This is a genomic window from Flavobacterium paronense (genome assembly GCF_030409795.1).
GTDB classification, from domain to species: Bacteria; Bacteroidota; Bacteroidia; order Flavobacteriales; family Flavobacteriaceae; genus Flavobacterium; species Flavobacterium paronense.
Window position 1 is genome coordinate 2,133,842 of record NZ_JAUFQN010000019.1, and the last position, 57,671, is coordinate 2,191,512.

Consider the following 57,671-nt stretch of genomic DNA (forward strand, 5'->3'; position numbering starts at 1 on the left):
CTTTTCTAAATCCTTGGCCGTGATAACCTCAATTACTTTTCCTGATTTTTCTTGACGGAGTGCAAATTTGGTATCAGAAACCACTACTTCATCCAAGGCATTTACCTTGGTAGAATCCTTTTCTTGCGCATAGGCACAAGTGTTTAGCATAGCCAAAATAGCTACTGCTCTTACTGTTTTTTTCATTTTTTAATTCAACAATAATTTAATAATCTTGGGAGAAAAGCATAGAATTTACCCATACCCAAACCTCTTTTCCCGAAAGTTTGTTACTCGATGAATTAGGCAGGTCTCCTGGCTTGCGTCTTGTTGTTGACCTTCCCATCAGGATTTGAGATTTGAGATTTAAGGATTACGGATTATAAAATCCTAATTCCTAACTCCTAATTCCTAAATTCCACGACAGTGGTTTTGTAGATAACAACAAGCTTGATAGCTTACAGTTGCGGGAACAGCTCAAGATTATAAATTGTGAGTTGAGTTTTGAATTCGTAATTCGTAATTCTCAATTCGTAATTTTTTACTTGATTCCCTTTTAATGCGATTTTGAAAAACAGAAATCGCAACCTTAATTCGGGAGCAAATGTAAAGTATAAATTAAAAACAAAACAATACTTTTGCAAAAAACAATTTAATGAAGACCTTTTGTAATGCTTTATTTTTAGGTACTCTTTCTTTTTTCCTTGTACAATGCAAAAATGAAACTAAGTCAGAAACTACTATTTCTCCAAAAAACGAAATTCATTACGCTAAAGGTTTCTCCATTGAAAACTATTTTGGTTATTCGGTAGTAACCGTTAAAAATCCTTGGCCAAAGGCTACCAAAACCTATACTTATATTCTAAAAGAAAAAAACGGAATTGTTCCCGATAGTTTAAAACAAAACACCATTATTTCGGTTCCGATTAAAACAATAGTCGTAACCTCAACAACGCATATTCCTTCACTAGAAATGCTTGATGAAGTCAATACGATAGTTGGTTTTCCGCATTGTGATTATATTTCTTCCGAAAAAGTAAGAGCTCGAATTGATGCCGGCAACCTAAAAGAACTAGGTAATAATCAGGATTTAAATACTGAAGTCCTACTCGATTTACAACCAAATGTTATAATCGGTTATGGCATCGACAACAAAAACCCAACGTTAGATAATTTACAAAAGAGCGGCCTAAAAGTGATGCTTAACGGCGATTGGAACGAAGAAAATGCCTTAGGAAAAGCCGAATGGATTAAGTTTTTCGGAGCTTTATATGTCAAACAGAAAGAAGCTACAGCCATCTTTACCAAAATTGAAAAGGATTATTTAAAAACCATTGCCATAGCCAAAATGGCTAAAAACAAGCCAACCGTTTTAGCCGGAGATATGTTTGAAGACCGATGGTATTTGCCCAAAGGAACCAGTTGGGGAAGTTTGCTTTTGAAACAAGCCAATGGAAATTATTTGTGGCAGGAAACCAGCGGTACAGGAAGCTTATCTTTGTCTTTTGAAACCGTTTTTGAAAAGGCGAAAAGCGCAGATATTTGGATAACTTCCGGACAATTTTCTTCACTTAAAGAAATGACTGATGTGAACCTACATTATGCTAAATTTGATGCTTTCAAGAATAAAAATGTATATTCGTTCAGCGGAAAAAAAGGAAAAACCGGAGGCATTCTTTATTATGAATTAGCACCCAACCGACCTGATATTGTATTGAAAGATATTGTCAAGATTCTACATCCGGAATTGTTAGTTGGTTACCAACCCTTTTTCTTTGAGAAATTAAAATAAACCACAGATTTCACAGATTATCACAAATTTGAAAACGCAAAACCGAAATACACTTCTTTTCTCTTTATTGTCATTGACATTGCTATTGACCTTGCTATTGAACATTTCAATGGGACAAGTTGCCATTCCGATGAAAGAGGTTTTCAAAAGTTTGTTTGGTGGCCATGCTTCAAAAGAAACCTGGGAATACATTATTGTTAATTTCCGTTTACCAAAAGCCATCACAGCTATTCTAGTGGGAATCGGACTTTCTATTTCAGGCTTATTGATGCAGACTTTGTTCCGAAACCCATTAGCCGGACCTTATGTACTTGGTTTGAGTTCAGGTTCTAGTTTAGGTGTTGCTTTTGTCATTCTTGGCGCTGGATTTTTACCTGCGGTTTTTGCACAATTCCTGCTTTCTTCTTATGGGATTATTTTGGCTTCCTGTATTGGAAGTTCTTTAGTCTTAGTAATGATTTTAATTGTTTCTCAACGTTTGCGTGACACTATGTCGATACTCATTGTTGGATTAATGTTTAGTAGTTTTACCAGTGCGATTGTTAGTGTATTTACCTATTTTAGTTCGGCTGAACAATTACAGAAATATACGTTTTGGTCGATGGGAAGCATTGGCAATTTATCGTGGCAAAACATTTCGATTTTAGCGGTTTGTACTTTAGTTGGATTACTGTTCAGCCTGTTTTCTTTAAAATCTTTAGATGCCTTGCTACTCGGAGAAAACTATGCCAAAAGCATGGGCTTGAACATCAAGAAAGCACGTTATACCATCATATTTGCTACGAGTATTTTGGCGGGAAGCATCACCGCTTTTGCCGGACCAATTGCATTTATTGGATTAGCCGTTCCACATTTGGGGAAATTGTTATTCCAGACAAGTAATCATAAAGTGCTATTTTTTGCAACGCTGTTAATTGGTTCTATTATAATGCTATTTTGTGATACCGTTTCACAAATGCCGGGTTTTGATTTTACGTTACCAATAAATGCTATAACGTCAATTATTGGTGCGCCGGTTGTGATTTGGTTAATTATCAGAAAGAAAAGTATTCAGTAAATTTCAAACACATAGAAACATAGAATAATTTAAAAAATAGCCCCAGAATAAAAAACTATGTTCCTATGTGTTTAAACTAAAAAAATGAGTTCAAATAAAATCATACTTTCAACGTCAAATTTATCCATTGGATACCAATCCAAAAAAGGAAAGAACATTATTGCTGAAAACCTCAACTTGACTTTTAAAGAAGGAACGTTAATTTCTTTAGTGGGCGGAAATGGTATTGGAAAATCGACTTTATTGCGAACAATTAGCGTAATACAAAAACCATTAGCAGGAACTGTTACACTAAACGAAAAAGACATTCATCACTACGAACCGATAGCGTTGGCACAAAATTTAAGTTTGGTATTAACCGAAAAACTACCGCCGAGTAATTTGACTGTTTTTGAATTGATTGCGTTAGGAAGACAACCTTACACCAATTGGTTGGGCAAACTTTCTACAGAAGATTTAGAAAAAATAAATCAGGCGATTACACTCACACATATTGAACATTTGCTTGACAAAAAGCATCATGAAATTAGTGACGGGCAATTACAGATTGTTTTAATTGCAAGAGCTTTGGCACAAGATACGCCTTTGATAATTTTGGATGAACCGACAACACATTTAGATTTATTTCACAAAGTTTCGGTTTTTAAATTGTTGAAAAAGTTATCTCAAGAAACCAATAAATGCATTTTATTTTCTACTCACGATATTGATTTGGCAATCCAACTTTCGGATGAAATGATAGTTATGACCGAAAGTTCAGTGGAACAAGACCAACCTTGCAATTTAATTACAAAAGGAATTTTTAATACACTTTTTAAAGATTCGTCCATCACTTTTGATGGCGAAAAAGGGAAGTTTGTTATTAATTGACAATGGATAATTGATAATTACCTCCATGAACTCAAAAATAATTATCAATTGTTAACTATCAATTGTTAATTGCTATTTGTCTTTTCGCTTCTCCAACGACAAACGCTACCGAATTAGCAATATTATAACTTCGGATTAAATTCGACATTGGAATCGTTAAATGGTTTTCGAATTGGGCTAAAACTTCTTTGCTTAAACCAACACTTTCTTTACCAAAAACCAACCAATCGCCATCCTGAAACTCGGCTTCATAAATAGATTTTGTTGCATGCGAACTCATCAGGAAAACTCTTGATTTGTCTTGAATCTGCTTCATCCATTCGGCTACATTTTGATATTCCGTTACGTCTAAATGCACCCAATAATCCAAACCGGAACGTTTTAGGTTTTTGTCATTGATTACAAATCCGAATGGATGAATTAAATGTAACCGACTTTCAGTTCCAACAGACAATCGACCGATGTTTCCGGTGTTATTTGGGATTTCGGGTTCTACTAAAACGATGTTGAGCATGTAAGTTAATTTGGTTATTCGGTAATTTGGTTATTTGTGAAAAAGCTAGAAACTTCGAGAACTTCTCCCGCTTTTAGATTTTGCAAATGTAGGTTTCCTACTCGGATTCTGACCAATCTTAATGTTGGAAATCCAACTGCTGCTGTCATTTTTCGCACTTGGCGGAATTTACCTTCGGTTAGTGTTATCGAAAGCCAGCTTGTTGGTCCGTGTCGTTCATCGCGAATTCTTCTTCCTTCGCCAATGCTGTTTGGAAGCTGGTTTATGATTTTGGCTTTACATTCTTTGGTTGTGTATCGGATTCCTTTGAAACCAATTTCGACACCTTTTTTAAGTTGGGTAATTGCTTCTTCGTTTATGATTCCGTCCACTTGAGCATAATATTCTTTCTCGACAGTTTTACTTCTAACCAATTCACTCATCATACCGTCAGTCGTTAGCAAAAGTAAACCTTCGGAATCTTCATCTAAACGGCCAATTGCCATCGTTCCTTCGGGGAAATTATGCAATTCGCCCAACAACTTTTTGTATCGCTTTTTTTCATAAATGAATTGACTTAAATAGCCGTGAGGTTTATGAATTAGGAAATGGTGATGCATCGTTTTTATTTGCAACAAAAATACATTTTTGAAATAGTCAATTTCAATTTAATGCTTATTTTTACAAAAAACATACTATTATAATGTCAGCTTCTTTATATATCATCTTCGCCTTTGTCATTGCTTTATTCATTGGAATTTATATCGGAAAAACACTTTTAGCCGCCAATTCAAAATTAGACAAAGCGTCATTGGAAGAAAAACTAAACGGTTTGTTGCAGCAAATTGAACAATTCAAATCGCAATTAAATCAAACGGTTCAGGAACGCGAAACTATTCGAGCCGAGAAAGAATCGTTAGCCATTCAATTATCAAAAAAAGAAACTGATTTTGAAAATCTTTGGGAACGCAACAAAGAACAAAAGGAAGAAGTAGAAAAGCTACAGGAGAAATTCACCAAAGAATTCGAAAATCTAGCAAACAAAATTCTAGAAGAAAAAACGACTAAATTCACGGAACAAAACAAGGAAAACCTTAAAAACATCTTGGAACCGCTGCAGAATAAAATTCAGCTTTTTGAAAAGAAAGTCGAAGACACACACAAAGAAAGCATTGATTATCACGCCGCATTACGTCAGCAAATATTGGGCTTACGCGAAATGAATGAGCAGATGAGCAAGGAAACTTTGAACCTAACCAAAGCACTTAAAGGCGACAGTAAAATGCAGGGCAATTGGGGCGAATTGATTTTGGAGCGGGTCTTAGAAAAATCCGGTTTAGAAAAAGGACGCGAATATGAAGTGCAGCAAAGTTTTGTGACTGAAGAAGGCAATCGGGTTTTTCCGGATGTGGTGATTAATTTGCCTGATGGAAAGAAAATGGTTGTCGATTCGAAAGTAACCTTAACAGCTTACGAACGCTATATTAATGAAGAGGATGATGATAAAAAAGCACAGCATTTAAAAGAACATGTGATGTCCATCAAACGTCATGTTGACCAACTAAGCGAGAAAAATTATCACGATTTATATCAGATGGAAAGCCCTGATTTTGTGCTGCTTTTTATTCCAATTGAATCCGCTTTTGCTTTGGCATTGAATGAAGACACTTCTCTTTATAACAAAGCTTTTGAAAAAAATATTGTGATTGTTACGCCTTCCACATTATTGGCAACATTGCGAACTATTGACAGTATGTGGACGAATCAAAAGCAACAGGAAAATGCTCTAGAAATTGCACGACAAGCCGGAGCTTTATACGATAAATTTGAAGGTTTTGTGGCCGACTTGGTTAAGGTGGGAAATAAAATAAAAGACTCCAAAACAGAATATGACAATGCGATGAACAAACTGGTTGATGGTAGTGGAAATCTAATCACCAGAGTTGAAAACCTAAAAAAAATGGGCGCTAAAGCCAAAAAAGCATTACCTGAGAATATCTTGCAAAGAGCTAATAAAGAAGAAGAGTTATAGACAGATAAAATATCTTAGTATTATCATAATATAAACAAACTCGTTTTATCTTTTAGAAATTATAATAAATTTTAGAAGGTCATTAAATTATTATTATATTTGGTCTGCATTTTAATAATTTATGAAAAAATATTACTTTCTCTCGGTTGCAATTCTTCTAACACTTTGCATTTTTATTTCATGTTCTGAAAAAGGTGATGAATATATTCCGGTTTCTCCGGTTACTGCTGATTTAACTTTAGTTCCTTATCAGAAACTTTCGGATTATCATTTTTTTGAAGGCGATATAAAAGACCAAATTCCATCATTGAATGTTATTCCGTATGAACCTGCCAGTTCACTTTTCACGGATTATGCTTCTAAAAAAAGATTTATTTGGATGCCATCTGGTGTTGCAGCGACTTATGTTGCCGACAATAAGATTCTTAATTTTCCGGTTGGAACCGTTTTGATAAAATCCTTTTATTACAATACTATCCAACCCGGAAATGTTACAAAAATTATTGAAACCAGATTAATGATACGAAAAGAAGATGGTTGGAAATTTTATGAATATTTATGGAACGACGAACAAACTGAAGCTAATTTAGTTTCTGGTGTAGACTTTACTAATGGAAGTTCAAAAACAATTACGTTTACAAAACCTAGTGGCGAAACAGTGACTACAGACTACAGAATACCTTCAGATGCTGAATGTTTTGCTTGTCATAAAATTAATGAAACTGGAACACCAATTGGTGTTAAACCACAAAATTTAAATCATAATCACACCTACGGTAATGCGAGTAAAAAGATTTTACAAAAATTAGTTGACCAGGGTTATTTAGAAAGTTTTCCGTCTACAATCGTTTCAACCATAGATTATCACGATACAACACAACCAATAGATTTAAGACTACGGTCCTATTTAGATGCCAACTGCGCCCATTGCCATCAAGATCAAGCGCGTTGTTATTACAGACCAATTCGATTGCCTTTTAGTCAAACAAATATTGACTCCAATATTGGTATTTGTTTAGAAGCTGATGAACAAATTAGTGCCACATTAATAAAGGTAATTAGTCCTGGTAACTATAATAAATCAATCATGCATTATCGATTAATGTCTAACGAAGAAAGTGAAAGGATGCCATTGCTTGGGAGAACTATTGTTCATGATGAAGGTGTTGCACTTTTAGAACAGTATATTTCGTCATTAACCCAGACTTGCAATTAATGCTTTAAAATAATTATACAAAAAACGTATTATGAAAAAAATTACATCTGCTCTTTTTACATTTTTTAGTGTATCATTTGCAATAGCGCAATCAACTTGTGCTACTGCAGTACCTGTTGCCCTAAATTCTACTACAACAGCTCCTGCATTTACAAGTGAAAACGGAACAGCTCCAACACTATTGTGTGGTTTACAAGGAGGTACGGCTGTTAAGGGTAAATGGTATAAGTTCACAGCTACACAAAATATCAATATAACGGTTTCTACACTTTTAGCTCAAAATAATAATAGTGACACACGTTTAGTAGTTTATTCCGGAGATTGTAGTTCATTAGTTTGTATCGATTCAAATGATGATTACAATGGAGCATTATCTTCTCAAATAACTTTTGCAGCGACAACAAACACAACGTATACGTTTGCTTTTGATAACAAATACAGTTCGTTAGCTTTTGACTTTACAGTAATGGAAGCCGCACCAGTTGGTCCTGATAGATTATCATTTACATCTCAGGCTATAACAGGTGTAACAGGTGGTTATAACAACTGTATTGTTGATATGAATGGTGACTATTTAGATGATATTGTATCGGCGGTAGACGTCACTCATCTAGCAATAACTTATCAACAACCTGGTGGTACTTTTTCTACAACAACATATACAGTTCCAAACACAACTGTATTACCATCATGGAGTATTGCTGCTGGTGATTATGACAATAATGGTTATAATGATTTAGTTTATGGCTCTGGAAGTGGTGTTTGTTTCCTTAAAGCAAATAGCAACGGATCTGCTTATACAAGTGATAGAAAAACACAATCGTATTTAGTACAAAGAACAAATTTTATAGACATCAATAATGATGGAAAACTGGATGCATTTGCTTGTGATGACAATGCACCAAACCGATATTATATGAACGACGGAACCAATTTAAATCATAACCAAGGTGGTATTGGTGATTTCCCATCCGGTGGAAATTATGCTTCTAATTGGTTTGATTATGATAATGATGGTGATGTTGATATGTATCTTGCAAAATGTGGTCAAGGTGGATCGGGTGTTGGTGGAAATATTGATATGTTGCTTAAAAACAATGGCAACGGAACTTATACAAATGTAGCAGCAGAAGCTAATATGGCTAATCCAGAACAAACTTGGTCAGGAGCTTGTGGTGATTTTAATAATGATGGTTGGATGGATGTGATTGTTGGGGTAAACTCGGCTTCTAATGGATTTACTAATGTCAAAAAAAATAATGGTGACGGAACATTTACAAGCGTAACTGCCGGCTCTGGTTATGACACAAATACTTTTATGGGTAGAGAATATGTAGCTCAGGATTTTGACAATGATGGATTTTTAGATGTATTAGGCTCTGGTAACAATATCATGTTTGGCGATGGTAATTTTCACTTTACTCCTAACCCTAACATGTACAATATATCTAGTGTTGACAGACCTATTGGGGATTTAAATAATGATGGGTTTTTAGACATTCAAAATGGCAGTAATGTTTTATTTAATAATGGCAATACGAATAAATGGTTGAATGTTGATTTACAAGGAATTCAAAGTAACCGAAACGGAATTGGTGCAAGAGTTGAAATTCATGGTTCTTGGGGACAACAAATCAGATATGTACAAAGCGGAACAGGGTTTGAGAATATGAGTACTATAACCGCTCATTTTGGACTTGGGCAAGCAACTACTATTGATCAAGTAGTTATAAAATGGCCGTCAGGAATTATTGATACCATTAACAATGTGACCACTAACAGCAGGCTTTTGGTAGTGGAAGGTTCAACATTAGCTATCAATTCATATAACAATGGTGTATTCTCAATTTATCCAAATCCAGCTAAAAATGTAGTCAACATTCAGTTGCAACAAAATTCTAATGTGATGCTTAATTCAGCTATAGTATACGATTTAACTGGAAAAGTAGTGCTTACACTAAATGATGTAAGTCAACCAATTAATGTTGAGAAACTGACCACCGGAACTTATATCTTATCAATTTCTGATTCTGAAGGCAGAAGCTATTCTCAAAAATTTATTAAAAAATAAAAAATATAGATTAATAAAAAAGTAAAGCTGTAGAGAAATCTACAGCTTTACTTTTTCAAATGAATTTAGTTTATCTATGTGAAGTACCGTTTTATTTTGATTATCACTGCGTGAAAACATCGGTAAAAATTTAGCTCCATAAACTATCTCATCAAACGAGTAAGAAGCCCGTTTTACTACTGTCGTGCTAAACATATCATCAAAGACCTTCAGAAATACTAAGAATTCACCATCAATGTTTTTATAATCTTCTTTAGTCAAATTAAATAAGGGACTATTTTCTGTTATCGGATGTACCAATGTCCAACTCAAATTCAACGCATTTATTTTTGACAATTCTAAATCAAGTGTATAAAACTTGTTTACTAAAACCCCGTTTTCCTCCAATTTCATTCCGAGTGTTATTTTGGCTTCAGCATCGGTCAGATTAGTGTTTTTGAATGGTGTCAATCGCATCATCAAAGCGGTTCCGTTTTGAAAAGGAGCAATCAAAGCATTTACTGAAAATTTTATATGGGCTTTCGGCTTACTGAATCTTCCATAAAACAAACCGGTAGCAATAGCAAAACTCAGCAGACCAAATAAGGCTTCAACTGCCGCAACAAAACTAGTTGCAAACCCACTTGGACTAATATGTCCGTAACCAACCGTGGTAAATGTTTGTATACTAAAGAAAAAGGCTTGTCCAAATTTCTCTAAAGCGGTTGTGGCTGTCATTCCGTTTAAATGCTCAACACCAACAGCATAATACAAACTGGCGAAAATAAAATTCACTAAAAAATAAAATAATACTATGATAACTAAAAATTTCCATCTCGGAATATTGAGCATCGTGTGATACCAACTAATACTTTCAAAAAGACCGATACCTGATTTTTTGACATTAGCATTACCGTTTTTAGTAATAAACCGGCCGCCATAACTGGACGCATTGGTTCCAAAGCCTGTATTGACATCTGATTTTGCTTTGCTGTTTATCTTTTTTAGAAACTTCATAGTTGTATTTAAATTGATTTTTCCATAACATAATCATCCATTACATAACCATTACCTATATCGAGAATTTCTTCAAAACTTATTTCAAAACCTAATCTTTCATAAAACCGAACGGCTATGTTTTTTTTATTCACGTTCAAAATCAATCCTTTTTGATGACGCTCTTTTGCCTGTTTTATAATAAAAGTAATGAGTTCTTTTCCGATGCCTTTCCCTTGTTGATTGGGCAAAATATAGATTTTATGCACTTTTGTTTTAGGTTTTTTAATGTAATTGAATTCATAGGAAGCAAAGCCCAAAACCGTTTCACCTTCTTTTGCCAAAATAAAACGATGCTTTTTAGCATTGGCTTGCAACTGCAACGAGGGAATACTGTACATCATTTTCATCATATAATCGAGCTGCTCCTGACTTAAAATCGCACCATAAGCTATTGGCCAAACCTCTTTAGCTATGGCTCTTATACTGTTAAAATTTTCGTCGGTGTTATTTTGTATTGCAATCATTTAGTCCTTGATTTCCAGTTGTATTCATACATAGTAATCCAATCTTCTACTGAAATTTTGGTTGCCAATTCACCTATTAATTCAAAAGGGATATCGTCCAACTTCTTAAAACGAAGACAACCTTTTCCTGTGTCTATTTTGTTTTTAGCGCATTTCGAATATTCTGTAACAAACCAATCTAATAAATTTTTATCGCCATAAATTCCCATGTGATATAAAGCAATAAAGTTTTTCTGCGAAGCTAAATTAATGAAAGGCAGTGGTAATTTTGGTGTACAATGATAACCCGCCGGATAAATAGAATGCGGCACCACAAAACCCAACATTCCATAGCTAATAACTTCTTCAAAACCTTTTGGCAAATTATCTTTTATAGCATTTCGAAGTTTTAGCATGGCTTGTTTTCTATCTTCCGGTAATTCAGCTAAATATTGTTCTGGTGTTGTAGCCTTTGATTGCATGGTTTTATATTTTGTGTCTCAAAAATAGAAATAATTTTAATAGATTTACATTTTGATTTTTTATAACCATTTCTTATGTCCAAAAGTCCTTTAAGAAAAGACAAAACTTGCCTGAATTGTAATTACGTTGTAGAAAATAGATTTTGTCCCAATTGTGGACAAGAAAACACGGATACCCGTAAAACTTTTCACCATTTATTTATCCATTTTTTTGAAGATTTAACGCATTATGAAAATGCCTTTTGGAAAACCATAAAAAACTTATTCCTTAAACCCGCTTCGCTTACTAAAGAATATCTTTCGGGCAAGCGCCTTTCCTATTTGGCTCCTGTTAGACTGTATATTTTCATCAGCTTTGTGACGTTCTTTCTGATTACCATATTTCCGACTAATCCTGATGACTTAGTCAATACAGATCAAACGACAACTGTACCTGTAAAAGATAAAAACGGTGTGGTTAAAGATAGTGTTATTGAAAAAAAAATAAAGCTTTCTGAAATGATAAAAGCCGATGAGGAAGCACAAAAAAAGAAGCATGTAACCAATCAAGAGCAAAATGAAGGGTTTTTAAATTTTGGTTACAAAAATGTAAAAGAATTAGATTCCTTGCAAAAAAATGGTCCTGCCAATCAAAAACTAAATGATATTGAATACACTATTGTTAAAAAATCATTGATAGTCAAAGCCAAAAACACTAAGGAAGAAATGATGGAGAAGTTTTTGGAAGAAGCACAACACAATTTTCCTAAAGTATTATTTATTTATATGCCGCTTTTTGCCTTGGTATTATGGCTTTTTCATGGCAAAAAACGTTGGTATTATTTTGATCACGGAATCTTTACATTACACTACTTCTCCTTTTTATTACTTTCGGTATTGCTGATTTTCTTTTTCAAAAAAATAATGGATTGTTTTGTCGAAAATTCGTTTACGCATTTCATTAGAATTCTTGGCAAAGCCATTACTTATATTTGGATGTTTTACTATTTTTTCCCAGCACATCATCGATTTTATGGGGAAACTAGGATTATTTCATTCTTAAAAAGTATAACCATGTTTTGCATCAATGTTGTTTTAATAAGCGCCTTACTTTTAGCATTTATAATATACACCTTTATCAATATCCATTAAAAAAATCATGATTAAAAAAACAATTGCATTAGTACTGTTTACTTTTTTATTATTAAGCTGCTCAACTCAGAGAGTAATTGTACAAAAAACTGAATCTCCATCTGATGATTTTAAAAACATAACAATCGAGAGTTTAAAGGCTAATTTAACTGCTATTGCTTCAGACGAAATGCAAGGAAGAGACACAGGAAGTGAAGGTCAAAAAAAAGCGGGCCGTTATATAATTGATTTCTACAAAAAACATGGCGTTGGTTTCCCGAAAGGAGCTACTGATTATTACCAACATATTCCTGCGGCGTATTTATATGCCAAAAGCAATGATGTTCTTCCCGACTCTGAAAACATTTGGGCCTTTATTGAAGGTTCAGAAAAACCAGAGGAAATTGTGGTTGTTTCTGCGCATTATGATCATATCGGAATTAAAAATGGAGAAGTTTATAATGGTGCCGATGATGATGGCTCAGGAACAGTAGCCATTATGGAAATTGCTGCTGCTTTTCAAAAAGCTAAAGAGGAAGGTCATGGTCCAAAACGCTCCATCTTAATTTTACACATGACAGGTGAAGAACACGGTTTGCTTGGTTCGGAATTTTATTCTGAAAACCCATTGTTTCCTGTCACTAATACTGTTGCAGATGTTAATATTGACATGATTGGAAGACGCGATAAATTTCATGAAAACAGTAATAATTATGTGTATTTAATTGGCTCCGATTATTTGTCGACTGATTTATATAACGTTTGTGAAGACGTTAATAAGAAATATAATTTCCTGAATATTGATTATAAATACAATGATAAAAGCGATCCAAACCACTTCTACTATCGTTCTGACCATTATAACTTTGCCAAAAACGGAATTCCGGTAGTTTTCCTTTTTAACGGAACCCATGAAGATTATCACAGAGCGACAGACGAAGTAAGCAAAATAGAATTTGATGCTTTAACCAGCAGAACAAAATATGGGTTTGCTATTGTTAGTGAAATTGCTAACCGCGAAAATAAATTAGTAGTTGATAAGACCGATAGTAAATAATAGCAAAACAAAAAAAGTCCTGAAACATCAGGACTTTTTACTTAAGGGTGGCTGACCGGGTTCGAACCGGCGACCCTCGGCACCACAAACCAATACTCTAACCAGCTGAGCTACAACCACCATTTTTAACGAGTGCAAATATATTATAAATCTTTGCGTTTGCAAAGAAAAAATTTAAAAAGTTACTTTAAATCGCTTAAGCTATTGACTGCCAAATGTCTTTCGACAGTGAAACCTTCAGCATGCTCTACACCAACTAATCTTCCAAAATCCTGCGAACGATAATGTATACTTTCCAGGAAATTTTTAGTTGCAATTGGCGTTACTGGTTCGTTAGAATTTTCAGAATAAAACTGTGAAGCATATGCCAAAATTGAATCCGTTTTTTTATCTACAAATCCAGAGATATCTACCACAAAATCAGGCTCAATATTTTCCCATTGAATATAATGATAAACCACTTTTGGTCTCCAGGCTTCTTGCCCTTCACCTTCAAAATCAGTTTCTATTCTTCTCAAACCTGACAAAAAACAAGCATCTGAAACTAATTTACTTCCTTTACCGTGGTCTATATGTCGATCACGAATAGCATTACAAAGCACTATTTCCGGTCTATACTTTCTAATCATTTCGATGATTTTAAGTTGATGTGCTTCATCGTTTACAAAAAAACCATCTCTCATATTCAGATTTTCGCGAACTGATATTCCCAGAATTTCGGCAGCAAGCGCCGATTCAGATTCTCTGATTTCAACAGAACCGCGGGTTCCTAATTCACCTCGGGTTAAATCTACAATGCCAACTTTTTTTCCTAAAGAAATTTCTTTGGCAATAGTTCCGCTGCAACCTAATTCCACATCGTCAGGATGTGCGCCAAAAGCCAATATATCTAGTTTCATATGTTTAATTATCCGTTAATTATTGCCAAAATTATCAATTATCAATTATCAATTATCAATTATCAATTATCAATTATCAATTTATAATTTTTTTCATTGTCATTGATTTATTGACCGTTTCAATGTATTCATCAGAAGGAATACTATCTTTTGTAATTCCGCAACCTATGTACAGTTGTGCTTTATTCTTGATGATTTTCATACATCTTAAATTGACAAATAAATCGGTTTGCAAGGTTCTAAAAGTAACCAAATCAATATTCAATTCACCTAAAAAACCTGAATAATATTCTCTATTATATCCTTCATTGGCTAGTATAAATTCCTTTGCTGCTTGTTTTGGTAATCCACAAACCGCTGAAGTTGGATGCAAGGCTGTTATGATTTTTTTTAGTGACTTTTTCGATTTTAATCGGGCTAAAATATCTGATTTAATATGCCACAAATTACCGGCTTGAAATGAATAAGGGCTTGAAATGGTAATTTCTTTAACCAAATCTTCTAAACTATCCACAATAAAATCTGTCACAAGTTGTTGCTCTGTTTCCTCTTTATTTTGCCAAATAATAGTCTTCGAATTCTTTGCCAACTGTGTTCCTGCAAGCGCAACAGTCTTTAATGCAGTACCGTCGGTTTTTAAAAATTGCTCTGGAGTGGCACCAAGCCAAGTACCAATTTTTGGATGAAAAAAACAATACTTAAAAGCACTCGAATAAAGACTTATCATTTTATTCATTGTAATTTCAATATCAAAATCGGGATTGTCTATCTCTTCTTTTCTAGATAAAACAACTTTCAAAAACTTATTTTCATTAATAGCTTTTACTGCTTTGGCAACTAAATCCTCAAAAAAATCATTGCTGGTTACGCTATTTGTTTTTGATGTTCTATTTTCAAAAAAATAATCACCCAAATTTACATTTTCAACATATACATCGGAATGTTCCAAAGGAATAAATGGAACTTCTTCTGCATCAAACGGAGCAAAAACAAAACCTTTTTCTTCAAAACTATCTAAAAAATAAAGATGGTCATTCTTTTGAAACACTCCGACAATCTTATCTGAATCGGGTTTACAAAACAACACAAATGGCAATTTTTGCTCTTGATGGGTTTTGACTTTTATAAATAAATCCGTCATTATCTTCTTGGTAAAATCATATTAGTCAGTTTACAAAGTGAAATTAACTTCCCTTCTTCATCGGTAATTTTTATTTCCCAAAGGTGAATGCTTCTACCCTGATGAATAATTTTTGCGGTACAAAAAACCGTTCCTTCCCTTTTACTTTTTAAATGATTCGCTGAAATTTCAATGCCTCGGCTTTCCTGTTTTTCGGGATTGATATACATTAGTGATGCTGCACTCCCAACACTTTCTGCCAAAGCAACTGTTGCACCTCCATGCAGTAATCCCATCGGCTGATGGACTCTAGAATTAACTGGCATTTTTGCAGTTAAAAAACCTTCTCCTGCATCAATATACTCAATTTCTAGTGTTTCCATCAACGTATTTTTGCACCAATCGTTACAAAGTTGGAGGATTTTATCTTTATCGAATGACATAGCTTTTTTTTGTAAAAATACTACTTATTTAGCATTTGAAAAACAAATCAAGTTTGGGTTTTAATTATCAATTATAATAAAACCTACATTTTTGCGTTAATTAAATAGAATTTTCAAATTAACACATTTCCAAATTTTCAAATTAATACTTACATTTACCAAAATTACTATTGCAGATGCGTAAACTCATTATTCTTTTTTTTGTTGGTTTAGCCATTACCGTTAGTTCTTGTCGCCAAGACTTTGTTTTTGAAAAAAGTAACGGAAAATTAAGTTTCTCTAAAGACACCATTTACTTAGACACTGTTTTCACCAATATTGGCTCTAGTACTTACACTTTAAAAGTTTACAACAAAAGTAGCAAGGATATCAAAATCCCAACCATTAGGCTAGCTAAAGGCGTGGGAACAAAATACAGAATTACCGTTGACGGAATGACAGGCGATGAAAACAGAGTTTTCCATGATGTTGAATTATTGGCAAAAGACAGCATGTATATTTTCATAGAAACTACAGCAGGAATAGGTGATGCCAACCCTTCTGACTTTCTTTATACCGATCAAATAGAATTTGACAGCGGTGCTAATTTGCAAAAAGTAGAATTGGTCACACTTATACAGGATGCTTATTTTATTTTTCCAAATAAGCAAAACGGGATTACTGAATCAATACCAATAGGTTTTAACGATGATGGAACAATACTTGAAACCAACGGCCGAAACCTAAGTCACAACCATCTTGATAATGGTGATGAATACTTGTTTAAAACGGACAAACCTTATGTAGTTTATGGTTACGCCAGTGTCCCCAATGGAGAAACATTAACTATACCCGCTGGAGCAAGGGTTCACTTTCATGCCGATTCCGGATTAGTTGTGCAACAAGGCGGAACACTACATGTTAACGGAACAGCTTCTGCAACTGATGCTTTAGAAAACGAAGTTATTTTTGAAGGCGATCGTTTAGAACCAGATTTCTCTAGTGTACCCGGACAATGGGGAACTGTTTATCTTCGACAAGGAAGTGGCACAAACAATCATAGAATTAAAAATTTAACTATCAAAAATGCTGTTATAGGTTTGTTGATTGAACCTAATATAGGCGCACCAATTGCCATTGAAAACACTCAAATTTACGACTGTTCTAATTATGGTATTTTTTCATCTAACAGTAGAATAGACGGAAAAAAAATAGTCATTAATACTTGTGGTCAATTTTGTTTAGCAACAGTCTATGGTGGTGATTACAATTTTACTAACTGCACTTTTAATAATAATTGGAGTAGTTCAAAACAATTGGCAGTTTATGTAGCAGATTATTTTAAAGATACTGATACAGAGTTTTTCCCACTTCAAGCCAATTTTACAAATTGCATTATTTACGGTTCTAATACCAATGAACTTATTTTAAATAAAAAAGGGACAATATTTAACAGCAGCTTCCAAAATTGTTTAGTAAAACTAAATGTTTCCAGTGGATCAATAATCCTTACCAACATATTGTATGATGCAATCAGATTAGAACAAAACGGAAATCTTGTAAACAAAAAACCAGATTTCTTTGACATAAGCAAAAACAAACTAGTCATTGGTGAAGATTCTTTTGCTAAAGGAACTGGAATTGATGCCGGAATTCCGTTTGATATTCTCGGAAATCCAAGAGTTAGCCCTTTTGATATAGGGGCATACAATTGGATAACTTTTCCATCAAATTAATTTACTTCTCAAGTATAAAAAAAGCTTCTTTATAAAGAGTCTTTTTTTATACTTTTTTATTTTTTTATAAACTTACTGCTTGTAATTCCTTTATCTGTAACTAACTTGATAAAGTAATTCCCTGTTTTAAGATTGGAAACATCGATGGCGTCCAATTGATTTATATTAGGATAAGTCAAGACCAACTGACCTAAAGTGTTATAAACTGAAATAGATTTTAAAGAAATGTCTTTTACGGCCTTAATATTTAAAATGGTATTAGTTGGATTGGGAAATAAGTTAAAATAATTTGAAAATTCAAAGTCTTGAGTTGCTAAAGCCTGAATAGTAGTGGTAGCCGTATTGGTAACTACCGGAAAATTATAATCAAAATAAATACCGGCATTATTGCTAAAGCTGTCACCAACAATCAAGGTAGGTTTGGTTTTAATCTTAAATGTTATATAGCCGTCATTATTGGCATCATCAAAAGGCAAATTGATATTTTCAAAAATAAACTCAACTTTATTGTCTTTTATCCTTGTAACAAAAGGATGACTCGAACTCTGAGGAAATAAAGAGGAAATGTCAAATTTAGTCAAGTCAATCAAATCCGTTACAACTACATTTTCAGCGGCATAGGTACCGGTATTTTCAAAACGTATCATATAGTGAACATACGCTCCAATCATATTAGGTTCAACGACATTACCTTCAATACATGTTTTATCATTAGGATCAATAGAACCGACAACAACCTGTCTTAAATCGCTAGAATTATCACTTGTATATTCATCTCCGGTTAATGGCGTTATAGTTGATGAAAATTTTATTACATCTCCAACATTAACTGCAGGAACTTCAACAGAAGAATTGATATTTAATTTAACTTCAATTTGCCTAATTTCAAAAGGCTGCAGATTAGCATAATTCCAACTCAACAAGCTATAACTTTGATTGTTTTGTGTTGGGATGGCGGAAACAAAATCCATATGATCATCATCAAAAGCAAAAGTTAGGCTTCCGGATACAGTGGTATTCCCTTTATTTTTGTACAGAATTCTATATCGTGCATCAAAGCCTGGTCTGGCAGCTGTCAATGGAATAATCCATATCTCAACATCTTGATGAGTACCATTTGGTGTAATGCAAAAATTTTGATTAAAAGGACTTGCTTGAGTTGGAAATGTTACTTGAAAATTTGCTGGGGAAATAGTGAAATAAGATGGAGTTTCTGAGACTGGAGTAATTGTATGAGTACCATTAAAAAGTGGGAAATTATAATTACCATTTAAATCCGAGACAACATTTACACTATTACTTCCACTTGCAATAAATAATTTTAGGTTAGGATAATTCAAATCACTGACATCGCAGCCATTATTTTGAGAATCAAATTTTGAGTTTCCTTGTATCGTGTAATAGTTACCACCTGGAGAAAATGTACAATATGCATTGAGGTTACAATTGGTATAATTATATCCCGCTAATTTGGTTTGAAATGAGGCAAGATTAGCTTCATCAACACATAAATATTCCAAATTAGGAACTTGTGGAAAGTCAATATTAGCCATCTCATTATAAGTAAAAGTCTTTCCTGCTTTTAGAAAAACTCTCTTGAGATTGCTATTATAACCAAAGTGAAATGATTGTTGATTGCTGAAATTATTAAGATATAATTCTTCCATTAAATTTCCTTCACAAAAAATAGTTCTTAAATTATTCAACCCGCTCACATCAAGACTTGTTAGTTGATTATAATAGCATATCAAAATCCTCAAATTTATCAAAGCACTCACATCTAAATTAGTCAAATGACTTTCTCCGCAATAAAGTTCTTCCAAGTTAATTAGATGACTTAAATCTAAATTGGGAAGGTAATTATGGAAAATTGGGATACTATTATTCCCATAAGAAAGGCTTATTAAATGGGTAAGACCACTAATGTTCAGATTGGTAAGTATATTACTATCACATCTGAATATTTGCAAATTTGTTAAACTCGAAACATCTAGGTCAGAAATCTGATTGAATGCACAATCTAAATCATACACATTTGTGAAATATTCAATTCCTATCAACGAAGTAATATTATTAGGCCCAGTACCATCATAGTTTGAACGAACATCCAAGTAATATACTTCTAATGCCTCACTTACTTCAATTTCACCATCGTTATTAGAATCTATCTTAAAATAGGCATTCGAAATGTTTTTTGCAGTCCAGTTATTTGGCGAAGCTAAAAGCAATTTTGCCTTAAAATTAGCATCAGGAAAATTAATTACCTGCGCTTGCAAAAAAGTTGTAAAAACAAAAAAAATAAAAGCGGTGTAAAAGTTCTTCATGATAATAATTTATGAGTCAAAAGTATAAAATATATTGTAAGATTTTTATAATAAATCACATTCTTGACAATTAGTTAAAAACTTATTTTTTACAAAACATTTTTTACTCTAAATTTGCAACTACAACAACACCCGAGGCGAGGCGAATTGCATGGAGCGCAGCGGAATAAAACAACAACACAATGATTCATTTCTTCGGAAACGAAAGTACCACTGTTTTTGCCGTACAATCGCAAAACGAACTTTCGGCTGAAACCATTTCAAAACTAAATTGGCTATTCGCTAACGCACATAAAATAGAAAAATCCGTCCTGACGGATTTTTTTATTGGTCCACGTGCCGCTATGATAACTCCATGGAGCACCAATGCGGTAGAGATTACAGAAAACATGGGAATTGAAGGCATCATCCGAATTGAAGAATTCCAAAAAGTTACTGCTGCTTTTACCGATTTTGATCCAATGCTTTCGCAGAAGTATGATGAATTACATCAGGACATTTTCTCTATAAACATCAAACCGGAACCTATTTTGGAAATTGATAATATTGCGGAATATAACAAACAAGAAGGTTTGTCATTAAGCGATGATGAAGTTATTTATTTAGAAAACCTATCCAAAAAACTAAACCGAAAACTTACCGATTCAGAAGTATTTGGTTTCTCCCAAGTAAATTCAGAACACTGTAGACACAAAATTTTCAACGGAATTTTTATCATTGATGGTGTCGAAAAGGAAATGTCTTTATTTAAAATGATAAAGAAAACTTCAGAATTGAATCCAAACGATATTGTTTCAGCCTATAAAGATAATGTAGCTTTTATTAAAGGTCCGAAGGTGACGCAATTCGCTCCAAAAACGGGTGATAAAGCCGATTTCTATCAGGAATCAGCATTCAATTCCGTGATCTCCATAAAAGCCGAAACCCATAATTTCCCAACTACAGTTGAACCATTTAATGGAGCTGCAACAGGATCCGGTGGAGAAATTCGCGACCGTTTAGCTGGTGGACAAGGATCATTACCACTAGCCGGAACAGCGGTTTACATGACATCCTATTCAAGATTAACCGAAAACCGTACATGGGAAAACGGGATGACCGAAAGAAAATGGCTGTACCAAACTCCAATGGATATTTTAATAAAAGCCTCCAATGGCGCTTCTGATTTTGGTAACAAATTTGGGCAACCTCTAATTACAGGTTCAGTTTTAACCTTCGAACACGAAGAAAATAATCGGAAGTTAGGTTTTGATAAAGTAATCATGCTTGCGGGTGGAATTGGCTACGGAAAAGAAGAACAAGCCAAAAAACACACACCAAAAAAAGGTGATAAAATTGTTGTCCTCGGCGGTGAAAATTACAGAATCGGAATGGGTGGTGCAGCTGTTTCATCTGCTGATACTGGCGCTTTTGGTTCTGGTATCGAACTTAACGCCATCCAACGTTCCAATCCCGAAATGCAAAAAAGGGCTGCCAATGCCATCAGAGCTATGGTAGAAAGCGATGTAAATCCGATTGTCTCCATTCACGATCACGGTGCTGGTGGCCATTTAAATTGTCTTTCTGAATTAGTAGAAGAAACAGGCGGTTTGATTGATTTAGATAAATTACCTCTGGGCGACCCAACATTATCAGCCAAAGAAATCATCGGAAACGAATCACAAGAGAGAATGGGATTGATTATCGGTAAAAACGATATCGAAACCCTTAGAAAAATTGCCGAGCGTGAACGTGCCCCAATGTATGAAGTGGGCGAAGTGACTGATAATCATCGTTTCACTTTTGAAAGCAAAACTACAGGTGCTAAACCAATGGATTTTGCTTTGAAAGATATGTTCGGGAGTTCTCCAAAAGTTATCATGACCGATACCAATTCTCAAATAAAATATACCGAAATAAATTATAGTCAAGATAAAATTCAACACTATTTAGAGCAAGTGTTGCAGCTTGAAGCGGTGGCTTGCAAAGATTGGTTAACCAATAAAGTCGACCGTTGTGTTGGCGGAAAAGTAGCCAAACAACAATGCGTTGGTCCGTTACAATTACCGTTAAACAATGTTGGGGTAATGGCATTAGACTTTCATGGAAAAGAAGGAATTGCAACATCAATAGGACATTCTCCTGTTTCAGCGCTAATAAATCCAACTGCAGGTTCCAGAAACTCTATAGGTGAAGCCCTGTCGAATATTGTTTTTGCTCCTTTGAAAGACAATTTGAAAAGCGTTTCACTTTCTGCCAACTGGATGTGGGCGTGTAAAAATGAAGGCGAAGATGCTCGATTATATGAAGCTGTAAAGGCGTGTTCTGATTTTGCCATCGAACTGGGAATTAATATTCCTACCGGAAAAGATTCACTTTCAATGAAGCAGAAATACCCTAATGAAGAAGTGATTGCACCAGGAACTGTTATCGTTTCAGCTGCTGGAAATTGCTCCAATATTACTAAAATAGTTGAACCCGTTTTACAAAGAAATGGTGGTTCCATTTATTATATCAATCTGTCACAAGACGAATTTAAATTGGGTGGAAGTTCATTTTCTCAAATATTAAATAAAATTGGAAACGATACACCAACAATTAAAAATGCAGATTTCTTTAAAAGAGGATTTAATACAATTCAGGATTTAATCAAAGACAGACAAATCGTTGCCGGACATGATATTGGTTCAGGTGGATTGATTACCACTTTATTAGAAATGTGTTTTGCAGATGTGAATTTGGGTGCAAAAATCGACTTCAATTCATTAGCTGAAAAAGATTTGGTTAAAATTTTATTCTCAGAAAACATTGCGTTGGTACTTCAGGCAAAAGATGATGCTACATTCGAAAAAGCCTTAAATTCAAATAGTGTTGAGTTCTTCAAAATCGGAAACGTTGTAGAATCAGGCAAATTAATAATTAGCCCCGCTCAGTTCGCCCAAGGCTCGAGTCAAAACTTAGAATTTAAAATTCAAAATAATAGAGATATTTGGTTCAAAACTTCTTTCCTGCTCGACCAAAAACAAACCAAAAACAACAAAGCCAAAGAACGTTTTGACAACTATTCAAATCAAAAATTAGAGTATAAATTCCCAGCCCATTTCACCGGAAAAAAACCTGAAATTGACAATGTAAATCCGCGTCCAAAAGCAGCTATTATTCGAGAAAAAGGAAGTAATTCGGAACGTGAGATGGCAAATGCATTGTATTTAGCAGGATTTGATGTCAAAGACATTCACATGACCGATTTGATTACGGGAAGAGAAAACCTTGAAGATGTTCAGTTTATTGGTGCCGTTGGTGGATTCTCCAATTCAGATGTGTTAGGTTCCGCTAAAGGTTGGGCCGGAGCTTTTAAATACAACGAAAAAGCCAACACTGCCTTAAAAAGCTTCTTCAAAAGAGAAGATACCCTTTCAGTCGGAATTTGTAATGGTTGTCAACTGTTCATGGAATTAGAATTAATAAATCCGGAACATAAAGTGCACGGAAAAATGCTTCACAATGACAGTCATAAACATGAGAGCATTTTTACTTCTGTAAAAGTTCAGGAAAATAATTCCATCATGCTCAAAACCTTAGCCGGTACAACACTTGGAGTATGGGTTTCACACGGTGAAGGAAAATTTAATTTGCCAGAAGCAGAAAATCAATATACTATTGTAGCAAAATATGGTTACGAAAGTTATCCGGCAAACCCAAATGGTTCCGATTATAACACAGCCATGCTATGTGACAAAACGGGTAGACACTTGGTTATGATGCCTCATATTGAACGTTCAACTTTTCCATGGAATTGGGCATATTATCCAACCGATAATAAAGACGAGGTCTCCCCTTGGATTGAGGCGTTTGTTAACGCAAGAAAATGGATTACTAATGAATAAATTTTATAATCATGAAATCAGTTAAAATTCTCTTTATTGTTTTTTTATTTGTAACTAACAGCTACGCGCAAACTAAAATTGAAGCCAAAGATGCAATTCATTACATTACTAACAGTATTGATTACCCAATAACTGGGACATACACATTTAAGGGAACTGAGCCAGTAGTCGAATTAAATGGAGGCGGAACAGGATTTTACCAATTGCATGAACAACCCAAAAGAGCGATGAATTGGGGAATAGAATGTGACGATTCAGGCGCACCAAAATTCATAAAAGGTTTCGATAGTGCTGCTTATACCCTTTGGTATCAGTATACAACAAAATCAGATTCTGATGAAGATGATGACATGAATTGGACAGCTGTAGAATTTACCATCCATTTCAATACTTTAAAAATGTTCATCCAAGGGGAACGAAGTAAAGATTATAATGAACCTACAGGGAAATAATTAAAACAACTAATTATTATCGAACATGCGTACCGCCAAAGTGCATTTTAGCGTCTCTTTTAATTGTTGAATAGCCCTCAACCAATTATAACATCGACGAGTTTACTTTATAAAGTCGCCGACTTTACATTTTAAAACCGCTTATAATATTGATATGATAGCTTTCTATTTGATAGTAAGAGGTGAACTTTAGTTTACCAATCCCGTAGGGATGTTATATAGGTAACAAAAAAAAGCCCTTCACTTTCGTGAAGGGCTCTTCTAAAAAAAGGCAGCGACATACTCTCCCACATAACTGCAGTACCATCTGCGCAGTCGGGCTTAACTTCTCTGTTCGGAATGGGAAGAGGTGAGCCCCGACGCAATAACCACCTTAAAAGGTTATAATTGCTTGAGCAACTATTTCCAACGTTAATTATCAATTATTAATTGTTAATTATCAATTGGACAATATCTTAACATACTGAGATAAAAATTGTTTAAAAAGAAAGAAAGTTTGCTGCGCCCCCGAAGGGGCGCAAGCGGTGTACATAAGCTTACGGGTTATTAGTACTACTCGACTATGACATTACTGCCTTTACATCTATAGCCTATCAACGTAGTCATCTCCTACGACCCTTAAAAGAAATCTCATCTTGTGGTGGGTTTCGCGCTTATATGCTTTCAGCGCTTATCCCTTCCAAACGTAGCTACTCTGCGGTGCTCCTGGCGGAACAACAGATACACCAGAGGTTTGTCCAATTCGGTCCTCTCGTACTAGAATCAGATCCACTCAAATTTCTTGCGCCCACAATAGATAGAGACCGAACTGTCTCACGACGTTCTGAACCCAGCTCGCGTGCCACTTTAATGGGCGAACAGCCCAACCCTTGGGACCTTCTCCAGCCCCAGGATGTGACGAGCCGACATCGAGGTGCCAAACCCCCCCGTCGATATGAGCTCTTGGGGGAGATCAGCCTGTTATCCCCGGCGTACCTTTTATCCTTTGAGCGATGGCCCTTCCATGCGGAACCACCGGATCACTATGCTCTACTTTCGTACCTGATCGACCTGTATGTCTCTCAGTCAAGCTCCCTTATGCCATTGCACTCTACGCACGGTTACCAAGCGTGCTGAGGGAACCTTTAGAAGCCTCCGTTACTCTTTTGGAGGCGACCACCCCAGTCAAACTACCCACCAAGCAATGTCCCCCGAATTACGGGGTTAGACCTCAGATAAGCAAAGGGTGGTATTTCAACAATGACTCCACAACGCCTGGCGACGCCACTTCATAGTCTCCCACCTATCCTACACATCACTTATCCAAGACCAATACTAAGCTATAGTAAAGGTGCACAGGGTCTTTTCGTCCCATTGCGGGTAAGCGGCATCTTCACCGCTACTACAATTTCACCGAGCTCATGGCTGAGACAGTGTCCAGATCGTTACACCATTCGTGCAGGTCGGAACTTACCCGACAAGGAATTTCGCTACCTTAGGACCGTTATAGTTACGGCCGCCGTTTACTGGGGCTTCAATTCAATGCTTCTTCTTGCGAATAACATCTCCTCTTAACCTTCCAGCACCGGGCAGGTGTCAGGCCCTATACTTCATCTTACGATTTTGCAGAGCCCTGTGTTTTTGATAAACAGTCGCCTGGACCTCTTCACTGCGGCCCTCATTACTGAGGGCGACCTTTCTCCCGAAGTTACAGGTCTATTTTGCCTAATTCCTTAGCCATGAATCTCTCGAGCACCTTAGGATTCTCTCCTCGACTACCTGTGTCGGTTTACGGTACGGGTACTGTTAATCTAAGTTTAGAAGGTTTTCTTGGAAGCCCTTAGGCGCACTATCACTTTGTCCGAAGACTCCGTGTACTATCGCATTTCCCCAAATCCTGCGCATTTAACTACAAGACTTATAGGTAGGTGCTTTAACGAACTATTCCGTCAGTTCGCGGCGCTTTCATCACTCCGTCACTCCATCACAATTAACAGTAGTACGGGAATATTAACCCGTTAGCCATCGACTGTCCCTTTCGGGTTCGCCTTAGGACCCGACTAACCCTCAGCTGATTAGCATAGCTGAGGAAACCTTAGTCTTTCGGTGTGCGGGTTTCTCGCCCGCATTATCGTTACTTATGCCTACATTTTCTTTTCTAACCAGTCCAGCATGCCTTACGACACACCTTCAACCCTGTTAGAATGCTCCCCTACCACTTGTATTTACATACAAATCCATAGCTTCGGTACTATACTTATGCCCGATTATTATCCATGCTCGTCCGCTCGACTAGTGAGCTGTTACGCACTCTTTAAATGAATGGCTGCTTCCAAGCCAACATCCTAGCTGTCTGGGCAGACAAACCTCGTTATTTCAACTTAGTATAGATTTTGGGACCTTAGCTGATGGTCTGGGTTCTTTCCCTCTCGGACTTGGACCTTAGCACCCAAGCCCTCACTGTTGGTGAACATTATATAGCATTCGGAGTTTGTCAGGAATTGGTAGGCGGTGAAGCCCCCGCATCCAATCAGTAGCTCTACCTCTATATAACTTTATAACCAACGCTGCACCTAAATGCATTTCGGGGAGTACGAGCTATTTCCGAGTTTGATTGGCCTTTCACCCCTACCCACAGGTCATCCGAAGACTTTTCAACGTCAACCGGTTCGGACCTCCACTATGTGTTACCACAGCTTCATCCTGCCCATGGGTAGATCACACGGTTTCGCGTCTAACACTACTGACTAAAGCGCCCTATTCAGACTCGCTTTCGCTACGGATCCGTGACTTAATCACTTAACCTTGCCAGCAACGTTAACTCGTAGGCTCATTATGCAAAAGGCACGCCGTCACCCCACGAAAGGGCTCCGACCGCTTGTAAGCGTATGGTTTCAGGATCTATTTCACTCCGTTATTCACGGTTCTTTTCACCTTTCCCTCACGGTACTGGTTCACTATCGGTCTCTCAGGAGTATTTAGCCTTAGCGGATGGTCCCGCCAAATTCAGACAGGGTTTCACGTGCCCCGCCCTACTCAGGATACCACTATCCTTATCTTCTCTTACTTATACGGGACTATCACCCTCTGTGGTTAACCTTTCCAGGTTATTCTAATTCAATCCGCAAGAAATGTCGTGGTCCTACAACCCCAGCATTGCCGTAACAACACTGGTTTGGGCTAATCCGCGTTCGCTCGCCACTACTTACGGAATCACTTTTGTTTTCTTCTCCTCCGCCTACTTAGATGTTTCAGTTCAGCGGGTTTGCTCTCCTATCGGAGTGACATGTCTTCAACATGCCGGGTTGCCCCATTCAGGTATCTACGGATCAATTCGTGTGTGCCAATCCCCGTAGCTTTTCGCAGCTTATCACGCCTTTCATCGCCTCTGAGAGCCTAGGCATCCCCCATACGCCCTTATTTTGCTTATTGTACCCAACACATAATTAAATGTGCCGTTGTTTTTTGTTTACCACTATTACTAGTAGCAAACGCTTTCTACTTTTTAAATATTTTCTTATCTCAATATGTCAATGAACTTTATTAATTTGAAAATTTGATGATTTGAGAATTTGAAAATGAATCTTCAAATCTTCAAATTGATTAATCTTCAAATCAATTTGTGGAGAATATCGGAGTCGAACCGATGACCTCCTGCGTGCAAGGCAGGCGCTCTAGCCAGCTGAGCTAATCCCCCAATCTAATGGATAATTGTCAATTGATAATTGATAATTATTTTTTCAATTGAGTTTTTAACCAATTCTAGAATTTCCTTTTTAAGCTTTTACAGTTTACTTTCATTATCAATTGTTAATTATCAATTGTTAATTAAAAAGTAGTCCCGCCCAGACTCGAACTGGGGACCCCTACATTATCAGTGTAGTACTCTAACCAGCTGAGCTACGAGACTCTGTTTTTTTGCTTATTATAATATTTGAACTAACAGCGAGAGTAATTGAATTTATGATTTGTAACTATACCTTATTATCGTCTCTAGAAAGGAGGTGTTCCAGCCGCACCTTCCGGTACGGCTACCTTGTTACGACTTAGCCCTAGTTACCAGTTTTACCCTAGGCAGCTCCTTACGGTCACCGACTTCAGGTACCCCCAGCTTCCATGGCTTGACGGGCGGTGTGTACAAGGCCCGGGAACGTATTCACCGGATCATGGCTGATATCCGATTACTAGCGATTCCAGCTTCACGGAGTCGAGTTGCAGACTCCGATCCGAACTGAGAACGGTTTTATAGATTCGCTCCTACTCGCGTAGTGGCTGCTCTCTGTACCGTCCATTGTAGCACGTGTGTAGCCCAAGGCGTAAGGGCCGTGATGATTTGACGTCATCCCCACCTTCCTCACAGTTTACACTGGCAGTCTTGTTAGAGTTCCCGACTTGACTCGCTGGCAACTAACAACAGGGGTTGCGCTCGTTATAGGACTTAACCTGACACCTCACGGCACGAGCTGACGACAACCATGCAGCACCTTGTAAATTGTCTTGCGAAAAGTCTGTTTCCAAACCGGTCAATCTACATTTAAGCCTTGGTAAGGTTCCTCGCGTATCATCGAATTAAACCACATGCTCCACCGCTTGTGCGGGCCCCCGTCAATTCCTTTGAGTTTCATTCTTGCGAACGTACTCCCCAGGTGGGATACTTATCACTTTCGCTTAGCCACTGAGCTTGCGCCCAACAGCTAGTATCCATCGTTTACGGCGTGGACTACCAGGGTATCTAATCCTGTTCGCTCCCCACGCTTTCGTCCATCAGCGTCAATCCACTAGTAGTAACCTGCCTTCGCAATTGGTATTCCATGTAATATCTAAGCATTTCACCGCTACACTACATATTCTAGTTACTTCCTAGTAATTCAAGTCTGGCAGTATCAATGGCCGTTCCATCGTTAAGCGATGGGCTTTCACCACTGACTTACCAAACCGCCTACGGACCCTTTAAACCCAATGATTCCGGATAACGCTTGGATCCTCCGTATTACCGCGGCTGCTGGCACGGAGTTAGCCGATCCTTATTCTTACGGTACCGTCAAGCTCCTACACGTAGGAGTGTTTCTTCCCGTACAAAAGCAGTTTACACACCATAGATGCGTCTTCCTGCACGCGGCATGGCTGGATCAGGCTTGCGCCCATTGTCCAATATTCCTCACTGCTGCCTCCCGTAGGAGTCTGGTCCGTGTCTCAGTACCAGTGTGGGGGATCTCCCTCTCAGGACCCCTACCTATCGTAGCCATGGTAAGCCGTTACCTTACCATCTAGCTAATAGGACGCATGCTCATCTTTTACCGTTGGAACTTTAATAGTGACTTCATGCGAAGCTGCTATGCTATGAGGTATTAATCCAAATTTCTCTGGGCTATCCCTCTGTAAAAGGTAGATTGCATACGCGTTACGCACCCGTGCGCCGGTCTCAGATATTGCTACCTTACCCCTCGACTTGCATGTGTTAAGCCTGCCGCTAGCGTTCATCCTGAGCCAGGATCAAACTCTTCATCGTATAGTGTTATGCTGATATCGCTATCTGCATCGTAATTTAGACAAAGGCTAGTCTTTTATTCAAATCTTTTCGATTCTCTTACTCTCTTTTGTTGTTTTAACATCTCTGTTAAAACGGCTGTCAATTCAATATGTCTATGAACGTTTATTCTAATTTTAATCCGCCTTCATTCTCAAAGCGGGTGCAAAAGTAACTATTCTTTTCTAACTAACAAGGCTTTTTAAAATTATTTTTGAATTATTTTAATTCCTCGTTTTTTCAGTATTATTATGAACTTTTAATCTATTGCGGGGTGCAAATATAAAAACTAATTCAACCTCAATCCAAATGTTTTTTGAGGTTTTTTTGCCTTTTTTTTAAGATGTTGATAACTTGTAGTTTACAATAGCTTTACATCGTGGATTTATAAAAAGCTACATTGAAAAACCTGTTTTACATAATCCACAACGCTTAAATACGCTCTATGTAAGCTTTATCTATGGAGTATCTATGCTTGGCCATACTTTAAGCGTATGATATTTTACCACCCCGGCCTGCGGCCACCCCTCAAGAGGGGAATGCTTATGTCATGGATATAGCTTAACGTGTCTTTAGCCCCGATAGCAGCAGCTACCTCGTAGCGCGGATAGCGGGACTGAACTTCCTGAGAACAGGAATAGGTGTGCTCCTAAAATTAAAAAAAATTGTTTACTTTTTGAGTTCTTTAGCTTTCTTCTCCCAGTAATCATATAGTTCATCTATATCTACTGGATTTGCAGGTTTTTGATTGACCAAACTACCTCTTACAAAAGCTCTGTCGAGAATGGATTCTATTAAAAAATCTTCATTCACTTCATAAGGCGCATATTTTGTTTTGAGGTTTATATCGAATAATCTGGCGGTATTATTAGACCAAAATGCTTTCCAACCGCTTTTATAATCTTTAATCAATTCGAAAGTAGTATAGCCTGTTTGACGGTGGATTAGTTTGACTAAGATTTGCCCTTGTTTTCTAGAGAGTTTTTTTAATTGTCCTGTAAACTCATTTTCCATATAATCTTCAACAATTTTGAAGTATTTCTTTTTCTCTCTATTGGTTTTCATTTTATCCATATTCTTATTCAGAACTGTCAGTCTGTCGGCGGCAATTTTGGCAATTGGATATACTTTATAGACTCTGTTTTGAAGTAATTGAAATTCCTTTTTCTCAGCTGCGCTCCACTTATGTCTATAGACAACCACTTCTTCCAGTGGAACAATAGTGTCGTTTGCTTCAATCATGGCATCTCTTTTTGCCAGGGAATCGTTTGTGACCTGTGCATTTGAAATAAAAGAAACGGGAAGCAATAAAAAGAAATAAATTAACTTTTTACTCATACTTATAAAATTGTTTTTTGGGGATTTGTGAATCTTTGATTTCATCAATATATTTATTAGGGTAAAAATATGGAATATCCCTAACAACTGTAATGCCAAATTTATATTTTAGCAAAAAAATATTTATGGCAACAAAATCTATACTTACCAAATCGTCACTTTCCTTTTTAGAAACCTATTTAAATAATGCCTCCCCGACGGGTTATGAATCGAATGGTCAAAAACTTTGGATGGATTATTTGAAACCCTATGTCGATACTTTTATAACTGATACTTATGGTTCGGCAGTGGGAGTAATAAATCCGGATGCTAAATATAAAGTGGTTATTGAAGGTCACTCGGATGAAATTTCTTGGTATGTGAATTATATAACTGCCGAAGGATTGATATATGTAATAAGAAATGGTGGCTCCGATCATCAAATAGCTCCTTCTAAAAGAGTTAACATTCATACTAAAAAAGGTATTGTAAAAGGTGTTTTTGGTTGGCCGGCGATTCACACTCGAAATAGAGGGAAAGAAGAATCAGCAACTTTGCACAATATATTCATTGATTGTGGTTGTACAACGAAAGCTGAAGTTGAAAAACTAGGCGTTCATGTTGGTTGCGTTATTACGTATCCTGATGAATTTATGATTTTGAATGGCAATAAATTTGTTTGCCGAGCCATTGACAATAGAATGGGTGGCTTTATGATTGCCGAAGTTGCACGACTATTGAAAGAAAATAAAAAGAAATTACCTTTTGGATTATACGTTACCAATTCTGTTCAAGAAGAAATTGGACTTCGTGGTGCAGAAATGATCACCAATACTATAAAACCTAATGTTGCCATAGTAACCGATGTTTGCCATGACACAACAACTCCAATGATTGAAAAGAAAATCGAAGGCGATTTACAAATGGGTAAAGGTCCGGTGATTGCTTATGCGCCGGCTGTTCATAATACATTGAGAGATTTGATTGTAGATACGGCAGAAGCAAATAAAATTCCGTTTCAACGACATGCCACTTCAAGAGCAACAGGAACAGATACTGATGCTTTTGCTTATAGTAATGGTGGTGTAGCTTCGGCTTTGATTTCTTTACCGTTGCGTTATATGCATACTACGGTTGAGATGGTTCATAGAGAAGATGTAGAAAACGTTATTAAGTTAATTTATGAAAGCTTATTGAAAATAGAAAATAATGAGACTTTTTCTTATTTCAAATAATACAAAACAAAAAGCATCCCAATAAATCGGGATGCTTTTTTTTAACTTTCGCATGGCTGCGAAAGCAATCAACCTAAACTTATAATTTTATATCTACTGAAATAGTAGTATTGCTATTGTTTATTTTAACACATTGAATTTTACTATTTATTTTTTCAAAATCTAAAGGAAAAAATTCTTTTGAAACAGTACTTTCAATAATTTGATTATCTTCATCAATACTGTCTTCAACTGTTGTTTCTATTGAAAGAGGTTGAACAGTTTCTTCTTTGCTTTCGATAATTAACTTATTTTCCGCTATCACATTTTCGATTGTTCTTACATAAGTAGTTTCAATAACTGCAGATGGATTAAAAATTGCTATGTCAGTTTCATTTGATACTTCATTGTTGCTTGAAGTTTCTAAAATTAATGTAGCTGATTCTTGTTGGTCTAAAACTTGAGTTTCGAACTCTGTAGTTGCATTTGTGTTAGTAAAGCTTAAAACAACTAGTCCTAAAAAAATGATTGATGTTTTACTAACATTTTTTAGATTTCTTTTTTGGTATTCGTGATTCGTTGAATTCATGATGATTTATTTTTTATGATTGATGATTTTATTATTTAGATTAATATCCTATGCAAATATATGGCTAAAAAAAGGTATCTTGTTTTGCATAGTACTTAATATTAACAAAATATTAACATTTAAGCCATTTTTATTGATGTTTGGAAATAAAAAAAGCACCGCTTATAAATAAACGGTTCTTTTAGTTTTGATTTTAAGCTTGTTTCAAATAGTCAACAGCTTCTTGTGATTTAGAATACTCAGCGTATTTTAATGCAGTATTTCCTCTTTCGTCTTTGATTTGTTTGTCGGCTCCTTTTTCTAACAAATATTTAAGAATATCTACTTTATTGTAACGAGCGGCCAACATTAATGGTGATAATCCGTTTGACATTTCGTTTACGTCGCTTCCGTACTCAACGAATTTTTTAACTGTTGCTAAATCTCCTTTGACAATAGCGTTACAAAGTGGCGTGTTGTTGAAATTTACAATTTCTTTTGGAGTTGAAGAAGTTGAAAGACTGCTTGCGACAGCAACATCGGTAAAAGTCACCAGGACTAATCCCAGCATAATGATTGTTTTTTTCATGATTAATGATTTAAATGTTAATGATTAGAGGATAAGACTATCGAGTGTTTAATTCGTTACAAAATATGACAAGCGTGTCAGTTTATTAACTTATTATCTTTAAACAAAATATTTTTACAAAGAAAAACCATCCGCTTTGACGGATGGTTAGTTAAACTTTATTAGGTTGTTATTTTATTGGTTTAGAAAATTCAACACATTCTTTTCTATTCTTTTATTGATATTTGCAATATCTGCTTTGATGAATTTTTCTCCTAATATTTTTTCATACAATTCTATATAGCGTTCGGAAACTGTTTCTATATATTCATCGGTCATATTTGGAATTTGTTGCCCTTCTTTTCCCTGAAAACCATTTCCAATCAACCAACGGCGAACAAACTCTTTTGATAATTGTTTTTGTTCTTCTCCTTTGTCTTGTCTTTCCTGATAACCGTCAGCATAAAAATAACGGGAAGAATCGGGTGTGTGAATTTCATCAATTAAGACAATCTTTCCGTCTTTAGTTTTTCCGAATTCATATTTTGTATCCACCAAAATTAATCCTCTACCAGCTGCAATATCAGTTCCGCGTTGGTATAAAGCTCTGGTATACTTTTCTAAAACCAAATAATCTTCTTCTGAGACAATTCCGTTTTCCAAAATAGCTTCACGCGAAATGTCTTCGTCGTGCGAACCGTTATCAGCTTTTGTTGTTGGCGTAATAATTGGTGTTGGAAATTTGTCATTCTCTTTTAAACCTTCTGCCATAGTTACACCGCAGATTGTTCTTTTACCAAGAGCATATTCCCGTGCAGCGTGACCTGAAAGATAACCACGGATGACCATTTCTACCTTAAAAGGCTCGCATAAATGACCAACAGCAACGTTTGGATCGGGAGTTGCAATAAGCCAATTTGGAACAATATCTTGTGTCAAATGCATAAACTTAGTAGCAATTTGATTTAGAATTTGTCCTTTATAAGGAATCCCTTTGGGCATTACGACATCAAAGGCAGATAATCTGTCTGTAGCAATCATTACCAATAATTCGTCGTTGATGTTATAGACTTCACGTACTTTGCCTCGATAAACTGATTTTTGTCCCGGAAACTGAAAATGGGTTGTAGTTATAGTATTCATTATGTTGTGTTGTTGTGGATGCAAAAATAGGAATTTGAGATTACTTTTTAAACATCAATGTAGATTAAAAAAGAAACCCTATCAAAAAAATGACAGGGTTTTACTTTTTAGAATATAAATCAATTAATAGTCATTATTCTCAATACTCTTGTATGCATCAATCACTTTTTTGACTAATCTGTGGCGAACGATATCTTTGTCATCAAGATAGATAATCCCAATACCTTCAACATCTTTTAAAACCAGTATCGCTTCTTTGAGACCGGAAATCGTTCTGCGCGGTAAATCAACTTGTCCCGGATCACCTGTGATGATAAACTTCGCACTTTTCCCCATACGGGTTAAGAACATTTTCATCTGCGAGTGCGTTGTATTCTGAGCTTCATCCAAAATTACGAAAGCATTATCCAAAGTTCTTCCACGCATAAAAGCCAGAGGCGCAATTTGTATAATTCCTTTCAGAATATAATCTTCCAAAGTTTGTGGTGGCAACATATCGCGCAAGGCATCATATAAAGGTTGCATATACGGATCCAGTTTTTCTTTCATATCTCCAGGCAAAAAACCAAGATTTTCTCCAGCTTCCACTGCAGGACGTGTTAGAATAATTCGTTTTACCTGCTTTTCTTTTAGTGCTTTCACTGCTAAGGCAACTCCGGTATAGGTTTTACCTGTTCCGGCCGGACCAACAGCAAAAACCATATCATTTTTGGCTACAAAATCTACCAGCTTTTGTTGGTTTGGCGTCATCGCTTTAATTAGCTTTCCTCCTATTCCATGCACCAAGATTTTATCACTGTCAGGCATGCGCTGCTCTTCGTGTGAATTACTATGAATGACTCGATCAATTACATTGTCATCAATATTGTTATAACGCGTGAAATGCAACATCAAACGATTGAAACGCTTTTCGAACTCATCGAGTTCTTCTTTTTCGCCAAATGCCTTGAGGGTTGTGCCACGAGCGACAATTTTGAGTTTAGGATAATACCTTTTAATAGTTTCAAGATGAGCATCTTGAGCGCCCCAAAATTCTTTTGGTGCGATGTCGTGTAATTCAATGATACGTTCGTTCAAAAGCGGTAGTATTAAAATTATTAATTCAGTGTAAGTCGTAATCCCAATCCATTCCCTTTAGCAACAAATTCTAATTTTCCATTGGAAATACCTGCTGTTTTTTTGTCGGGATGAAACTTGTTGAAGTCATCCATCGCTTGCTTTATTTTTTTGGAATAACCTATTTTAACCGGAATAGAAGCTACTATAGCAGCAGCACCAATAAAGGTTAAAACGCTTGGATATGGGTGCGAGTCAGTTGCAGTAGTATTCATAACTCCATTAAGCAAATCTGCTGCCATAAATCCAAGACCTCCAATTAGCAATATATTTCCCATTGTCTTTTTATTTCTTCCTGAATTGTATAAGCCTAATGAATTTTTATCAACTTTAAGTATTTCCCTGACTTCATCCGGAGATAATTTCTTATTTTCAGTGTTATAAATTTTACCTCCTGATTTATAAACTAATTGTTGTCCCTTAGCATTAAAAAAAAGTAATGTGAAGAAAAGAAAAAAAATGTATTTATGCATAGAAATAAAATGTTAATCAAAAAGGAAATCTGCATTTCCAATGCTAAAAATAAATTAGCTTTGTATCCAAATTTAATTAAATAAAACATTAGGTTTCACTATTTTTGGAACCGATTTCAACCAAGTTATAAACAATTTATGTCAATAATCACCTTAACCACCGATTACGGATTAAAAGACCACTTTGTCGGTGCTTTAAAAGGTAAGTTGTTGTCAGAGTTTCGCGAAGCTACAATTATTGATATTTCTCATAATATTGACGCTTTCAATGTTGCTGAAGCTGCTTATATAATAGGTGCAGCTTATAGTAGTTTTCCAAAAGGAACCGTTCATTTAATTGGCGTTGACATCGAATTGAATACTGAAAATCAACATATTGCCATGCAATGGAACGATCAGTACTTTGTTTGTGCTGACAATGGGATTTTGAGTATACTGATACAAAAGATTGTTCCGCAAAAACTGGTTACCATTAATATACACGATCGTTTGCCGAATGACGCCACCGATTTGGATGTATTCGTAAAAGTAGCGTGTCATTTAGCCAAAGGCGGATTACTTAATGTTATTGGTAAAGAAATTAAAACCATTAAAGAAGTAACCGAATTACAAGCCATTGTTCAGGAAAATCAGATTAAAGGCTACGTTATTTATAACGATCATTTAGGAAATGCCGTGACCAATATTTCAAAAAAAATGTTCTTAGAAATGGGCAAGGCTCGACCTTATGAAATTCAATTTAAGAATAAAACTATTAAAACCATTTTGCCAAAATACTCCGATATAGGGATTTCCGAAAAATACCCTTTAAAGTATTATGAAGGAGAAAAACTAGCAATTTTTAACGAAGCCGGTTTTTTGGAAATTGCTATTTTTAGAAGTAATCCCGAGACTGTTGGCTCGGCTTCCAGTTTATTGGGATTGAGTTATCGAGATGTGATAACGATTGAGTTTAAGAATTAAGGAATAAGTTAAAAGAAAATTATGTTTATAAGAATAGTAAAAATGAGTTTTCACGAAGAAAATATTCCAAAGTTTTTGGCGAATTTTGATTTGATGAAAGAAAAAATACGAGGAGCAAAAGGCAATAGCTTTTTGGAATTGTATCAGGATAAAAATAATCCGTGCATTTTCTTTACTTACAGCTTTTGGGAAACCGAAGATGATTTAGAAAATTACCGTCGTTCTGAATTGTTTTACGATGTTTGGACATTCACCAAAAAACTATTTAATGAAAAACCGGAAGCTTGGAGTGTGGATAAATTAGTAAGTTTAACTTAAAAAGTTGTCGGTTTTCAGTTATCGGTTAAAAACAGAAAACAGAAAACGGATAACAGACAACAAAAAATATGAAATCAATAGCGTTACGCGAAATAAAATCTTTCTTTGGTTCCCCAATTGGTTACCTCGTGATTGGATTATTTCTATTGCTCAACGGATTATTCCTTTGGGTTTTTGATGGCGAATACAATATCTTGCAAAGTGGTTTTGCCGATTTAAGTCCTTTTTTTACGTTAGCACCTTGGATTTTCATTTTCCTGATTCCGGCAGTAACGATGCGAAGCTTTTCGGATGAGAAAAAGCAAGGCACAATTGAATTGTTATTAACCAAACCGTTATCGCTTTGGCAAATTGTAAATGGAAAATTTCTAGGTTCGTTTTTACTGATTGTAATTGCGCTTTTACCAACTTTGGTATATGTTTATGTTATCAATAGTTTAGGCATGCCCGAAGGCAATATCGATATGGGAAGAACAATGGGTTCTTATTTTGGATTGCTATTTCTGGTTGCTGCATATACTTCTATCGGAATTTTTACGTCTACGCTTTCTGAAAATCAGATTGTGGCATTTTTACTTTCGGTATTTTTATGTTTCCTTTTTTATTTTGGATTTGAAGGCATTTCAACTCACGCTAAAGGTTTTGAAGATGCAGTTTCCCGAATTGGTATGGATTATCATTTTAAAAGTATGTCGCGAGGCGTTTTGGACACTAGAGATATTCTGTATTTTGTAAGTATATCATTTCTATTTTTATCGTTCACAGTTTTTAAACTTAAATCCTTAAAATCGTAATGAGCGCTACCAAAAATAATTTCAAAAAAATCCTTATTACTATTGGAATTATAGTAATAGTAAATGTAGCTGGGCATTTCGTCTTTAAACGTTTTGACTTAACTGCAGACAAACGCTATACACTTTCGCAAACGTCTTTAAACATTGTTGCCGATGTCAAAGAACCTTTATATATTGATGTGTTTCTGGAAGGCAATTTTCCGGGAGAATTCAAAAAATTACAAACGGAAACCCAACAATTATTAGAAGAATTTAAATCGAATAATTCTAATATTATCTTCCAATTTGTTAATCCGTTAGAAAAAGAAGAAGAGAAAGACAGCATCATGCAATCTTTTATACAACGTGGCTTAACTCCGGTAAATGTTACCGTGAATGACAAAGGACAACAAACTCAGGAAGTAGTTTTTCCATGGGCAATAGCTACTTGTGGCAATCGTTCGGTAAAAGTGCCGTTACTTAAAAATATGATGGGTGCCTCAACAGCCGAAAAAGTGGTGAGTTCGGTGCAGCATTTAGAATATGCTTTTGCCAATGCTATCAATACTGTTGAAAAAGCCAAGCAAAGGAAAGTAGCCGTCATTCAAGGAAATGGCGAGTTACCGGATGCTTTGATGGCTGATTTTATAAAATCGGTTAGAGACAATTATTATATTGGACCATTTACTTTAGATTCGGTTGCCAAAAGTCCGGTAGCCAGTTTGAAATATTTAAAGAAATATGATTTAGCTATTATTGCTAAACCCACAGAAGCATTTTCTGACGAAGAAAAACAAGTCTTAGACCAATTTGTCATCAATGGTGGAAAAACGCTTTGGTTAGTCGATCAGGTCAATATGGAAATGGATAGCCTTTACAATCAATCGGGTTCTAACTTGGCATTCCCGAGTGATTTGAATCTGAATGATATGTTCTTTAAATATGGCATCCGAATTCGTCCTGATTTAATTTTTGATTTACAAAATACTCCAATTGCTCTGGCATCGGGCGGACAAGGAAGCGCAACACAGTATACTCAATATCCTTGGTTTTATTCACCGTTGATATATCCAACGTTTAAAAACAACCCTATAGTTAGTAATTTGGATGGAATAAAGTTTCAATTTACGAGTCCGATTGAACCGTTGAATAATGCTATTGACAAAACTATTTTATTGCAATCATCACAATATTCGAGACTTGTAGGTACACCTGTTGAAGTGAATTTGAAAATGGCCTCGGAACGACCAGACCAAAAAGATTTTGTTGGAACTGGGAATTATCCGGTAGCTGTTTTGCTGGAAGGAAAATTTCATTCGGTATACGAAAACAGAGTATTACCGTTTAAAGATTCCACATTTAAAACTTCGGGGAAAGAAGGAAAAATGATTGTCATTTCGGATGGCGATGTTATCAGAAATCAATTAGACAAAAATTTCCAACCGCTAGAATTGGGTTATGACAAATGGACCAATAATTTGTATGCCAACAAGGAATTTATGATGAATTGCGTCAATTATTTGTTAGATGACAACGGACTTATTAACATTAGAAGCAAGGAAGTCAATTTACCAATTTTAGATAAAGAAAAAGTCTATGCTACCTATACGCAATCACAGGTTATAACTGTGGCAGTTCCATTAGTTATCTTGTTGTTATTTGGTGTGGCATTTACCTTTCTGCGTAAGCGAAAATATAGCACGTAATGTTAATAAAAAACTTTTTGAAATCTATTAGTTTAAGATATATTTGTAAAAATTAAATTCAGATGAAATGCCTCGAACGGCGTTTGTGATGAAATGGTATTAGATGGGCATTCCATCTTCCAATAAAAAATAAATAAAAAATTCAGATGAAATTTATAGTATCGAGTTCATACTTATTAAAACAATTACAAGTTCTAGGTAGCGTTATCAATAGTAGTAATACTTTGCCTATTTTAGACAACTTCTTATTTGAGTTAGACCATAAAAACTTAAGTGTTTCAGCTTCCGATTTAGAGACAACTATGTCAGCTACTTTAGAAATTGATTCAACCAGCAAAGGAAGCGTTGCTGTTCCGGCGAAATTGTTATTAGACATCCTAAAAACATTTCCAGAGCAACCGTTGACTTTCACTGTAGAAGAAAACAGTACAATCGAAATTAGTTCCAATTCAGGGAAATATGCTATTGCTTATGCACCAGGAGAAGAATTTCCAAAATCGGTAAGTTTAGATAATCCGTCATCAACTGTTGTTCCTTCAGAGGTTTTGGCAACCGCGATTAGCAAAACTATTTTTGCTGCCGGAAACGATGATTTACGTCCGGTAATGAGCGGTGTGTTTTTCCAATTCTCTCCTGAAGGTTTGATATTTGTCGCAACTGATGCTCATAAATTAGTGAAATATGCGCGTGCCGATGTGAAAGCTTCGCAGGTTGCCGACTTCATTATGCCAAAGAAACCTTTGAATATTTTGAAAAGTATTCTTGGAACCTCAGATGCTGATGTGACAATTGAATACAACGATTCGAATGCCACTTTCTCTTTTGAAAGTTATATTTTGACTTGTCGTTTGATTGATGGAAAATACCCAAACTATGAAGCGGTAATTCCAAAAGAGAATCCAAATAAATTAATGATTAACCGAATTTTATTATTGAATTCTGTGCGTCGTGTTGCTATTTTCTCTAACAAAACTACACACCAAATTCGTTTAAAAATTGCTGGTGCCGAATTGAATATTTCTGCTGAAGATATTGATTACTCAAACAAAGCTGAAGAAAGATTGACTTGTGATTATCAAGGCGATGATATGCAAATTGGCTTCAACTCAAGATTCTTATCTGAAATGTTGACTAATTTAACTTCTGATGAAATTATGTTGGAAATGTCAATGCCAAACCGTGCCGGAATTTTAACGCCAATTGATGGCTTAGATGAAGGCGAAACCGTTACCATGCTTGTAATGCCGGTAATGTTGAACAACTAAATATAAACTAACCTTTATACCTGAAAACCGTAATTTCGAAAGAGATTGCGGTTTTTTATTGGAGTTTCTTAACTAATTGAAGTAGACTTTTCATTCAAAAAAAATACGAATTTCAACACCTTTAATACAGTTATCTTTGAAATTTCTGCAGTTATCATTTTTATTTACCTTTAAAAACTTAAAGTCATAAATTTATGAATTAAATTTTCTGCCAAATTAAATTCACATATGACAACCAAAAAAATCTTCAATAAATACACGCTTGGTATAATGGTTTTTTCTTTAGCCATGTTAATTGTTTTGAGTTGGCTATTTATCACTTCTTTTAATCTAAAAGAATTATCCGGTGTAGGTTTTAAAGCAAAATCAAATCAGATACCCTATTTACTTCGTCCGTTATACAAAACGTTTCCTAATATGATTGTTTTACTTTGCTATTTTATGTTTACCTATACGGCATTTGTTTATATCAAAGAAAAAAGTATTTTTTATAAAACACTATCGATAATTTCTTTCGTGATGCTATTTTTTATTTTGTATTTACTAACATAAAAATATTATTTTTAACTTTTAAACAATTTTATGGAGACACCGAAAATCCTTAAGAGTAGGACAATAACCTAAAAACAATTAAAAATGAAGAAAAACGTACTTGCAGGATTATTATGCCTTGCTGTTGGAATGACTGCCACAGCTCAAAAACTTGATAAGTTTGGAGCAGATTTAGCTAAAAAATCACTTATGGGAAAAGAAATCAGAGTTCCATACACTGATTTAACGAGTTACTTTGGATTTATCAAGCCAGGTTCAAAACCTGATGAAGTTAAAGGCGGAAAAAAAATGTATTACATCTATGTTTGGATTCCGGTTGCCGCTCCTGAAATTGGAATCAGAATGATTTCTCCAGTTCCTGATAGTGTAAAACCGGGTGAGAAAGATTATCAATCTGCTGATTACACGGCTAATGCAGCAGACACAAAAAATTTCTTTGACACTTGGGTAACATTTGAAAGAGCAGAAGGGATTTTCAAAATTGAAGATGTTGCCGGTAAAGCTAAATCGGCTAGTTGGACAAAAATTGATAGTAATGATGATTCAGGTGAAATGCCTGCTCAACCGTCGGGAAGTAAATATAACTCTTTGATGAGAATCACAAGCGATACTTCTAACCCAATAAAATCTCTTGTAATGGGATTATACCGCATCGGATTTACAACCTACAAAACAGGTGAAGTGCAAGGAAGTTTCTTAGCTCAGCTAGGTGCTCCAATTAAACTTCCGGGTGTACAAGTAGCTGTAAACCCAGCAGACATTAAAAAATAATAATAGTACATAAAAACTAAAAAGTCCCTCTTTTTGAAAGAGGGACTTTTTTTATTCGTGAAATGCTAATATTGGTGTTTTCAAATGATACGATAGTTTTTGTGTGGTAGTGTTTGTGAAAAGTTCCACAAAAAAATTCCGTTTATACGTTAGCATAGCCAACAAATCTATGTCCTGACCAGTTAGAAAATCTTCTATAGTCTCTTTTACATTTTCATTAGGAATTATAAAAAACTTTAGATTTTCTTCTGTATTAAAAATAGACTCCCATCTTTTAATATCATCATTAGTAACATCAGAATTTGAGGTTTTTACATAGAGACATTTAACTTTAGCATTTACTTTTTTGGCAAACAACAATACTTTGACTAAAGCTTCTATATCTTTTTTTCTGAATCGAGTGGTGAAGGCAATAGTCTCAATTTTACTATACTTTGCTTCAATTGGCACGCTTAAAACCGGAACTGATATATCGGATATTACACTTCCCGTATTGGTTCCAATAAAAGAATCAATCCAACCCGTTGCTCCTTTGGTTCCCATAACAACAAAATCGATATGCTCTTGATTGATTACTTTTTTTATGTTGTAAATCAAATCACCATCCATAAGAATGTGATTCATAGCAATATGCTCTATATTTCTTTCTTCCATGATTGCTCTAAGTTTTGGCAATTCTTTTTTAAAATGCTCAAAATTGGCTAACTCAATAGTTTCATAAATAGTTCCGTAATTAATTGGCATCGCTTGACTGTCAATGATTGGCAAATCAAAAGTATGTAGTAAAATTAATTCGGCATTAAATATTTTGGCCAATTCAATTGCATACACAAACGCATTTTCTGAGGTTTCAGAAAAGTCTGTTGGGAAAAGTATTTTTTTCATGATTACACGTCTTTAATAATATACCAAATTTAAGACTATAGTATCCAAATAATAATGATAATTGTCAGCATAGTAAAGATTTAACTTTCATTTTAAATTGCACTAAATTTTAAAATTTTTACTTAATCCGTTTTCTTAACTTTGTCACCCAAGACCTTTAGGTTGAATTGAACGAAGTTAAAATTTTAGAAATGATTTCACAGGAAACTATTGTTGCTTTAGCATCGCCTTCGGGTGCCGGCGCGATTGCTGTTATCCGCCTTTCGGGTAAGGAAGCTCTGACCATTGCAGCGAAAGTATTTCAATCCGTTTCCGGAAAATTGATTTCAAATCAAAAAACACATACTATTCATCTTGGGCATATCATGGATGAAGGAAAAGTATATGACCAGGTTTTGCTTTCCCTATTCAAAAATCCACATTCGTATACGGGAGAAGATGTAGTTGAGATTTCGTGTCACGGCTCTACTTATATTCAGCAACAAATTATTCAATTGCTATTGCGAAAAGGCTGCCGTATGGCTCAAGCTGGTGAGTTTACATTGAGAGCCTTTTTAAATGGGAAATTAGATTTATCACAAGCTGAAGCTGTTGCCGATTTGATTTCTTCGGATAATGAAGCGAGTCATCAGATTGCAATGCAGCAAATGCGTGGCGGTTTTTCGAATGAAATAGCCAAACTAAGAGAAGAACTGTTGAATTTTGCTTCACTTATCGAACTCGAGTTAGACTTTGCAGAAGAAGATGTCGAGTTTGCTGATAGAACTCAGTTTAGTGAATTATTAACCCGAATTGAGTTTGTCTTAAAACGTTTAATAGATTCCTTTGCAGTTGGTAACGTAATTAAAAACGGTATTCCAGTAGCAATTGTCGGAGAACCAAACGTAGGGAAATCAACACTTCTGAATGCATTATTAAATGAAGAAAGAGCCATAGTTTCTGAAATTGCCGGAACAACACGCGATACAATTGAAGACGAATTGGTGATTGGTGGAATCGGTTTTCGATTTATTGACACCGCTGGAATTAGAGAAACAAAAGATGTTGTTGAAAGCATTGGCATCAAAAAAACATTTGAAAAAATTGAGCAGGCACAAGTGGTTATTTATTTGATAGATAGTTCTCAATTGAGTTTAGATAACGATAATTTAAAAGAAGTTCAGATTGAATTGGAAAAAATAAAAAATCAATTTCCAATGAAAGCTTTAGTGGTTATTGGCAATAAAGCCGATAAATTATCAGAAGCTCAGGTCTCCAATCTCAAAACTAATATTCCGAATATCTTATTGCTTTCTGCCAAAGAAAAATCGGGCATCGAGCAACTAAAAAACCAACTCCTTTCGTTTGTTAATACTGGTGCTTTGCGCAATAATGAAACTATAGTAACCAACACGCGACATTATGATTCGCTTTTAAAAGCTTTGGAAGAAATTCAAAAAGTAAAATTTGGAATGCAAACAAATTTACCTTCTGATTTAATGGCAATTGACATCAAACAAGCTTTATATTACTTTGGCGAAATTACAGGTGAAGTAACGAATGATGAGCTTTTGGGAAATATCTTTGCGAATTTCTGTATCGGGAAATAGCAACTAAAAAATACTTTAATCGTTTCGAATAAAAACAACATTCTTTTTGCTTGAGGTTGTACTTAAAATCGTCTGTAATAAAACTTTGAAAGACGAAAATATTATATTTAATAAGCAAGACATGAACTAAATTCCAACCATTTTTTTAGCAGCTAACATTTAATGGAAGAGAACTTACTATATTATTTTGTTACAAATTTCCTTAGCACAACAGAGCAATGTCTAACTGCTTTTGCAAAATACCAAAAACCTGAAGGCCTTCATCGTTTGCGTGTAGAAATAAAAAAAATAAAAGCAATAGTCTATTTTGCTCAGGATGTTTATAAAGTAAAAAATGATTTGACAAAGTTGAAACAATTGTTTAATGATGCTGGAACAATAAGAGAACTTCAAATAAATATTCAGCTGCTCAGTGCAATTCCTAATTCTCCTGAAAGACTTATTACTAAATTACAAAACAGAGAAAATATTTTAATTCGAAAATTTATCCGAAACGGACCAAAATACATCAGGCAAATAAATGAATTTCATAAAGAATTATGCTTGCCAAAAATACTCGATGGAAAAAAACCAATTAAAAAATATTTTAAAAAAGAGAAGGAAAAAGCAAATAAGCTGCTTGAAATTGCAGACAGAAAGCTATTACATCGGTATAGAACTAAATTAAAAAAAATGATGTACGTCTATAATGCTTTGCCTAAAAAAATAAGACTCGAGATTGAATTAAATTCCCTAACCATTAAAAAGCAAGAAAAGAAACTTGGCGATTGGCATGATCTTTATTCCGCAATTCGTTTTTTCTCCCATGAAAACTTACCAATGAAGACAATGGAATACTTTTTAAAGATACAAGAAAAAGAAAAAAAACAATTCATTTCTTTGTCTATAAGTCTGTCAGACCAGCACATTTAAAAAATCATTTTACTACCTATATAAAGCTATTGCCAGTAATAGTTTCAAAGCTTTATTTTGGTCATTTTGAAACCAAAATTATTAGCAAATAGCAGTAATTGAAAACAAAATCCTTTTATTACAGTTTCCGTTTAAAATAGTGGTACATTTGAGTGTATTACAATACAAACTAGCGTCATTCCATCCCTATTTGGATGCATCCGTTACTTTCTGTTGAAGTAATAATAAATAAATCCACAAGATGCAAACGTCGAGGGAAATCATCGGAATGATGATAAAATCAAAAAGAGAGGAAAAAGCCATATCACAGCAAGCGCTTGGTGATTTGCTCGACGTAGACAGACAATATATTTGGCGGCTTGAAAATGGAAAAATTAATCTTACCCTTAATTACCTTGATAAAGTAATTGAGAAACTAAATTGCAATCAAGGGGATTTCTTAGTTTTAGTTATCATAGACTAACACCATCGTTTATTTTTTATTAATGGACAATCCGAGTACCATATCTCTTGAGAAAGAAGCAGGTTTCAAAGCTATTTTTAACTATGCCACTATAGGTATTCTGGTGATAAACAGTGATGGAGAAATCCAACTGGCCAATCCATGTATTGAAAAATTATTTGATTATTTAAATGTCGAACTCATTGGTAAAACCGTTGAAATTCTTCTACCCGAAGCATATAAAAAGGAACATGTAAAGAATCGAGACGACTATTTTAAAAATCCACGAGCCCGGGTTATGGGACATGGTTTGAATTTATTAGGAATTAAAAAAGACGGCTCTAAATTTCCGGTTATAATAAGTTTAGCCCATTATCAATTGGATAACGAAAATTTAGCTGTTGCTTTTATTAGTGACAATTCAGAAATAAGCCGTGCTCATGAAGAACTTGAAGCTAAAGTGGAAGAGCGAACAGTGTCACTCACCCATGCCCTTGAACGGGAAAAAGAATTAAATGAATTGAAATCCCGTTTTGTAATGATGGCTTCACATGAATTCCGTACACCTTTGAGCGCAATTCTTTCCAGTATTTCACTTATTGAGACCTATCACAAAGAAGAACAAAAACAAAATATACCAAAGCATATATCACGAATTAAGGCCTGTGTAAAAGATCTTAATACTATTTTGAATGACTTTCTTTCAATTGAAAAAATAGAACAGGGAAAAATAGAAATAAAAAGAGAGAAATTTAATTTATATGATTTCTCAATGGATGTCATAGAAGAGGTCAATGGAATTTTGAAACCTGGACAGTACATTAATTACGTTCACCATGGTGAGAAAGAAATATTACAAGACAAAATAATTTTAAGAAATATTATTTTAAACCTGCTTTCAAATGCAATAAAATACTCTGATGAAAATAAAGTAATTCATTTTATAACTGAGGTGAATGCTGACTTTATTAGCATTACAATACAGGATGAAGGAATCGGAATACCCGATAACGATCAGAAAAAATTATTTAAAAAATTCTATCGGGCCAATAATGTAACCAATATTAAAGGTACCGGACTTGGTTTACATATTGTAAAAAAATATGTAGAGATATTAAAAGGAACAATCCGTTTTAGTAGTTCTGCAAACAATGGGACATCTTTTATACTTGAATTGCCTCTAAAAAAGTGAAGTAAATACTTTTTATTTTTTTTGTTTTAACTCCTTGCCTTGTTTTTTAAAATAAGCATTTTTTATAGAGTCCATTTGCTGCATCATTTTGCGCATATATTCCTGATTCAACTCCATTCTTTTTCTGAAAAAATCATCATGAAAGAAATCATTATATAGCAAGGTGTCACTATAGAACAACTGATTAAAATTTTCGTCTTTCATGAGTGGAAATTGCTTATTAAATATAGGCTTGAACTCCCGAAACAAACTGTCCATTAAAACTTTATCTCCTTTTCTGTTTGCATAAAATGAAGTATAAGTTGAATCATAAGCAATCAAGTTTCCTTGCTTATCATATTTTTTATTGACTTTGATTTCAACCTTAGGCTTTTCGTTGGCGGATTGAGATGTCACTTTTTCTTTTTTCTCTTTCTTATGTTCCTGACCTTGGCAGGAAGTACAAACCAATGCTGTGGCAAGTAAAATACTTATTATTCTTTTCATGATTATTCTGTTTAATTATATCAACTTTTTTTGATGTTCCATTCCGAAGAGTTTTGTTGTTTTTTAATAATAAAACAACTGTCAAAAATATTTATTCAAATTTTACAATTAATTGATAACAATCATTTAAATAGATGATTACTATCATTATCATTTTGAAAAAACCATTTTACCTTTGAGTAAGAATTAAGTTCATAGATATTCCTTAATATAAAAGAATTGATGCTTGTCGTAGGCGGTTGTACAACTAAAATTCCAAAAGGAAAATTAGAAAGTTAATGCTGAAAGTGAAGTATAGTTTCCCGGGTGGAAATGTTGTTGTTTCGAAAGAAGCTTCAGCCCAACACTTAGAAATGAATTATAGTTTTAGCAGGCGTCATACTGAGGTCTCGGTTCATAGCCGAGACCTTTGTTTTTATATACTGTTTCTTATGGTATAACCCTAAATAAAATTATGTAATTCAAAAAGATTAACAATAACCAGATACAAACCAAAACAGAATAAAAACAAAAAAATAAAACCTTAAGGATATGAAAAAAATACTAATTGCATCGTTGTTACTAATTGTCGGGATTAATTCTGGTTGGACACAAAACAAGGATTTCCGGAATTTTAGCTGGGGAAGTCCAATAGAAAAAGTCCGCGCCGAAGAAAAAGCACCATTTTTCTCTAAATTAAAAAATTATGAATTGGAATATGATGACAAACTATTGGGTTCCAATTTCAAGGTTTTATATATTTTTAATGAAAAAAATAAGTTAATCAGTGGAATTTATATTTTTTCAAGAAAATACAGTAATTCCGAACTTTATTATCAGGATTATTCCGTTTTTTTAAAGCTGCTTTCAAAGAAATATGGCGAACCTGATAAAGAAAAAGAAGTTTGGAATAGCACAGATACCGAATTTGACAAAACCAATAAAAAACAAGCCATTGCTGATGGAAATCTTAATCTCTATTCCCTCTGGAATACGGAAAGAACGGCTGTAAAAATTACACTTATAAGTATTGGTAATGAAGTTCCAAGTTTACAGATTCATTATACGTCTAAATCACTGGATGAACTTCAGGATCCTATTGAACTTAAAGATGCTATGAATAAGCTTTAGACTACTATTGGCATAAAAGTTTGTTTCAAAAAGAGCAATGAAAATTATTAATAAATTAAGGCGAGAAATAAATATGGTTTGCTGTTTTAAATTAAAATTTATGCTTTCTACTATCTCAAAAATGAATCTTAATTTACCTCTTTATGAAAAATCTGAACAGACTTTTGTTTTGTTTACCGTTACTGGGATTACCGACGGTATTTATTTCAGGATGTCAGAATAAACAAAAAATACAAAAAGTAATCTCAATCCACGATGCTATTGTTCCTAAAAAAACAGATAGTATCACAATAGATACCGCCGATTATACCAGAAGAATAAAGGCATTATATTCTAACGATGTTTCTAAAAAATGGAAAAGCAAAACGCATTACCCTCTACCTGGTGCTATTCTACCCTATAAAAGAGTGGTAGCATTTTATGGCAATTTGTACTCCAAAAGAATGGGAATTCTCGGAGAACTTCCTAAGGATAAGATGCTGAAAAAACTTCGGGAAGAAGAAGCACAATGGCAGTTAGCTGACCCCACAATTCCCACTGTTCCGGCACTACATTATATTGCTATCACGGCTCAAAGCAAACCTGGAAAAAACAATAAATATAGGCTTAGAATGCCTTTCCGTCAGATTGATACCATCGTCGCGTGGGCAAACAGTATACATGGCATTGTTTTTTTAGATGTACAAATAGGACAAAGTTCAATTAAAGAGGAAGTAAATTCTTTGAAGGGTTTTCTTAAACTTGCTACTGTTCATTTAGCTATTGACCCTGAATTTGCCATGAAAGATGGTGAAATACCGGGAACAAAAATTGGTACTTTGTCATCTGAAGCCATTAACGAAGCAATTACCATTCTTGCCCAACTTGTAAAAGAGAACCATCTTCCTCCGAAAATATTAGTGATACACCGTTTTACCCAACCGATGGTTACAGATTATCAAAAAATAAAAACCTGTCCCGAAGTGCAAATCGTAATGAATATGGATGGCTTTGGCAACAAGGTATTGAAGCGATCATCCTATCATATGGCTATTTACAAGGAACCGGTTCAGTTTACAGGTTTTAAATTATTTTATAAAAATGACACTAGAGGCAAGCAGATTTTGTACACCCCAAAAGAGCTATTGCAATTCACTCCGAAACCTATTTATATTCAATATCAATAAAATCATGACTTCAACACCTTTAAAGTCTCAATTTCTTTTACTCAGTTTAGTACTTTTTCTGCTTACTGCCTACATCTCTTGTTTTGATAATGAAAGAAAAAATGAACAAGCCAATCACAAAAAAACAATACTTAGTAAGGAAGCACAAACAACAACCAAAAATTTCAAAGGAAAGCATGTACCGGTATTGTGCTACCATGCCATACGAGACATTAACAAGAACGATAGTGCCAATCAAAAAACATATAGTGTCTCGCCGGCCTCCTTTTCCTCTCAAATAAAGGCTTTGGCAGATAATGGCTATACCAGTATAACCCCTGATGAACTTAAAGATTTTTACACCAAACATCATCCTTTGCCTGAAAAACCCATTCTAATTACTTTTGATGATGGTAGAAAAGAACAGTATAGTATTGGAGCCAGGATACTAGAAAGGCACCATTTCAAAGGTGTTTTTTTTATCATGACGGTTACTTTAGACAAGAAACATTATATGAATCAAAGCGAAATTAAGGCACTTTCGGACCGGGGCCATATCATAGGATGTCATACATGGGACCATAATAAGGTTACCGAGTACGATAAAAAGGACTGGCAAATTCAACTCGCTAAACCAAAGACACTGTTGGAAAACATCACTCATAGACCTGTAACCTGCTTTGCTTATCCTTATGGAGTTTGGAACTTTGCAACTGCGGATTCTGTAAAAAATTATGGTTTCACTACTGCTTTTATAGTGTTTGGTAAAGCTGACTCTACCTTGCCTTTATATACACTACAACGCATCGTTGTGAAAAATTCCGGGACAAGTAAATATTTTCTTATAATTATAGAGAAAAGTGTCAATGATAACTAATATTCATATAGCTGTAGCTGCAATCTGATTATAATCAAGAATAGCATGATTGACATTATCTTCTCTCCGACAAACCTGTTCTAATAGATTTTTATACTAATTGGTGCGATCCTTTTCAAGCACTTAACCCTGTTTGAAACAAGTTAAAGACAGTTTGGGTGAACGTGTTTCTATCATTAAAATGGATTTAGATAAGAATCTGGAAATAGCAGCATCTTATAAGGTTAAAGGAGTTCCTACGATGATGCTATTTCAAAACGGCAAACAACTTTGGTATCAATCGGGAGTTTTAAACAAAGATGAAATTATCCAAACAATACTGGAGAAATCTAACTAAATCTTACCTATTATCACAAAGCTACTATTTTTAAGAACTTCTATCAGACTTTTTATCCTGTTACTTCACTTTGGTATTTCCTTTTTTATTTTACAAAACCAGCGTAAAACTTGAAAAAATCCATCAACAAAGACAGTACATTATTAAATAATGTGCCTTCTTTTAGTTTCCGAACTGACCACTATCATATTTCAATGTGATGCGCATCATACTATTTTTGAGTCAGTTTGAAGAACTTTGATATAACAATACTGCCTTTTTTTAAAGATAAAAATCAAGGACAATAGCCAAATCTAAAGTCAAAATATCATGTTAAAAAAAACACATTATTTACTGTTTGCCCTTTTTATTGCCCTTATCAACTCTTGTAGTTCTACCCAAATTATCAGTAGCTGGAGAGATCCTGATAAACAAATCCATTCCGGTGATTGGAAAAAGGTACTAGTTGTTGCCTTATTGCGAAATGAAACCAATCGTCGCCGTGCCGAAGATGAGATGGTAAAATATCTCCACGCAAAAGGAATTACTTCTTATTCCTATTTAGGCGAAAACTTTAATCCGAAAAATGAAGAAGCACTTCGAAACAAAATAAAAAATGACGGTTTTGATGCAGCTATTACCATGCGATTGATTGATGTGGATAAAGAAAAAATATATACACCCGAGCAGCATTATATGTATCCCGTTTACTATCGGGATTTTAGCCACTATTACTACAGAAGTTGGGGTTATTACAGCACACCCGGCTACTATACCATAACAAAAAAATTCATAATTGAAACCGTGATTTATTCGATTCCCGACGATAAAATTATTTGGTCAGGGATAACCGAAACCTACGATCCTGATGGAGTTGAAAAATTAACGGATGAAATTGCCTGTGCTATCCATAAAAAAATGCTGGCCGAAGGGTTTGTTGAAAAGTAATATGATAGAAAAAGTTAAAAATAAAACCATTTAAAAACTAAAGCTATGACAATACCAAAAAAAATAAAAGGAGTTCCACTCCATAAAAAAGAGAAAAAATCAACTGCTACCAAACAACTTTCAAAGAAAACAACAGTGGCTAAAAACGATTCCAATGTCACAAAAAAATGGCAAAAGAATATCAAATTAGAATTTGAAGATGAATTTTTAAATAATTCACTTTTCCTAGATAACATTTTAGAGTAAAACAATAGTAAATCTTAAAACAAACAATTATGAGAACAGATGAACTTTTACAAAAAAATGTGCAAGATGCTCTTAAATGGGAACCTCAGCTACATGCTACTGAAATTGGTGTCACTACCAAAAACGGCATAGTGACTTTAACCGGTACAGTTGATAATTATTATAAAAAAAATGAAGCAGAAAATGCTGTTAAAAAAGTGAATGGTGTCAAAGCCATAGTAGAAAGAATTGAGATTAAGTCGGCCGATTCAAAGAGTATTAATGATAATTATATAGCCGAAAAAATATTGGATGTATTCAAATCTGATTTTTCTATTCCTGACCAAAGAATTAAACTAAAAGTGGAAAAAGGATGGGTTACCTTAGAGGGAAATGTAAATTGGAATTATCAGAAAGAAGCTGCTAAAAATGCTGTAATTGCTCTAATGGGTGTTCGTGGTGTTACTAATAATATCAAAACAAAATCAGACCGCAACGATGATGTAAAGAAAAAAGCTATTGAAAAAGCCATATACAGTAATGCTGCTTTACAACATGACCATATTGAAGTAACTGTTAAAAATAATGATGTGAAGCTCTCCGGTTTGGTCAATTCCTTTTTTGAAAAAGAAGAAGCCGAACGATTAGCTTGGAATGCTCCCGGTATTTGGTCTGTTTCTAATGAAATTGGGGTTGATTCCTTTTAAAAAATGTAAAGAATTAAGCACTGAGATTATGAATGCAAATGAAGTTTTACAAAAAAAAGTACAGGAGGCGATTGCCTGGGAACCACTACTGGATGCCGCATCTATTGGTGTTATTGCAAAAGACGGTATCGTTACTCTAACCGGAACAGTTGATAATTATACCCAAAAATTAGAAGCTGAAAATGCGGCAAAAAAAGTTGCCGGTGTAAAAGCTGTAGTCGAAAAAATTGAAATAGACTATAACCATGCAATCAGAACTGATGAGGACATTGCTAAGGAAGCTATAGAAGCACTCAAGTGGAACGTTTCAGTACCAGAAGATAAATTGAAAATCGTAGTCAGTCAAGGATGGGTTTACCTTCAGGGAGTTGTCGATTGGAACTATCAGAAACATTCCGCCAAAAAAGCGGTGGAAAACATCCCTGGAGTAAAGGGAGTCGTAAATTCTATCCAAATTAAATCAGCCGATTTTGATAAGATAGAAAAACGGGCTATTGAAAGCGCTATTCATAGAAACTCATCGCTTTATGATAAAGATATTGAGGTAGCTGTTTCGGGCAATGTTGTGACATTAACCGGAAATGTAACCGCTTATTTTCAAAAAGAGGAAGCTGAAAGAATAGCCTGGAATTCTCCTGGGGTATGGACAGTAAACAATCTATTGGCTGTAAATCAAAAGTTAAATCAAGCAGTTTATTAAAAAAATCTAAAAATGCTATTTGTAAAATCCAACATAGGTACATTAGATAAATCCATCAGGATTACATTGGCGGCAACAGCTTTTGCCATCTATTTTATCCAAATAGTAGATTCCAAAACAAATTTGCTTTTCCTACTTATAACATTCATGATGCTATTTTCTGCGATTATAGAGTATTGTCCAATATATACCTTTTGGGAATTCTCAACCAAAGAAAACGAACAACCTGATTAAATATTTTTTAATTCAAATTTTAAATCAAACAACAATGGAAACAGAAAAAATAATAGTAACCAATTTACTTTTCCAAAACGATGAAGGCACTATCAAAAAAGGGTTATTAAAGTTAAATGGTGTCGCAGAAGTAATCATTAATCCCGAGAATAATCAGGTAGAAGTAACCTATGAACATATTGACAGAGATAAAATAATAAACCGTCTTTATGCCTTAGGATACTTCGAGGATGATAAAGGAAACACTATGTTATTTCAAATGAGTAGCTCTCCTATTGCGTTACCTCAAAATTGGAATTAATAACAATATACCAAATTAAAATCATTCAAAATGAATAAAATATTAGTAACAGTGGATTTTTCGGCTAACTCCAGAAAAACCATTCGCTTTGCCATTCAATTGGCATCACAATCCAAATCAGAAATAATTTTCTATCATATGGTGAGTATGATGGTCCCGACATCCAATGCCACATGGGATTATATTTATTATGCCCAATTTCAGGAAAAAGAAGTACTACGCAGTAAAGACCGATTGGTAAAACTAATAAAAGAAGTTTATACCTCTAAATTACCATCTGGTGTCAAGTACACTTGTGTTTGCAAATCAGGTAATGACATCAGTGGTCAAATTGTTTCTTATGCTAAAAAACACAGAATTAATTTTATTTGTGTCGGAGCAAGAGGAACAGGGGTTATGGCAAAACTGTTTGGGACAGTTGCTTCGCACCTTATCACTAACTCTCCTATTCCTGTATTTGTAATTCCGAAAAATTATCGACTAAAACCTATAACCGATTTATGTTATGCGTCTGATATGGAGAATCTGGAAAATGAAATAAAAAATGTTTTGGAACTTTCAGCTTCTTTAAAGGCTTCTGTAAAAGTTCTTCATTTTGATTATGAAATAGGGCTGAAAGAAAACCAGAATAAATTAACAAAAATAGCCCAAAAATATGAAACCAAGGAAGTAACTTTTCATTATAAAAAATTAAATACACTCTATCCTTTAAACGATCATTTAAGAAAAGTATTAGCCTTATTCAAACCTTCATTGGTAGTGCTCTTTACCAAGCAAAACCGCAGATGGTTTGACCGTTTGTTGCTTTCCAGTCAATCAACAGATTTTTCTTTTACGACCAAAGTACCACTTTTAATATATAGAAAACAGAACTAATCATAGCCTTATTAAATCCATTATTTTGGAACTTAATTTTAAAAACAGTTTTAGTCACGTAGGCAATGTTGCTGCATTCTCTTCCCGATTTTTTAAAGAAATTTTTAGGTCAGGTTTCGAGTTCAGGGAATTTATACGTCAGTGTTATACTGTTGGTTACAAGTCATTACCCTTGGTAACAATAACTGGCTTTATCATGGGATTAGTGCTGACAATACAATCGCGTCCAGCTATGGCTAAGTTCGGGGCAGAATCCTGGATTCCAGGAATGGTTTCCTTATCTTTAATTAGAGAAATTGCTCCGGTGATTACGGCTTTAATTTGCGCCGGTAGAATATCTTCAGGTATTGGTGCCGAATTGGGTTCAATGAAAGTAACCGAACAAATTGATGCTATGGAAGTATCGGCCATAAACCCTTATAAATACTTGGTGGTTACCCGGACTCTGGCCACGACCTTAATGATTCCTATTTTAGTGATTTATGCCGATTTAATTGGAATACTAGGTGGTTATATCGGAGTAAATATGCATGGTGAGGTTAACATAATCCGCTATTTTTCTCAGGTCTTTGAATCTTTGGAATACTTGGATATTCTACCAGCTACTATTAAAACATTCTTTTTTGGCTTTTTTATCGGAATTATTGGCTGCTATGAAGGATTTAATGCTTCAAGCGGAACTGAAAGTGTGGGTAGAGCTGCTAATTCTGCCGTGGTATCTACTTCGCTTACGATTTTTATTATTGATATGATAGCGGTTCAAGTAACCGATTTGTTTTTTTAAATAATCATGGAAACCAAAGAAAATATTACAATCACTCCTAAGGAACTGGCCTCAAACCAACCACTGATAGCATTTAAAAATGTTCACAAATACTATGGTAGCAATAAGGTATTGAACGGAATAAATTTTTCAGTCTATAAAGGAGAAAACCTTGTAATTCTTGGCAGATCAGGTTCCGGCAAATCGGTAGCAGTTAAGTGTTTGGTTGGACTGACAAAAACCGACAAAGGCGAAATAATTGTAATGGGAAAAGATATCACAAAACTTAATGAACAAGAACTCAATCAAATCCGAATGAAAATTGGCTTTCTATTTCAAAACGGGGCTTTGTATGACTCTATGTCTGTTAAGCAAAATTTGGCTTTTACGTTACAACACAACAACAAAAAACTTAAAGAACACGAAGTTGATGCAGCCATCATTGAGGCACTGAACAATGTTGGACTCTTGGAAGCGATTGATAAAATGCCAGCAGAATTATCCGGAGGGATGCGAAAAAGAATAGGATTGGCAAGAGCCTTAATCATTAAACCTGATATTATAATCTATGATGAGCCAACAGCTGGTTTAGATACCATAACGGCACATGAAATTATAGAGCTTATAAGTAAAATTAAACTAAAATATAATGCTACTTCAATCATTATAACACACGATTTAACCTGTGCTAAATATACCGGTGACAGAATCATTGTTTTAAAAGACGGTATAATTAAAGCGGAAGGGAGTTATAGCGACATTGAAAATAATGCCGACGATTGGGTAAAATCATTTTTTGAAAAATAAACACAGTATATCATGAACAACGAGTCAACAAATAATTGGAAATTGGGCGGTTTTGTCATTATGGGCATTCTACTGTTCATTGTGGCAATTTATTTTATTGGTGTAAATAGGAACTTATTTGGTTCCAACTTTGTGTTGCGTTCTGAATTTAAAAATGTTAGTGGCTTAAAACAAGGCAGTAATGTTCGTCTTTCCGGAATTAATATAGGAACCGTTAACAAAATTACCTTTATTTCGGATTCCTTGGTTTTAGTGAAATTATTAATCAAGAAAGATGTGCAAAAATATATTAAAACTGATGCCATTGCCAGCATAGGATCTGATGGTTTGGTTGGCGATAAAGTACTTATTATTTCACCAGGTAACAGTTCTAATACCATAGTCAAAAACAATGATATTATCCCCTCTTTCAAAACCATAGAAATAGAAGACATCCTGACAAGT

The 57,671-nt window shown here is 34.9% G+C and carries 54 protein-coding genes, 3 tRNA genes, 3 rRNA genes, 1 pseudogene and 1 riboswitch (2 of these 62 running past the window's edge); of the genes and pseudogenes, 37 read left to right on the forward strand and 24 right to left on the reverse strand.

All coding sequences use genetic code 11. The annotated features are described in order from the left end of the window. On the reverse strand, positions 1-186 hold the 5' end (the start) of the coding sequence (locus tag QWY90_RS10565) for a TonB-dependent receptor plug domain-containing protein (RefSeq protein WP_290285896.1). Its footprint begins 1,755 nt before the window's first position; the window shows 186 of its 1,941 coding nt (coding positions 1-186); it begins with the start codon at positions 184-186; its stop codon lies off the left edge, out of view. 81 nt (positions 187-267) lie between these two features. Beyond that, positions 268-586, reverse strand: a riboswitch (cobalamin riboswitch). A gap of 48 nt (positions 587-634) precedes the next feature. Here QWY90_RS10565 and QWY90_RS10570 point away from each other — a divergent pair. From QWY90_RS10570 to QWY90_RS10580, 3 genes are all read left to right on the forward strand, one after another. Then, positions 635-1,771, forward strand: a complete 1,137-nt coding sequence (locus QWY90_RS10570; RefSeq protein WP_290285897.1) for an ABC transporter substrate-binding protein — start codon at positions 635-637, stop codon at positions 1,769-1,771. A 28-nt stretch (positions 1,772-1,799) separates the two neighbouring features. Next, a complete protein-coding gene (locus QWY90_RS10575) occupies positions 1,800-2,828 on the forward strand; it encodes an iron chelate uptake ABC transporter family permease subunit (protein ID WP_290285898.1) in 1,029 nt (342 codons plus the stop codon). A gap of 84 nt (positions 2,829-2,912) precedes the next feature. Continuing rightward, entirely contained in the window at positions 2,913-3,698 is a 786-nt protein-coding gene (locus QWY90_RS10580; protein WP_290285899.1) for an ABC transporter ATP-binding protein, read from the forward strand. 58 nt (positions 3,699-3,756) lie between these two features. Here QWY90_RS10580 and QWY90_RS10585 read toward each other — a convergent pair whose 3' ends face one another. Together QWY90_RS10585 and QWY90_RS10590 are read right to left on the reverse strand one after the other, a co-directional pair. Beyond that, positions 3,757-4,212, reverse strand: a complete 456-nt coding sequence (locus QWY90_RS10585; RefSeq protein WP_290285900.1) for a tRNA (cytidine(34)-2'-O)-methyltransferase — start codon at positions 4,210-4,212, stop codon at positions 3,757-3,759. Between the two features lie 14 nt (positions 4,213-4,226). After that, positions 4,227-4,811: a pseudouridine synthase gene (locus QWY90_RS10590; protein WP_290286966.1), complete on the reverse strand. Its 585-nt coding sequence runs from the start codon at positions 4,809-4,811 to the stop codon at positions 4,227-4,229. A gap of 83 nt (positions 4,812-4,894) precedes the next feature. Here QWY90_RS10590 and QWY90_RS10595 point away from each other — a divergent pair, with 83 nt between their 5' ends. The 3 genes from QWY90_RS10595 to QWY90_RS10605 all read left to right on the forward strand — a co-directional run bounded on the left by QWY90_RS10595 (position 4,895) and on the right by QWY90_RS10605 (position 9,510). Beyond that, entirely contained in the window at positions 4,895-6,223 is a 1,329-nt protein-coding gene (locus QWY90_RS10595; RefSeq protein ID WP_290285901.1) for a DNA recombination protein RmuC, read from the forward strand. A gap of 121 nt (positions 6,224-6,344) precedes the next feature. After that, positions 6,345-7,439 carry a hypothetical protein gene (locus tag QWY90_RS10600; protein WP_290285902.1) on the forward strand — a complete coding sequence of 365 codons (1,095 nt, stop codon included), beginning with the start codon at positions 6,345-6,347 and terminating at the stop codon, positions 7,437-7,439. A 31-nt stretch (positions 7,440-7,470) separates the two neighbouring features. Beyond that, the gene (locus tag QWY90_RS10605; RefSeq protein WP_290285903.1) at positions 7,471-9,510 is read left to right on the forward strand and encodes a T9SS type A sorting domain-containing protein; all 2,040 of its coding nucleotides are present in this window, start codon (positions 7,471-7,473) and stop codon (positions 9,508-9,510) included. 39 nt (positions 9,511-9,549) lie between these two features. Here QWY90_RS10605 and QWY90_RS10610 read toward each other — a convergent pair whose 3' ends face one another. From QWY90_RS10610 to QWY90_RS10620, 3 genes are read right to left on the reverse strand one after another with little or no spacing between them, the layout of a single operon-like run. Then, positions 9,550-10,506 carry an ion channel gene (locus QWY90_RS10610; protein WP_290285904.1) on the reverse strand — a complete coding sequence of 319 codons (957 nt, stop codon included), beginning with the start codon at positions 10,504-10,506 and terminating at the stop codon, positions 9,550-9,552. 8 nt (positions 10,507-10,514) lie between these two features. Then, positions 10,515-11,012 (reverse strand): GNAT family N-acetyltransferase, encoded by a 498-nt coding sequence (locus QWY90_RS10615; RefSeq protein ID WP_290285905.1) that lies wholly within the window; start codon positions 11,010-11,012, stop codon positions 10,515-10,517. Then, positions 11,009-11,473 carry a DUF1801 domain-containing protein gene (locus QWY90_RS10620; protein WP_290285906.1) on the reverse strand — a complete coding sequence of 155 codons (465 nt, stop codon included), beginning with the start codon at positions 11,471-11,473 and terminating at the stop codon, positions 11,009-11,011. Before QWY90_RS10620 ends, QWY90_RS10615 begins: the two co-directional genes overlap by 4 nt. A 75-nt stretch (positions 11,474-11,548) precedes the next feature. Here QWY90_RS10620 and QWY90_RS10625 point away from each other — a divergent pair, with 75 nt between their 5' ends. Together QWY90_RS10625 and QWY90_RS10630 are read left to right on the forward strand one after the other, a co-directional pair. Then, a complete protein-coding gene (locus QWY90_RS10625) occupies positions 11,549-12,604 on the forward strand; it encodes a DUF3667 domain-containing protein (protein WP_290285907.1) in 1,056 nt (351 codons plus the stop codon). A 10-nt stretch (positions 12,605-12,614) separates the two neighbouring features. After that, the gene (locus tag QWY90_RS10630; RefSeq protein ID WP_290286967.1) at positions 12,615-13,640 is read left to right on the forward strand and encodes a M28 family peptidase; all 1,026 of its coding nucleotides are present in this window, start codon (positions 12,615-12,617) and stop codon (positions 13,638-13,640) included. A gap of 46 nt (positions 13,641-13,686) precedes the next feature. Here QWY90_RS10630 and QWY90_RS10635 read toward each other — a convergent pair. The 4 genes from QWY90_RS10635 to QWY90_RS10650 all read right to left on the reverse strand — a co-directional run bounded on the left by QWY90_RS10635 (position 13,687) and on the right by QWY90_RS10650 (position 16,102). Continuing rightward, positions 13,687-13,760 (reverse strand) — tRNA-His (locus tag QWY90_RS10635). 62 nt (positions 13,761-13,822) lie between these two features. Further along, positions 13,823-14,539, reverse strand: a complete 717-nt coding sequence (gene bshB1, locus QWY90_RS10640; RefSeq protein WP_290285908.1) for a bacillithiol biosynthesis deacetylase BshB1 — start codon at positions 14,537-14,539, stop codon at positions 13,823-13,825. A gap of 76 nt (positions 14,540-14,615) precedes the next feature. Then, positions 14,616-15,680 (reverse strand): isochorismate synthase, encoded by a 1,065-nt coding sequence (locus tag QWY90_RS10645; RefSeq protein WP_290285909.1) that lies wholly within the window; start codon positions 15,678-15,680, stop codon positions 14,616-14,618. Next, the gene (locus tag QWY90_RS10650) at positions 15,680-16,102 is read right to left on the reverse strand and encodes a PaaI family thioesterase (protein WP_290285911.1); all 423 of its coding nucleotides are present in this window, start codon (positions 16,100-16,102) and stop codon (positions 15,680-15,682) included. Before QWY90_RS10650 ends, QWY90_RS10645 begins: the two co-directional genes overlap by 1 nt. Before the next feature lie 176 nt (positions 16,103-16,278). Between QWY90_RS10650 and QWY90_RS10655 the strand changes: the two genes are divergently transcribed. Then, positions 16,279-17,817 carry a hypothetical protein gene (locus tag QWY90_RS10655; RefSeq protein WP_290285912.1) on the forward strand — a complete coding sequence of 513 codons (1,539 nt, stop codon included), beginning with the start codon at positions 16,279-16,281 and terminating at the stop codon, positions 17,815-17,817. Positions 17,818-17,873: 56 nt separating this feature from the next. Here QWY90_RS10655 and QWY90_RS10660 read toward each other — a convergent pair whose 3' ends face one another. Beyond that, positions 17,874-20,141, reverse strand: coding sequence for a DUF7619 domain-containing protein (locus QWY90_RS10660; protein ID WP_290285913.1), 2,268 nt, complete (start codon positions 20,139-20,141; stop codon positions 17,874-17,876). Positions 20,142-20,323: 182 nt separating this feature from the next. On the opposite strand from QWY90_RS10660, the gene purL reads away from it, so the two are divergent. After that, positions 20,324-24,007: a phosphoribosylformylglycinamidine synthase gene (gene purL / locus QWY90_RS10665; RefSeq protein ID WP_290285914.1), complete on the forward strand. Its 3,684-nt coding sequence runs from the start codon at positions 20,324-20,326 to the stop codon at positions 24,005-24,007. Positions 24,008-24,018: 11 nt separating this feature from the next. Further along, the gene (locus tag QWY90_RS10670) at positions 24,019-24,459 is read left to right on the forward strand and encodes a hypothetical protein (protein WP_290285915.1); all 441 of its coding nucleotides are present in this window, start codon (positions 24,019-24,021) and stop codon (positions 24,457-24,459) included. A gap of 266 nt (positions 24,460-24,725) precedes the next feature. Here the strand turns inward: QWY90_RS10670 and rrf are convergent. From rrf to QWY90_RS10700, 6 genes are all read right to left on the reverse strand, one after another. Further along, positions 24,726-24,835, reverse strand: a 5S ribosomal RNA gene (gene rrf / locus QWY90_RS10675). Between the two features lie 150 nt (positions 24,836-24,985). Beyond that, a 23S ribosomal RNA gene (locus QWY90_RS10680) occupies positions 24,986-27,870 on the reverse strand. A 191-nt stretch (positions 27,871-28,061) separates the two neighbouring features. Continuing rightward, a tRNA-Ala gene (locus QWY90_RS10685) sits at positions 28,062-28,135 on the reverse strand. 139 nt (positions 28,136-28,274) lie between these two features. Further along, positions 28,275-28,348 (reverse strand) — tRNA-Ile (locus tag QWY90_RS10690). An 87-nt stretch (positions 28,349-28,435) separates the two neighbouring features. After that, a 16S ribosomal RNA gene (locus QWY90_RS10695) occupies positions 28,436-29,947 on the reverse strand. The 16S, 23S and 5S rRNA genes sit together here with 2 tRNA genes alongside, the layout of an rRNA operon. Positions 29,948-30,634: 687 nt before the next feature. Continuing rightward, positions 30,635-31,303, reverse strand: a complete 669-nt coding sequence (locus tag QWY90_RS10700; RefSeq protein ID WP_290285916.1) for a DUF4294 domain-containing protein — start codon at positions 31,301-31,303, stop codon at positions 30,635-30,637. Between the two features lie 125 nt (positions 31,304-31,428). Between QWY90_RS10700 and QWY90_RS10705 the strand changes: the two genes are divergently transcribed. Further along, positions 31,429-32,517, forward strand: coding sequence for a M42 family metallopeptidase (locus QWY90_RS10705; protein WP_290285917.1), 1,089 nt, complete (start codon positions 31,429-31,431; stop codon positions 32,515-32,517). A gap of 79 nt (positions 32,518-32,596) precedes the next feature. Here the strand turns inward: QWY90_RS10705 and QWY90_RS10710 are convergent, their stop codons facing one another. The 5 genes from QWY90_RS10710 to QWY90_RS10730 all read right to left on the reverse strand — a co-directional run bounded on the left by QWY90_RS10710 (position 32,597) and on the right by QWY90_RS10730 (position 36,364). Then, positions 32,597-33,085: a hypothetical protein gene (locus tag QWY90_RS10710; protein WP_290285918.1), complete on the reverse strand. Its 489-nt coding sequence runs from the start codon at positions 33,083-33,085 to the stop codon at positions 32,597-32,599. Positions 33,086-33,278: 193 nt separating this feature from the next. Continuing rightward, on the reverse strand, positions 33,279-33,653 hold the full coding sequence (locus tag QWY90_RS10715; protein WP_290285919.1) for an ankyrin repeat domain-containing protein: 375 nt from the start codon (positions 33,651-33,653) through the stop codon (positions 33,279-33,281). Positions 33,654-33,827: 174 nt separating this feature from the next. Continuing rightward, on the reverse strand, positions 33,828-34,775 hold the full coding sequence (locus QWY90_RS10720) for a phosphoribosylaminoimidazolesuccinocarboxamide synthase (RefSeq protein WP_290285920.1): 948 nt from the start codon (positions 34,773-34,775) through the stop codon (positions 33,828-33,830). Between the two features lie 123 nt (positions 34,776-34,898). Further along, entirely contained in the window at positions 34,899-35,852 is a 954-nt protein-coding gene (locus QWY90_RS10725) for a PhoH family protein (protein WP_290285921.1), read from the reverse strand. Between the two features lie 20 nt (positions 35,853-35,872). Continuing rightward, positions 35,873-36,364, reverse strand: coding sequence for a hypothetical protein (locus QWY90_RS10730; RefSeq protein WP_290285922.1), 492 nt, complete (start codon positions 36,362-36,364; stop codon positions 35,873-35,875). 138 nt (positions 36,365-36,502) lie between these two features. On the opposite strand from QWY90_RS10730, the gene QWY90_RS10735 reads away from it, so the two are divergent. The 7 genes from QWY90_RS10735 to QWY90_RS10765 all read left to right on the forward strand — a co-directional run bounded on the left by QWY90_RS10735 (position 36,503) and on the right by QWY90_RS10765 (position 42,712). Beyond that, complete coding sequence (locus QWY90_RS10735; RefSeq protein WP_290285924.1) at positions 36,503-37,327, forward strand: SAM hydrolase/SAM-dependent halogenase family protein; 825 nt, start codon at positions 36,503-36,505, stop codon at positions 37,325-37,327. A 21-nt stretch (positions 37,328-37,348) separates the two neighbouring features. Then, on the forward strand, positions 37,349-37,645 hold the full coding sequence (locus tag QWY90_RS10740) for a putative quinol monooxygenase (RefSeq protein WP_290285925.1): 297 nt from the start codon (positions 37,349-37,351) through the stop codon (positions 37,643-37,645). 68 nt (positions 37,646-37,713) lie between these two features. Then, the gene (gldF, locus tag QWY90_RS10745; protein ID WP_290285926.1) at positions 37,714-38,439 is read left to right on the forward strand and encodes a gliding motility-associated ABC transporter permease subunit GldF; all 726 of its coding nucleotides are present in this window, start codon (positions 37,714-37,716) and stop codon (positions 38,437-38,439) included. Continuing rightward, entirely contained in the window at positions 38,439-40,124 is a 1,686-nt protein-coding gene (gene gldG / locus QWY90_RS10750) for a gliding motility-associated ABC transporter substrate-binding protein GldG (protein WP_290285927.1), read from the forward strand. Before gldF ends, gldG begins: the two co-directional genes overlap by 1 nt. 146 nt (positions 40,125-40,270) lie before the next feature. Beyond that, positions 40,271-41,389 (forward strand): DNA polymerase III subunit beta, encoded by a 1,119-nt coding sequence (gene dnaN / locus QWY90_RS10755; RefSeq protein WP_290285928.1) that lies wholly within the window; start codon positions 40,271-40,273, stop codon positions 41,387-41,389. Between the two features lie 228 nt (positions 41,390-41,617). Beyond that, the gene (locus tag QWY90_RS10760) at positions 41,618-41,941 is read left to right on the forward strand and encodes a hypothetical protein (protein WP_290285929.1); all 324 of its coding nucleotides are present in this window, start codon (positions 41,618-41,620) and stop codon (positions 41,939-41,941) included. An 84-nt stretch (positions 41,942-42,025) separates the two neighbouring features. Continuing rightward, positions 42,026-42,712: a LipL32 family surface lipoprotein gene (locus tag QWY90_RS10765; RefSeq protein WP_290285930.1), complete on the forward strand. Its 687-nt coding sequence runs from the start codon at positions 42,026-42,028 to the stop codon at positions 42,710-42,712. Between the two features lie 51 nt (positions 42,713-42,763). Here the strand turns inward: QWY90_RS10765 and QWY90_RS10770 are convergent, their stop codons facing one another. After that, complete coding sequence (locus tag QWY90_RS10770) at positions 42,764-43,597, reverse strand: universal stress protein (RefSeq protein WP_290285931.1); 834 nt, start codon at positions 43,595-43,597, stop codon at positions 42,764-42,766. A gap of 191 nt (positions 43,598-43,788) precedes the next feature. On the opposite strand from QWY90_RS10770, the gene mnmE reads away from it, so the two are divergent. The 4 genes from mnmE to QWY90_RS10790 all read left to right on the forward strand — a co-directional run bounded on the left by mnmE (position 43,789) and on the right by QWY90_RS10790 (position 47,732). Next, on the forward strand, positions 43,789-45,186 hold the full coding sequence (gene mnmE / locus QWY90_RS10775; protein ID WP_290285932.1) for a tRNA uridine-5-carboxymethylaminomethyl(34) synthesis GTPase MnmE: 1,398 nt from the start codon (positions 43,789-43,791) through the stop codon (positions 45,184-45,186). Positions 45,187-45,348: 162 nt separating this feature from the next. Next, positions 45,349-46,098, forward strand: a complete 750-nt coding sequence (locus tag QWY90_RS10780) for a CHAD domain-containing protein (protein WP_290285933.1) — start codon at positions 45,349-45,351, stop codon at positions 46,096-46,098. A gap of 241 nt (positions 46,099-46,339) precedes the next feature. Continuing rightward, complete coding sequence (locus tag QWY90_RS10785; RefSeq protein ID WP_290285934.1) at positions 46,340-46,561, forward strand: helix-turn-helix domain-containing protein; 222 nt, start codon at positions 46,340-46,342, stop codon at positions 46,559-46,561. Between the two features lie 22 nt (positions 46,562-46,583). Next, positions 46,584-47,732 carry a PAS domain-containing sensor histidine kinase gene (locus QWY90_RS10790; protein WP_290285935.1) on the forward strand — a complete coding sequence of 383 codons (1,149 nt, stop codon included), beginning with the start codon at positions 46,584-46,586 and terminating at the stop codon, positions 47,730-47,732. Positions 47,733-47,744: 12 nt separating this feature from the next. On the opposite strand, the gene QWY90_RS10795 is transcribed toward QWY90_RS10790, so the two are convergent. After that, positions 47,745-48,218 carry a hypothetical protein gene (locus QWY90_RS10795; protein ID WP_290285936.1) on the reverse strand — a complete coding sequence of 158 codons (474 nt, stop codon included), beginning with the start codon at positions 48,216-48,218 and terminating at the stop codon, positions 47,745-47,747. A 531-nt stretch (positions 48,219-48,749) separates the two neighbouring features. Here QWY90_RS10795 and QWY90_RS10800 point away from each other — a divergent pair. From QWY90_RS10800 to QWY90_RS10865, 14 genes and pseudogenes are all read left to right on the forward strand, one after another. Next, positions 48,750-49,328, forward strand: coding sequence for a hypothetical protein (locus tag QWY90_RS10800; RefSeq protein WP_290285937.1), 579 nt, complete (start codon positions 48,750-48,752; stop codon positions 49,326-49,328). 143 nt (positions 49,329-49,471) lie between these two features. Beyond that, positions 49,472-50,494, forward strand: a complete 1,023-nt coding sequence (locus tag QWY90_RS10805) for a hypothetical protein (protein WP_290285938.1) — start codon at positions 49,472-49,474, stop codon at positions 50,492-50,494. Positions 50,495-50,498: 4 nt separating this feature from the next. Then, positions 50,499-51,350: a polysaccharide deacetylase family protein gene (locus QWY90_RS10810; RefSeq protein ID WP_290285939.1), complete on the forward strand. Its 852-nt coding sequence runs from the start codon at positions 50,499-50,501 to the stop codon at positions 51,348-51,350. 83 nt (positions 51,351-51,433) lie between these two features. Beyond that, positions 51,434-51,687 (forward strand): annotated as a pseudogene (locus QWY90_RS10815) (thioredoxin family protein). A gap of 309 nt (positions 51,688-51,996) precedes the next feature. Then, positions 51,997-52,614: a hypothetical protein gene (locus QWY90_RS10820; RefSeq protein WP_290285940.1), complete on the forward strand. Its 618-nt coding sequence runs from the start codon at positions 51,997-51,999 to the stop codon at positions 52,612-52,614. A gap of 45 nt (positions 52,615-52,659) precedes the next feature. Next, positions 52,660-52,860 carry a hypothetical protein gene (locus QWY90_RS10825; protein ID WP_290285941.1) on the forward strand — a complete coding sequence of 67 codons (201 nt, stop codon included), beginning with the start codon at positions 52,660-52,662 and terminating at the stop codon, positions 52,858-52,860. Between the two features lie 29 nt (positions 52,861-52,889). After that, on the forward strand, positions 52,890-53,546 hold the full coding sequence (locus QWY90_RS10830; RefSeq protein ID WP_290285942.1) for a BON domain-containing protein: 657 nt from the start codon (positions 52,890-52,892) through the stop codon (positions 53,544-53,546). Positions 53,547-53,574: 28 nt separating this feature from the next. Then, complete coding sequence (locus tag QWY90_RS10835; RefSeq protein WP_290285944.1) at positions 53,575-54,246, forward strand: BON domain-containing protein; 672 nt, start codon at positions 53,575-53,577, stop codon at positions 54,244-54,246. A 12-nt stretch (positions 54,247-54,258) separates the two neighbouring features. After that, positions 54,259-54,480: a YgaP family membrane protein gene (locus QWY90_RS10840; RefSeq protein ID WP_290285945.1), complete on the forward strand. Its 222-nt coding sequence runs from the start codon at positions 54,259-54,261 to the stop codon at positions 54,478-54,480. Positions 54,481-54,514: 34 nt separating this feature from the next. After that, positions 54,515-54,781, forward strand: coding sequence for a heavy-metal-associated domain-containing protein (locus QWY90_RS10845; protein WP_290285946.1), 267 nt, complete (start codon positions 54,515-54,517; stop codon positions 54,779-54,781). A 30-nt stretch (positions 54,782-54,811) separates the two neighbouring features. Then, on the forward strand, positions 54,812-55,657 hold the full coding sequence (locus QWY90_RS10850; protein ID WP_290285947.1) for a universal stress protein: 846 nt from the start codon (positions 54,812-54,814) through the stop codon (positions 55,655-55,657). A gap of 25 nt (positions 55,658-55,682) precedes the next feature. Next, the gene (locus QWY90_RS10855) at positions 55,683-56,441 is read left to right on the forward strand and encodes an MlaE family ABC transporter permease (protein WP_290285948.1); all 759 of its coding nucleotides are present in this window, start codon (positions 55,683-55,685) and stop codon (positions 56,439-56,441) included. Between the two features lie 6 nt (positions 56,442-56,447). Beyond that, positions 56,448-57,227, forward strand: coding sequence for an ABC transporter ATP-binding protein (locus QWY90_RS10860; protein WP_290285949.1), 780 nt, complete (start codon positions 56,448-56,450; stop codon positions 57,225-57,227). Positions 57,228-57,239: 12 nt separating this feature from the next. After that, positions 57,240-57,671, forward strand: the start of a protein-coding gene (locus QWY90_RS10865; protein WP_290285950.1) for an MlaD family protein. Its footprint extends 606 nt past the window's final position; only the first 432 of its 1,038 coding nucleotides appear in the window; the start codon lies at positions 57,240-57,242; its stop codon lies beyond the right edge, outside the window.

Coding starts and splice junctions, on each gene's coding strand:
- QWY90_RS10625 (WP_290285907.1), top strand. CDS start 11,549: ATGTCCAAAAGTCCTTTAAGAAAAGACAAAACTTGCCTGAATTGTAAT.
- QWY90_RS10765 (WP_290285930.1), top strand. CDS start 42,026: ATGAAGAAAAACGTACTTGCAGGATTATTATGCCTTGCTGTTGGAATG.
- QWY90_RS10730 (WP_290285922.1), bottom strand. CDS start 36,364: ATGCATAAATACATTTTTTTTCTTTTCTTCACATTACTTTTTTTTAAT.
- QWY90_RS10650 (WP_290285911.1), bottom strand. CDS start 16,102: ATGTCATTCGATAAAGATAAAATCCTCCAACTTTGTAACGATTGGTGC.
- QWY90_RS10790 (WP_290285935.1), top strand. CDS start 46,584: ATGGACAATCCGAGTACCATATCTCTTGAGAAAGAAGCAGGTTTCAAA.
- QWY90_RS10715 (WP_290285919.1), bottom strand. CDS start 33,653: ATGAAAAAAACAATCATTATGCTGGGATTAGTCCTGGTGACTTTTACC.
- QWY90_RS10615 (WP_290285905.1), bottom strand. CDS start 11,012: ATGATTGCAATACAAAATAACACCGACGAAAATTTTAACAGTATAAGA.
- QWY90_RS10770 (WP_290285931.1), bottom strand. CDS start 43,597: ATGAAAAAAATACTTTTCCCAACAGACTTTTCTGAAACCTCAGAAAAT.
- QWY90_RS10825 (WP_290285941.1), top strand. CDS start 52,660: ATGACAATACCAAAAAAAATAAAAGGAGTTCCACTCCATAAAAAAGAG.
- QWY90_RS10620 (WP_290285906.1), bottom strand. CDS start 11,473: ATGCAATCAAAGGCTACAACACCAGAACAATATTTAGCTGAATTACCG.
- QWY90_RS10845 (WP_290285946.1), top strand. CDS start 54,515: ATGGAAACAGAAAAAATAATAGTAACCAATTTACTTTTCCAAAACGAT.
- QWY90_RS10835 (WP_290285944.1), top strand. CDS start 53,575: ATGAATGCAAATGAAGTTTTACAAAAAAAAGTACAGGAGGCGATTGCC.
- QWY90_RS10785 (WP_290285934.1), top strand. CDS start 46,340: ATGCAAACGTCGAGGGAAATCATCGGAATGATGATAAAATCAAAAAGA.
- gldF (WP_290285926.1), top strand. CDS start 37,714: ATGAAATCAATAGCGTTACGCGAAATAAAATCTTTCTTTGGTTCCCCA.
- QWY90_RS10710 (WP_290285918.1), bottom strand. CDS start 33,085: ATGAATTCAACGAATCACGAATACCAAAAAAGAAATCTAAAAAATGTT.
- QWY90_RS10795 (WP_290285936.1), bottom strand. CDS start 48,218: ATGAAAAGAATAATAAGTATTTTACTTGCCACAGCATTGGTTTGTACT.
- QWY90_RS10610 (WP_290285904.1), bottom strand. CDS start 10,506: ATGAAGTTTCTAAAAAAGATAAACAGCAAAGCAAAATCAGATGTCAAT.
- QWY90_RS10735 (WP_290285924.1), top strand. CDS start 36,503: ATGTCAATAATCACCTTAACCACCGATTACGGATTAAAAGACCACTTT.
- QWY90_RS10700 (WP_290285916.1), bottom strand. CDS start 31,303: ATGAGTAAAAAGTTAATTTATTTCTTTTTATTGCTTCCCGTTTCTTTT.
- QWY90_RS10800 (WP_290285937.1), top strand. CDS start 48,750: ATGAAAAAAATACTAATTGCATCGTTGTTACTAATTGTCGGGATTAAT.
- QWY90_RS10660 (WP_290285913.1), bottom strand. CDS start 20,141: ATGAAGAACTTTTACACCGCTTTTATTTTTTTTGTTTTTACAACTTTT.
- QWY90_RS10655 (WP_290285912.1), top strand. CDS start 16,279: ATGCGTAAACTCATTATTCTTTTTTTTGTTGGTTTAGCCATTACCGTT.
- QWY90_RS10830 (WP_290285942.1), top strand. CDS start 52,890: ATGAGAACAGATGAACTTTTACAAAAAAATGTGCAAGATGCTCTTAAA.
- QWY90_RS10780 (WP_290285933.1), top strand. CDS start 45,349: ATGGAAGAGAACTTACTATATTATTTTGTTACAAATTTCCTTAGCACA.
- QWY90_RS10820 (WP_290285940.1), top strand. CDS start 51,997: ATGTTAAAAAAAACACATTATTTACTGTTTGCCCTTTTTATTGCCCTT.
- dnaN (WP_290285928.1), top strand. CDS start 40,271: ATGAAATTTATAGTATCGAGTTCATACTTATTAAAACAATTACAAGTT.
- QWY90_RS10580 (WP_290285899.1), top strand. CDS start 2,913: ATGAGTTCAAATAAAATCATACTTTCAACGTCAAATTTATCCATTGGA.
- QWY90_RS10805 (WP_290285938.1), top strand. CDS start 49,472: ATGAAAAATCTGAACAGACTTTTGTTTTGTTTACCGTTACTGGGATTA.
- QWY90_RS10740 (WP_290285925.1), top strand. CDS start 37,349: ATGTTTATAAGAATAGTAAAAATGAGTTTTCACGAAGAAAATATTCCA.
- QWY90_RS10705 (WP_290285917.1), top strand. CDS start 31,429: ATGGCAACAAAATCTATACTTACCAAATCGTCACTTTCCTTTTTAGAA.
- mnmE (WP_290285932.1), top strand. CDS start 43,789: ATGATTTCACAGGAAACTATTGTTGCTTTAGCATCGCCTTCGGGTGCC.
- QWY90_RS10590 (WP_290286966.1), bottom strand. CDS start 4,811: ATGCATCACCATTTCCTAATTCATAAACCTCACGGCTATTTAAGTCAA.
- QWY90_RS10810 (WP_290285939.1), top strand. CDS start 50,499: ATGACTTCAACACCTTTAAAGTCTCAATTTCTTTTACTCAGTTTAGTA.
- QWY90_RS10570 (WP_290285897.1), top strand. CDS start 635: ATGAAGACCTTTTGTAATGCTTTATTTTTAGGTACTCTTTCTTTTTTC.
- QWY90_RS10605 (WP_290285903.1), top strand. CDS start 7,471: ATGAAAAAAATTACATCTGCTCTTTTTACATTTTTTAGTGTATCATTT.
- QWY90_RS10670 (WP_290285915.1), top strand. CDS start 24,019: ATGAAATCAGTTAAAATTCTCTTTATTGTTTTTTTATTTGTAACTAAC.
- purL (WP_290285914.1), top strand. CDS start 20,324: ATGATTCATTTCTTCGGAAACGAAAGTACCACTGTTTTTGCCGTACAA.
- QWY90_RS10585 (WP_290285900.1), bottom strand. CDS start 4,212: ATGCTCAACATCGTTTTAGTAGAACCCGAAATCCCAAATAACACCGGA.
- QWY90_RS10595 (WP_290285901.1), top strand. CDS start 4,895: ATGTCAGCTTCTTTATATATCATCTTCGCCTTTGTCATTGCTTTATTC.
- QWY90_RS10860 (WP_290285949.1), top strand. CDS start 56,448: ATGGAAACCAAAGAAAATATTACAATCACTCCTAAGGAACTGGCCTCA.
- QWY90_RS10600 (WP_290285902.1), top strand. CDS start 6,345: ATGAAAAAATATTACTTTCTCTCGGTTGCAATTCTTCTAACACTTTGC.
- gldG (WP_290285927.1), top strand. CDS start 38,439: ATGAGCGCTACCAAAAATAATTTCAAAAAAATCCTTATTACTATTGGA.
- bshB1 (WP_290285908.1), bottom strand. CDS start 14,539: ATGAAACTAGATATATTGGCTTTTGGCGCACATCCTGACGATGTGGAA.
- QWY90_RS10645 (WP_290285909.1), bottom strand. CDS start 15,680: ATGACGGATTTATTTATAAAAGTCAAAACCCATCAAGAGCAAAAATTG.
- QWY90_RS10720 (WP_290285920.1), bottom strand. CDS start 34,775: ATGAATACTATAACTACAACCCATTTTCAGTTTCCGGGACAAAAATCA.
- QWY90_RS10760 (WP_290285929.1), top strand. CDS start 41,618: ATGACAACCAAAAAAATCTTCAATAAATACACGCTTGGTATAATGGTT.
- QWY90_RS10840 (WP_290285945.1), top strand. CDS start 54,259: ATGCTATTTGTAAAATCCAACATAGGTACATTAGATAAATCCATCAGG.
- QWY90_RS10850 (WP_290285947.1), top strand. CDS start 54,812: ATGAATAAAATATTAGTAACAGTGGATTTTTCGGCTAACTCCAGAAAA.